General features: G+C 55.1%; 50 protein-coding genes and 1 pseudogene (2 of these 51 cut by a window edge). 32 read left to right on the top strand and 19 right to left on the bottom strand.

Going from position 1 to position 57,671, the window contains the following annotated elements; all coding sequences use genetic code 11:
- Nucleotides 1-1,413, bottom strand: the 5' portion of a protein-coding gene (gene fhuA / locus FN082_RS07125) for a ferrichrome porin FhuA (RefSeq protein WP_142981359.1). Its footprint begins 801 nt before the window's first position; the window shows 1,413 of its 2,214 coding nt (coding positions 1-1,413); the start codon lies at nucleotides 1,411-1,413; the stop codon falls past the left edge of the window.
- Nucleotides 1,414-1,682: 269 nt separating this feature from the next.
- A complete protein-coding gene (gene mrcB, locus FN082_RS07120) occupies nucleotides 1,683-4,238 on the bottom strand; it encodes a bifunctional glycosyl transferase/transpeptidase (RefSeq protein WP_112215814.1) in 2,556 nt (851 codons plus the stop codon).
- 582 nt (nucleotides 4,239-4,820) lie between these two features.
- On the opposite strand from mrcB, the gene pulS reads away from it, so the two are divergent.
- Nucleotides 4,821-5,198, top strand: coding sequence for a GspS family T2SS pilot lipoprotein variant PulS (pulS, locus tag FN082_RS07115; RefSeq protein ID WP_142981358.1), 378 nt, complete (start codon nucleotides 4,821-4,823; stop codon nucleotides 5,196-5,198).
- 26 nt (nucleotides 5,199-5,224) lie between these two features.
- On the opposite strand, the gene gspB is transcribed toward pulS, so the two are convergent.
- Entirely contained in the window at nucleotides 5,225-5,764 is a 540-nt protein-coding gene (gene gspB / locus FN082_RS07110) for a type II secretion system assembly factor GspB (protein WP_139537024.1), read from the bottom strand.
- A gap of 81 nt (nucleotides 5,765-5,845) precedes the next feature.
- Nucleotides 5,846-9,118, bottom strand: coding sequence for a pullulanase-type alpha-1,6-glucosidase (pulA, locus tag FN082_RS07105; RefSeq protein WP_142981357.1), 3,273 nt, complete (start codon nucleotides 9,116-9,118; stop codon nucleotides 5,846-5,848).
- 473 nt (nucleotides 9,119-9,591) lie between these two features.
- On the opposite strand from pulA, the gene gspC reads away from it, so the two are divergent.
- The 13 genes from gspC to FN082_RS07040 are packed head-to-tail and all read left to right on the top strand — an operon-like array spanning nucleotide 9,592 to nucleotide 21,216.
- Nucleotides 9,592-10,431 carry a type II secretion system protein GspC gene (gspC, locus tag FN082_RS07100; protein ID WP_142981356.1) on the top strand — a complete coding sequence of 280 codons (840 nt, stop codon included), beginning with the start codon at nucleotides 9,592-9,594 and terminating at the stop codon, nucleotides 10,429-10,431.
- Nucleotides 10,432-12,414 carry a GspD family T2SS secretin variant PulD gene (gene pulD / locus FN082_RS07095; protein ID WP_139537021.1) on the top strand — a complete coding sequence of 661 codons (1,983 nt, stop codon included), beginning with the start codon at nucleotides 10,432-10,434 and terminating at the stop codon, nucleotides 12,412-12,414. It abuts the gene before it with no gap.
- Nucleotides 12,411-13,904 (top strand): type II secretion system ATPase GspE, encoded by a 1,494-nt coding sequence (gene gspE, locus FN082_RS07090; protein ID WP_142981355.1) that lies wholly within the window; start codon nucleotides 12,411-12,413, stop codon nucleotides 13,902-13,904. The genes pulD and gspE overlap by 4 nt, the downstream gene beginning before the upstream one ends.
- A gap of 1 nt (nucleotide 13,905) precedes the next feature.
- Nucleotides 13,906-15,114: a type II secretion system inner membrane protein GspF gene (gene gspF, locus FN082_RS07085; protein ID WP_142464271.1), complete on the top strand. Its 1,209-nt coding sequence runs from the start codon at nucleotides 13,906-13,908 to the stop codon at nucleotides 15,112-15,114.
- A gap of 20 nt (nucleotides 15,115-15,134) precedes the next feature.
- Nucleotides 15,135-15,557 carry a type II secretion system major pseudopilin GspG gene (gene gspG / locus FN082_RS07080; RefSeq protein ID WP_110272498.1) on the top strand — a complete coding sequence of 141 codons (423 nt, stop codon included), beginning with the start codon at nucleotides 15,135-15,137 and terminating at the stop codon, nucleotides 15,555-15,557.
- Nucleotides 15,557-16,069 (top strand): type II secretion system minor pseudopilin GspH, encoded by a 513-nt coding sequence (gspH, locus tag FN082_RS07075; RefSeq protein ID WP_142981354.1) that lies wholly within the window; start codon nucleotides 15,557-15,559, stop codon nucleotides 16,067-16,069. Before gspG ends, gspH begins: the two co-directional genes overlap by 1 nt.
- Entirely contained in the window at nucleotides 16,066-16,431 is a 366-nt protein-coding gene (gspI, locus tag FN082_RS07070) for a type II secretion system minor pseudopilin GspI (RefSeq protein WP_112215804.1), read from the top strand. The genes gspH and gspI overlap by 4 nt, the downstream gene beginning before the upstream one ends.
- Nucleotides 16,428-17,024, top strand: a complete 597-nt coding sequence (gene gspJ, locus FN082_RS07065; protein WP_142464274.1) for a type II secretion system minor pseudopilin GspJ — start codon at nucleotides 16,428-16,430, stop codon at nucleotides 17,022-17,024. Before gspI ends, gspJ begins: the two co-directional genes overlap by 4 nt.
- Nucleotides 17,021-18,001, top strand: a complete 981-nt coding sequence (gene gspK, locus FN082_RS07060) for a type II secretion system minor pseudopilin GspK (RefSeq protein ID WP_139537015.1) — start codon at nucleotides 17,021-17,023, stop codon at nucleotides 17,999-18,001. The genes gspJ and gspK overlap by 4 nt, the downstream gene beginning before the upstream one ends.
- Nucleotides 17,994-19,190, top strand: coding sequence for a type II secretion system protein GspL (gene gspL, locus FN082_RS07055; protein ID WP_142981353.1), 1,197 nt, complete (start codon nucleotides 17,994-17,996; stop codon nucleotides 19,188-19,190). The genes gspK and gspL overlap by 8 nt, the downstream gene beginning before the upstream one ends.
- On the top strand, nucleotides 19,183-19,668 hold the full coding sequence (locus FN082_RS07050) for a type II secretion system protein M (RefSeq protein WP_142981352.1): 486 nt from the start codon (nucleotides 19,183-19,185) through the stop codon (nucleotides 19,666-19,668). The genes gspL and FN082_RS07050 overlap by 8 nt, the downstream gene beginning before the upstream one ends.
- A complete protein-coding gene (locus FN082_RS07045; RefSeq protein WP_142981351.1) occupies nucleotides 19,658-20,416 on the top strand; it encodes a type II secretion system protein N in 759 nt (252 codons plus the stop codon). The genes FN082_RS07050 and FN082_RS07045 overlap by 11 nt, the downstream gene beginning before the upstream one ends.
- Complete coding sequence (locus tag FN082_RS07040; protein ID WP_142981367.1) at nucleotides 20,416-21,216, top strand: prepilin peptidase; 801 nt, start codon at nucleotides 20,416-20,418, stop codon at nucleotides 21,214-21,216. Before FN082_RS07045 ends, FN082_RS07040 begins: the two co-directional genes overlap by 1 nt.
- A gap of 181 nt (nucleotides 21,217-21,397) precedes the next feature.
- On the opposite strand, the gene hrpB is transcribed toward FN082_RS07040, so the two are convergent.
- Nucleotides 21,398-23,827 (bottom strand): ATP-dependent helicase HrpB, encoded by a 2,430-nt coding sequence (gene hrpB, locus FN082_RS07035; RefSeq protein WP_142981350.1) that lies wholly within the window; start codon nucleotides 23,825-23,827, stop codon nucleotides 21,398-21,400.
- A 72-nt stretch (nucleotides 23,828-23,899) separates the two neighbouring features.
- Here hrpB and thpR point away from each other — a divergent pair, with 72 nt between their 5' ends.
- From thpR to panD, 9 genes are all read left to right on the top strand, one after another.
- Complete coding sequence (gene thpR / locus FN082_RS07030; protein WP_142981349.1) at nucleotides 23,900-24,436, top strand: RNA 2',3'-cyclic phosphodiesterase; 537 nt, start codon at nucleotides 23,900-23,902, stop codon at nucleotides 24,434-24,436.
- Nucleotides 24,436-25,152, top strand: coding sequence for a DNA/RNA nuclease SfsA (gene sfsA, locus FN082_RS07025; RefSeq protein ID WP_142981348.1), 717 nt, complete (start codon nucleotides 24,436-24,438; stop codon nucleotides 25,150-25,152). Before thpR ends, sfsA begins: the two co-directional genes overlap by 1 nt.
- Nucleotides 25,153-25,316: 164 nt before the next feature.
- Nucleotides 25,317-25,772, top strand: a complete 456-nt coding sequence (gene dksA, locus FN082_RS07020) for an RNA polymerase-binding protein DksA (protein ID WP_004098689.1) — start codon at nucleotides 25,317-25,319, stop codon at nucleotides 25,770-25,772.
- Nucleotides 25,773-25,836: 64 nt separating this feature from the next.
- Nucleotides 25,837-26,718: a tRNA glutamyl-Q(34) synthetase GluQRS gene (gene gluQRS / locus FN082_RS07015; RefSeq protein ID WP_142981347.1), complete on the top strand. Its 882-nt coding sequence runs from the start codon at nucleotides 25,837-25,839 to the stop codon at nucleotides 26,716-26,718.
- A 62-nt stretch (nucleotides 26,719-26,780) separates the two neighbouring features.
- A complete protein-coding gene (gene pcnB / locus FN082_RS07010; protein WP_139537007.1) occupies nucleotides 26,781-28,178 on the top strand; it encodes a polynucleotide adenylyltransferase PcnB in 1,398 nt (465 codons plus the stop codon).
- Nucleotides 28,175-28,654: a 2-amino-4-hydroxy-6-hydroxymethyldihydropteridine diphosphokinase gene (gene folK, locus FN082_RS07005; RefSeq protein WP_142981346.1), complete on the top strand. Its 480-nt coding sequence runs from the start codon at nucleotides 28,175-28,177 to the stop codon at nucleotides 28,652-28,654. The genes pcnB and folK overlap by 4 nt, the downstream gene beginning before the upstream one ends.
- 119 nt (nucleotides 28,655-28,773) lie before the next feature.
- A complete protein-coding gene (gene panB / locus FN082_RS07000) occupies nucleotides 28,774-29,565 on the top strand; it encodes a 3-methyl-2-oxobutanoate hydroxymethyltransferase (protein WP_139537005.1) in 792 nt (263 codons plus the stop codon).
- An 11-nt stretch (nucleotides 29,566-29,576) separates the two neighbouring features.
- On the top strand, nucleotides 29,577-30,431 hold the full coding sequence (panC, locus tag FN082_RS06995; RefSeq protein ID WP_142464282.1) for a pantoate--beta-alanine ligase: 855 nt from the start codon (nucleotides 29,577-29,579) through the stop codon (nucleotides 30,429-30,431).
- Nucleotides 30,432-30,524: 93 nt separating this feature from the next.
- The gene (gene panD / locus FN082_RS06990; protein ID WP_139537003.1) at nucleotides 30,525-30,905 is read left to right on the top strand and encodes an aspartate 1-decarboxylase; all 381 of its coding nucleotides are present in this window, start codon (nucleotides 30,525-30,527) and stop codon (nucleotides 30,903-30,905) included.
- Nucleotide 30,906: 1 nt separating this feature from the next.
- On the opposite strand, the gene FN082_RS06985 is transcribed toward panD, so the two are convergent.
- The 4 genes from FN082_RS06985 to FN082_RS06970 form a co-directional block, all read right to left on the bottom strand.
- Nucleotides 30,907-32,160: a polysaccharide deacetylase family protein gene (locus FN082_RS06985; RefSeq protein ID WP_139537002.1), complete on the bottom strand. Its 1,254-nt coding sequence runs from the start codon at nucleotides 32,158-32,160 to the stop codon at nucleotides 30,907-30,909.
- Between the two features lie 57 nt (nucleotides 32,161-32,217).
- Entirely contained in the window at nucleotides 32,218-32,658 is a 441-nt protein-coding gene (locus tag FN082_RS06980) for a PTS sugar transporter subunit IIA (RefSeq protein ID WP_112215789.1), read from the bottom strand.
- Nucleotides 32,659-32,779: 121 nt separating this feature from the next.
- Entirely contained in the window at nucleotides 32,780-33,550 is a 771-nt protein-coding gene (locus tag FN082_RS06975; RefSeq protein WP_139537001.1) for an ABC transporter permease, read from the bottom strand.
- A complete protein-coding gene (locus tag FN082_RS06970; protein ID WP_139537000.1) occupies nucleotides 33,547-34,473 on the bottom strand; it encodes an ABC transporter ATP-binding protein in 927 nt (308 codons plus the stop codon). The genes FN082_RS06975 and FN082_RS06970 overlap by 4 nt, the downstream gene beginning before the upstream one ends.
- Before the next feature lie 107 nt (nucleotides 34,474-34,580).
- On the opposite strand from FN082_RS06970, the gene can reads away from it, so the two are divergent.
- The gene (gene can / locus FN082_RS06965; RefSeq protein ID WP_139536999.1) at nucleotides 34,581-35,243 is read left to right on the top strand and encodes a carbonate dehydratase; all 663 of its coding nucleotides are present in this window, start codon (nucleotides 34,581-34,583) and stop codon (nucleotides 35,241-35,243) included.
- A 47-nt stretch (nucleotides 35,244-35,290) separates the two neighbouring features.
- Here the strand turns inward: can and hpt are convergent, their stop codons facing one another.
- On the bottom strand, nucleotides 35,291-35,827 hold the full coding sequence (hpt, locus tag FN082_RS06960) for a hypoxanthine phosphoribosyltransferase (RefSeq protein ID WP_139536998.1): 537 nt from the start codon (nucleotides 35,825-35,827) through the stop codon (nucleotides 35,291-35,293).
- Nucleotides 35,828-35,846: 19 nt separating this feature from the next.
- Nucleotides 35,847-35,960: pseudogene (locus FN082_RS29955) on the bottom strand (hypothetical protein).
- 70 nt (nucleotides 35,961-36,030) lie between these two features.
- Between FN082_RS29955 and FN082_RS06955 the strand changes: the two are divergent.
- On the top strand, nucleotides 36,031-38,421 hold the full coding sequence (locus tag FN082_RS06955; RefSeq protein ID WP_139536997.1) for a glucose/quinate/shikimate family membrane-bound PQQ-dependent dehydrogenase: 2,391 nt from the start codon (nucleotides 36,031-36,033) through the stop codon (nucleotides 38,419-38,421).
- A gap of 76 nt (nucleotides 38,422-38,497) precedes the next feature.
- On the opposite strand, the gene FN082_RS06950 is transcribed toward FN082_RS06955, so the two are convergent.
- On the bottom strand, nucleotides 38,498-38,833 hold the full coding sequence (locus FN082_RS06950) for a DUF1795 domain-containing protein (protein WP_235892117.1): 336 nt from the start codon (nucleotides 38,831-38,833) through the stop codon (nucleotides 38,498-38,500).
- Between the two features lie 38 nt (nucleotides 38,834-38,871).
- Complete coding sequence (gene cueO, locus FN082_RS06945) at nucleotides 38,872-40,476, bottom strand: multicopper oxidase CueO (protein ID WP_139536996.1); 1,605 nt, start codon at nucleotides 40,474-40,476, stop codon at nucleotides 38,872-38,874.
- Between the two features lie 145 nt (nucleotides 40,477-40,621).
- Here cueO and FN082_RS06940 point away from each other — a divergent pair, with 145 nt between their 5' ends.
- The 5 genes from FN082_RS06940 to speD all read left to right on the top strand — a co-directional run bounded on the left by FN082_RS06940 (nucleotide 40,622) and on the right by speD (nucleotide 45,284).
- Nucleotides 40,622-40,969 carry a YacC family pilotin-like protein gene (locus FN082_RS06940; protein WP_139536995.1) on the top strand — a complete coding sequence of 116 codons (348 nt, stop codon included), beginning with the start codon at nucleotides 40,622-40,624 and terminating at the stop codon, nucleotides 40,967-40,969.
- Between the two features lie 247 nt (nucleotides 40,970-41,216).
- Nucleotides 41,217-41,636, top strand: coding sequence for a permease (locus FN082_RS06935; RefSeq protein ID WP_235891655.1), 420 nt, complete (start codon nucleotides 41,217-41,219; stop codon nucleotides 41,634-41,636).
- The gene (locus FN082_RS06930; protein WP_142981345.1) at nucleotides 41,633-43,456 is read left to right on the top strand and encodes an FKBP-type peptidyl-prolyl cis-trans isomerase N-terminal domain-containing protein; all 1,824 of its coding nucleotides are present in this window, start codon (nucleotides 41,633-41,635) and stop codon (nucleotides 43,454-43,456) included. The genes FN082_RS06935 and FN082_RS06930 overlap by 4 nt, the downstream gene beginning before the upstream one ends.
- Before the next feature lie 155 nt (nucleotides 43,457-43,611).
- Complete coding sequence (gene speE, locus FN082_RS06925; RefSeq protein ID WP_139536992.1) at nucleotides 43,612-44,475, top strand: polyamine aminopropyltransferase; 864 nt, start codon at nucleotides 43,612-43,614, stop codon at nucleotides 44,473-44,475.
- A gap of 14 nt (nucleotides 44,476-44,489) precedes the next feature.
- A complete protein-coding gene (gene speD, locus FN082_RS06920; protein WP_139536991.1) occupies nucleotides 44,490-45,284 on the top strand; it encodes an adenosylmethionine decarboxylase in 795 nt (264 codons plus the stop codon).
- Nucleotides 45,285-45,319: 35 nt separating this feature from the next.
- Here the strand turns inward: speD and yacL are convergent, their stop codons facing one another.
- The gene (gene yacL / locus FN082_RS06915) at nucleotides 45,320-45,682 is read right to left on the bottom strand and encodes a protein YacL (RefSeq protein ID WP_139536990.1); all 363 of its coding nucleotides are present in this window, start codon (nucleotides 45,680-45,682) and stop codon (nucleotides 45,320-45,322) included.
- A 175-nt stretch (nucleotides 45,683-45,857) separates the two neighbouring features.
- Nucleotides 45,858-48,455: a bifunctional aconitate hydratase 2/2-methylisocitrate dehydratase gene (gene acnB, locus FN082_RS06910; protein ID WP_142981344.1), complete on the bottom strand. Its 2,598-nt coding sequence runs from the start codon at nucleotides 48,453-48,455 to the stop codon at nucleotides 45,858-45,860.
- A 355-nt stretch (nucleotides 48,456-48,810) separates the two neighbouring features.
- Between acnB and FN082_RS06905 the strand changes: the two genes are divergently transcribed.
- Nucleotides 48,811-50,454 carry a DUF3300 domain-containing protein gene (locus FN082_RS06905; protein WP_142981343.1) on the top strand — a complete coding sequence of 548 codons (1,644 nt, stop codon included), beginning with the start codon at nucleotides 48,811-48,813 and terminating at the stop codon, nucleotides 50,452-50,454.
- Between the two features lie 10 nt (nucleotides 50,455-50,464).
- Complete coding sequence (locus FN082_RS06900) at nucleotides 50,465-51,265, top strand: DUF2950 family protein (protein ID WP_142981342.1); 801 nt, start codon at nucleotides 50,465-50,467, stop codon at nucleotides 51,263-51,265.
- Nucleotides 51,266-51,318: 53 nt separating this feature from the next.
- Here the strand turns inward: FN082_RS06900 and FN082_RS06895 are convergent, their stop codons facing one another.
- The 4 genes from FN082_RS06895 to aceE all read right to left on the bottom strand — a co-directional run.
- Nucleotides 51,319-51,603, bottom strand: coding sequence for a hypothetical protein (locus FN082_RS06895; protein WP_139536986.1), 285 nt, complete (start codon nucleotides 51,601-51,603; stop codon nucleotides 51,319-51,321).
- 162 nt (nucleotides 51,604-51,765) lie between these two features.
- Nucleotides 51,766-53,190 (bottom strand): dihydrolipoyl dehydrogenase, encoded by a 1,425-nt coding sequence (gene lpdA, locus FN082_RS06890; RefSeq protein WP_139536985.1) that lies wholly within the window; start codon nucleotides 53,188-53,190, stop codon nucleotides 51,766-51,768.
- A gap of 207 nt (nucleotides 53,191-53,397) precedes the next feature.
- Complete coding sequence (aceF, locus tag FN082_RS06885) at nucleotides 53,398-55,281, bottom strand: pyruvate dehydrogenase complex dihydrolipoyllysine-residue acetyltransferase (RefSeq protein WP_142981341.1); 1,884 nt, start codon at nucleotides 55,279-55,281, stop codon at nucleotides 53,398-53,400.
- Between the two features lie 14 nt (nucleotides 55,282-55,295).
- Nucleotides 55,296-57,671 carry the 3' portion of a pyruvate dehydrogenase (acetyl-transferring), homodimeric type gene (gene aceE, locus FN082_RS06880; protein WP_139536983.1) on the bottom strand. Its footprint extends 288 nt past the window's final position, so 2,376 of the gene's 2,664 nt are visible here — the last part of the coding sequence; its start codon lies beyond the right edge, outside the window — the gene reads right to left on this strand; the stop codon is at nucleotides 55,296-55,298.

Raw genomic sequence — 57,671 nt, 5'->3', positions numbered from 1 at the left:
CATCGCATAGTCATAGCGACCGCCCAGCGTCATAACCCACTTATCCCACTCCATCTGATCTTGCGCATACAGGCCGGTTTGCTCCATACGATTGAGAACCGCATACTTGGCATATGGGCCGCTAACATCAATATTAGGGTTGCCGTACTGCGGGTTCTGTATGTCAATAGAATCGGCTGAGCCATAAAGTGCATTCACATCGTTGCGCATGCGCGAATAATCAACGCCGGTTAGCAGAGTATGGCCTACCGCACCGGTAGCAAAATCTGACTGCAGCTGGGTATCAACGGTAAACGTATTAAGATGTTCATCAGAGCGCACATACGCGCGGTTGATCTTCCCTGTCGGAGCATAGCCGTTGCCATAGACCGAACGATACAGGGTATGCACGTCGGCATAACGCAGGTTCTGACGCACAGTGAAGGTGTCATCAAACTGATGCGAGAAGCTGTAGCCAACCATCTGCTGGCGGCGCGCCATCTTATTATCCGATTCACCTTCGTTGAAATCCGTCGGCAGCTTATGGGCGTTGCCGTTGGCGTCGTAATACGGCACCACGGTCCCTTCACGCGGCAGCCAGCCGTAATAACCGGCATACGGATCGTTCTGGAAATTACTCAGGAAGGTGAAATCGGTTTTGTCATCCGGACGCCAGCTAAAGGACGGTGCTACCGCGTAGCGAGTAGATTTCGCCATCTGCTGCTGGGCATCCTGGCTGCGGCCTAACCCGGTCAGACGATATGACCATACGCCGTTATCATCAATGGCGTCGCTGAAGTCAAAGCCGGTCTGCCACAGGTTATCGGTACCCATTTTGAACTGGATTTCTTTCAGCGGCTCTGTGGTTGGGCGTTTGCTGACCATACTGACGATGCCGCCAGGGTTGCTGTTGCCGTAAAGCACCGAGGTTGGCCCGCGCATGACTTCCACACGTTCGAGGAAATAAGGGTCCATCGATACTTCAGAATAGTTATTGCCCTGCAGTTTCATACCATCCAGATACTGGTTGGTATTCACCGTCGTGGAGGTGGTGAAGCCACGAATTGTCACCACATCATAGGTAGTCGAGCTGCCGCGGGTAGAGAATACGCCCGGCGTATAAGCCAGCGCTTCTTTGACCGTTGTTGGCTGCTTCATCTCCATTTCCTGGCGGGTGACCACGGAAATAGACTGCGGCGTTTTTTCTATCGGGGTATCAGTTTTTGTTGCGGTAGCCGAACGTTTTGCCGCGATTGTCGGAGCCGGTCCCCAGGCACTTTCCTGGCTGGACGGTGCTGCAACAACGGTAATCGTTTCTTCTTTCGGTTCAACTGCCGCCTGTGCATAGACAGACATGCCGCTAACCGCCGTGGCTACTACGACTGCGATTTTACGCAGCGAGTGGTTTGGCTGAGCAGTTTTTGGACGCGCCATGGGTATATCTCTAATGGAAGTGAATGATAACGTAAACGAGAATTATTATTATAACGGATGACATAATAGGCGAAACGATTGAGGCAAGGCAAGAAATATGCCCCTCATGAGATATCAAAGGCTGAATAAATAACCAGACAGTAATTGTGGGGTTAAATGGCTGTTAATTATTTTACAGATATAAAAAGCCCTCTAATACTGAGGTATTAGAGGGCCTATTTATATTGCAGTAACCTATCCGCAAAATCATTCCAGGATGAAGCGGATAATTACTTGCTGCCGAACATATCCTTAATCCAGCCCGCGACGCCATCGCTACTTTCCTGCTTCGGCGGTTGCTGCTGCTGATTTTGCTGCTGTTGCTGCTGCCCGGACTGATTGAACGGGTTATTCGCCTGCTGCTGTTCGAGCTGCTGCTGTTGCATCTGCTCGCCCTGCTGGCAGAGCGCATCCGGCGTGGTCGTCCATACCGGAAGCGAACGCATTCCGCCGCCGCAGACAAAGTTACCGCTGCTATCGATGCCCATATCCACAACGTCTTCCGGCGCGGTCAGCACCAGCGGCGTTGGCGTCTGGTTAGCCAGATAGCGCTGATAAATCGACATTGCGCCGCTGGCTCCGTACAGCTTGGTCGGCTGGTTATTATCGCGACCCACCCAGGTAATGGTCACCTGACCGCCGTCAATACCGGCAAACCAGGTATCAACGTTATTGTTGGTGGTCCCGGTTTTACCCGCCAGATGCAGACCCGGATACTTCGCACCCAGCTGACGACCGGTGCCGCGCTGCACCACCTGCTGCATGGTCCAGAGCGTCATATACGCCGCCTGTGCCGGAACGGCGCGTTCCGCCTGCGGATAGCTCTGATACAGCACGGTACCATCTTCAGCGATAACGGAACGCAACGCTGACAGCTGCGCGCGATTACCGCCGCTGGCAATGGTCTGGAACGCCTGCGCGACCTCAATCGGCGTCAGGTTCAGCGCCCCCAGCAGCATAGACGGAACCGCGTTAAGCTGGTTCTTCGGTGCCCCCAGCTTCGTCCAGGTATCGACCACCGCCGGTAGGCCCAGCGCCATCCCGAGGTTGACCGTCGGCACGTTCATTGAACGGGTCAGGGCGTCAACCAACATCACTTTACCGCTATCGCTGTAGCGACGATCGTCGTTCTGCGGTGACCAGGTCTGACCGTTAGACAGACGAATCGCGATTGGCGCATCGGCAATCCAGGTATTCAGTCGATACTGGTTCGGCTGGCTCAGCGCAGTCAGATAGGTCGCCGGTTTTGCCAGAGAACCAATCGAACGACGCGCCTGCATCGCGCGGTTATAACCAGCAAACTGCGGCTCCGCCCCGCCAACCATCGCCCGCACCTCACCGGTAAAGCGGTCGACCACAACCATCGCGGTTTCCAGATCCGGCAGCTTACGCTGTTTCTTCAGCGCCGGGATGCCTTCTATCGCCGCTTTTTCCGCTGCATCCTGCGCAACCGAGTCGAAGGTGGTAAAGATCTTCACGCCGGAGAGATCTTTCACTTTATCGCCCAATTTCGCCTGCAGCTCCTGACGCACCATCTGCATAAACGCAGGCTGCGGAGAGATAACCCCGCCGCGCGGCTGTACGCCCAGCGGACGCGCGCTCAGCATGTCATACAGTTCTTGATCGATGATCTGCTGCTGTTGCAGGAGACGCAGCACGAGGTTGCGTCGCTCCAGCGCCAGTTTCGGGTTACGCCACGGGTTATAAACCGACGCACCTTTTACCATTCCCACCAGCAGCGCCTGCTGATCGAGGCTCAGCTCTTCCACCGGGCGGCCAAAGTAATACAGGCTCGCCAGCGGGAAGCCGCGGATTTCGTTATCGCCGCTCTGACCGAGGTACACCTCGTTCATATACAGCTCAAGGATGCGATCCTTGCTGTAACGGGCATCAACGATCAGCGCCATATAGGCTTCATTAATCTTACGCCAGTATGAACGTTCGCTGGAGAGGAACAGGTTCTTCACCAGCTGTTGGGTCAGCGTACTCGCCCCCTGCACCGTACGACCGGCGGTCAGGTTAGCCAGCACCGCACGGCCAATCGAGTAAAGGCTGATACCATCGTGCTCGTAGAAATGGCGGTCTTCGGTCGCCAGCAGCGTATCGACCAGCAGATCCGGGAAGCCGTTACGCTTCACGAACAGGCGCTGTTCACCGTTGGCCGATTGCAGCATGGTGATCAGGCGCGGATCGAGACGGAAGAAACCGAACTGGCGGTTGTTATCCATGTTCTCGATAGTTTCCAGACGATCGCCGTCAAAGCTCAGACGCGCGCGCACCTGGCCTTCTTTACTGTCCGGGAAATCGAACGGACGGCGGATCATCTCAATGCTGTTGGCCTGCACCGTGTATTCGCCCGGGCGCGTCATCGCGCTCACCTGACGATACTGCGTGGCGTTGAGCAGGCGCACCATCTCGTTTTTGCTGATCTGCATATCTGGCTCGAGATTGACCATCCGGCCATAGACTGCGGCGGGCAGATCCCAGACTTTACCGTCAATGCGGCTGCGGATTTTCTGGTCGAGATAGACGCCGTAGGCGGCAATCAAAACCGCACAGACGACGCCAATCTTAATCAGCAGCCACAGCCAGGTGCGTTTACGACGAGGGGGCTTACCGCCTTTGCCTTTTGCTTTCCGCGGCATCGGTTTTTCGTCCTCATAGTCATCATCATCGTAATCGTCGTCGTAGTCCTCTTCCCGAACCCGACGACGAGTTACCTTTTGTTTTGCCGGGCGTGAGGGTCTCCCCTTACGTCCGATCGGCTCGCGGTCATCTCCCGCCATGCTTTTTCTCCGCAACTTACAGGCGTAAAGGCCTGATTCTCAATGTTTCCCCCGACAGGAGGAAGAAGAAATCTCTCAAATTGACGCCTGAATGTCTTCGTTTTCAGGCATCCATTTATGGACTGCGCGACGTCTTATCATGTCGCTCGCATGATTTTCACTTTAAAAATTCACCATATAAATCACATTGTTACACGCTTCATTGGCAGAATAGTTCGGGACACAGCATTTATTGTCCAGGAGACACAGGATAGCACTAAACCGCGACATTCTTAACCAGCATTTTACATGCTCATCGGGTAACAAAAGGGAAATTATTATGTTTTTTAATAACATAAAATGTGCGCCTGTCCCCATCGCAACAGCAGCTGGCTACCAGCGGAAACGGGGGATCGCAGCAGCAGAAAATATTATTTTAGTCAGGAAAAGAGAGTCATCTCGGCCGAAAGAAAAAGAATTTTAAAAGACCGCAATGATAAAAACGAGAGCCGCATAACATTTATAATTTGGCAGATTTTGTGATGACTCCATACAAATATTTGTTAAACTGTCAGCCAATTAATTTTTTCCGATTAATATATTATGCGCAATTTCGTTATATTTCCGCTTATCGCGTTCGCTCTGCTCTCAGGCTGTCAGCAAAATCGTTCAACAACCCTGAGTCCTGCCGTTAGCAGTCAGGCCCAGCTTGAACAGCTCGCCGCCGTTGCCGCCGGGGCGCGCTATCTGAAGAATAAATGCAACCGCAGCGATCTCCCCGCCGATGACGCAATTAACCGTGCGGCAATAAACACAGGTAAAAAACGCGGATGGGCAAATATTGATGAAAATACGCTAAGCCAGCGCAGCGCGCAGCTATATCAGCAGCTCCAGCAGGACAGTACGCCGGAAGCCACAAAATGCAGCCAGTTTAATCGCCAGCTCGCGCCCTTTATTGATAGCCTGCGCGGCAATAAATAGTTTTTTCAAATCCGCTTTCGCTATTTTTATTCCCCCTGCGGGCTATCTTCAATCGTTCCCCCCGGCCAGTCATCCAGCGCTGCCAGGGTAAACGTCTTACCGTTAAAGCTAAACACGGTAACATCCTGTTGGATCTGTTCGATAACCAGGTCCGGCAGCGGCGAATCGCCCTCCTTCCATGATTGTCCGTTCAATACAATGCTGCGCTTCTCCGCCAGCGAGGCGTAGACGTGCACGCTATAGCGCAAAGGCGGCAGATTATCTTCATCGACTTCAATTGCCGCTTCGGCCTTCATCTCCGGCTCGGCTTTCACTGCCGCCGCGGTTTTTTTTACCGCCGGTTGAATCGAGGTCTGATTCAGCGGCACCAGCGCCGCATGGGCTACCGGCTGCGTCATCAACTGCGGCTCAGGTTTGTTGCGCCATTGCTCACCGCCAAACCAGCCCAGCGCAATCAACAATGCGGCATACAGTGGCACGGTTACATACGGAATTTGCACCATTTTCCCGATCACCACCGGGGGCTCATCAGGTTGAGGAAACGGCTCTTGCTGGCGAACAAGCACTGGCTTTCTCCTTAATAAAGAAACGCCATCCCGGCCTGTGGTTTTCACACCGCAGACCGGGAGGTTCAGGACTAACTTAAGTTACTTACTGCTCACCGGCAGACCAGCGCCCTGAGCATCGCCTTGCGGCAGTTCCAGTACCGCAACGGACCAGGCCGGAAGCGTGACGGTACCGTCAGCAGCAATCTGTACGCCATTTGCCAGCGAAGATTCGCCCGCCGTCTGCTGGATAGCGCTCAGCTGCAGCGTTTCCCCGGCAAAATCATTCAGCGTCCGGCTTTCCGGCGCGGCGTTGATCGCCACCACCAGCCCGTCAAGGCGGCTATCCAGGCTCGCGCCCGCTTTCGCACCGTCATCCACGGTCATAACCAGCAGACCTGCCTGCTGATCGGAACCGGTATTGCGGAAATCAACGCGCTTCATCACCGCGTTACCGTCGCCCAACGTGAACAGCGGCGAGGATTTACGCAGTTCGGTCAGTTCCTGGTAGAACGCGGTCATCTGCTTCAGCTCAGCTTCGCCCGGCGTAGCAACCATATCTTTGACGCGAGAAATCACGTCATAGTTGCTACCGTCATCGCTGCTGCGCGGCATCCCGACGTTGTAGTTGTTATCCTGCATAGAATAATCAACGCGGTTGAACCAGTCGCCGGAGTCGTAGGAGTCGCGGGTGAAGGATTTCGAGCGCAGCAGTTCAGAGCCCTGCTGGTCGAACGCAATCCCCTGCCCCAGCATCACCGTCGCCAACGAAACGGCCTGCATGCGCACGCGGGTCGCCAGGTCGGCTTCCTGGGACGCTTTATAGCTGATCATGTCCCACAGGGTCTGGTTGTCGTGCTTCGAAACATAGTTGACGACTTCCGTCGGGTCTGCGGCATAACCGCCAGGCGCGCCGTTATAGTCAATTTCGCTACCTTTCTTCACCGCGCCGTCTTTATCGATCATCACAAAATCGGCAAGGTTACCGGCCATTCCCAGACGGGTCAGGTCGGCCAGGTGGCGAACCTGATCATCGCTCAGGCTGGTAATTTCGTTTGGTAATACGCCCGCGCCGCTGCCGACGCCCTGGTTCTGACGCAGAGCATCGCCTGAGTCGAACGGCCCGCCGCCGCGTACGGAGTCGCGCAGACGATCGGAGAACGTACCAATGCCGGTGCCTTTCAGGTTGATCTGCGAAGCGATTTCAAAGCGATCGCTCTGGTTAGAGTCCCAGCCTTCGCCGAAGAAATAGATATCCGGGTTCAACGCTTTGATGCGATCCCACGCCGAGAGAATTTGCGCTTTCGGGTGATAGCCCATCAGGTCGAAGCGGAAGCCATCGATTTTATAATCGGTGGTCCATACCGCCAGCGAGTCGGCGATAAGCTTGGCAAACATCCGATGCTCCGGCGCGGAGTCTGAACAGCAGGTAGCGGATTCGACGCTGCCGGTGGTTTCATTCAGGCGCTGATAGTACCAGGGCACAATTTTATCCAGCACCGAGGTGCGATCGGTCGGCCCGGCGGCATTGGTGTGGTTGTACACCACGTCCATAATGACGTTCATGCCCAGATCCTGTTTGATCGCCTGAATCATGGTGCGGAACTCTTTGATACGCGTCGTACCTTCCGGATCGGTCGCGTAAGATCCTTCCGGAACCGTGTAGTGGAACGGATCGTAACCCCAGTTATAGGAGTCGGTCTGCGCCACCAGCGTATTCAGCGCCTGCACCTGTGGGTTATCCTGACTATCGCTCTGCTTAAGCTGATTCAACACCTCTTCCACCGTGGATCCGCTGTCGCAGTACCCGGCAAATTCGCTGCTTTTCACTGCGCTGTTCACTTCACACAGGCGGCTGAACGGCTGCTGAATGTCAGCAACTTTGTCGCTGAACTCGTTCACCGTCGCCAGATCGAAGACCGGCAGCAGCTCAATGTGCGTCACGCCTGAAGCCGAAAGCTTCTTCAGGTGCTGTACCATATTGCTGTCACCGGCGGTCAGCGCGAGGTATTTACCGCGCAGTTCGGCCGGGACGGTCTGATCCCAGGCGGAGAGATCGCGAATATGCGATTCATGGATCGTCATCTTCGCTAAATCCGCTTTGGTTTTCTGCGCATGAGGTATGGTCAGGCTGTCCCAACCGTCAGGCTTGAGCGCGCTGTCGTTGAGGTCAACAACCTGGCTGTACTCCGAGTTGGTCGACAGGCTGTGCGCGTACGGATCGGTAACTTCGTACTGTTCAACCTTACGCGATTGCGGATGATAAACCGTCATCGCATAGCGGTAGAATGCGCCTTTCAGATCGCTGCCGCCCTGCCAGGACCATGCGCCAGAAGCGCTGTCGCGGGTCATCGGATGGCTACCGGTCACTTTCTTATCCGCGCTGTACACCACCACATCCACCTGCTGAGCGGTCGGCGCCCAGACGCGGAAGTTCACGCCGCCATCGGTCAGTTGCGCACCATAATTCAGCGCTTCCGCCGCTTCAGCATAGGTGTCATCCAGTACGCCTGCCGTCTGCACCTGGGTGGCGGAAATCAGGATCCCGTCCTCTTCGGCAGCAATAGCAACCGTTTCGCCCTGCAGCAGTTCGTCAACGTTGGCGTTATCCGGCAGCTTAAAGGCCGCGTAGCTGGAAAGATGCGGGAAGCGCATGCTGACCTGTTGGCTAACCGTGGTCGGCGTCAGTTTCAGATAGCGGTCGGTAAATTTACCTTCGCTATCGGCCGCCACTTTGCTGCTGTGGCTGTAGTACAGGCGCACGAGGGGTTTATCCTGCCCGCCCGGCCACAGCAGCGTATTTTTGTCGACCCAATGGGCTTCGGCCAGCGCCACGCCAAACGCGGCGCGGAAGGCATCGGCACGAGAGTCATAGACCGCGCTGTTACCGGCGATCACCGATACTGTCCTGTCGGTAAAATCGCTAAACGACACCTTGAGATCGCTATCGATCAGCTTATTGGTGCCATCGCGAACAATCACGTTAATACAGCCGCTCTCCTTATTGAGCGGAACCACCCAGTACGGGCCATATTTATCGCTGCCCGTCGGCGTAGTGCTGACATCATTCCAGTCAGCCACCGGCGAGCTCAGCGCGTCGCAGGTTTCGTTGTTCCACAGATAGAGATTTTTACTGCTGTAGTCCGCCGCGCTGTTGCTGGTGATCCCGGCAATATCCACCAGATGGATAACCGCCTGGTTTTCTACCGCCGTGACCGCTTCGCCAGGCACCGCAACGTCAGGTAAACGTACAACGACATCCTGATTATCAGGCGTGTCAGGATTTCCAGAGGAAGAAGAAGAGGATCCGTTATCGCAGCCGCTAAGCAAAACCAGCGATCCCAGAACCAGGGCATTACGGGTATATCTGAGCATTCGATAGTCCCTTTAATACCCGTCATACTTCAAGTTGCATGTGCGTTGGCTGCCTCGCTCACCCCAGTCACGTACTTAAGTACGCTCCTGGGGACTCACTGCGTTGCCGCCTTCCTGCAACTCGAATTATTTAGGGTATATGCTGATTAATTATATGAAGTGATCTATGAACGAAATTATTCAGAGTGCATTACAGCACCATGAAAAATGACGAGCATATCTTTAAAGCGTCGATAATTAGATATTCTTGCTCTCTTCGGTTCAATCATCCATTCATTCATCCCCTGGGGGCGTAGGCGGCCGGGGGAGAAAAAATAAAAAGGGAATGACGACCGCAATAGCGAAACTCATTATGATTCGCAGCGACCTACGCAGATTCCCGCAATAAGCATACTTAGAATAAAAAACGCCCCACCAATATCGGTAGGGCTGTACCTTTTGCTGAGGGAAATAGAATGAACAAAGGAATGAAAATGCATAATTCCGTGATGAGATTAACAATATCAAATAAAAAAATAATTAATTACATGCCTCATATTGTGACATCCATCATATTATTAATTCTCTGCCAACAGCTCGCTCAATTAACATGGAAAATAATTTTCCCGGTAAACTTTACGGACACCGCATCGACCAATATCAACCTGACGACACCTTCAGGTATTCCATTTAAAGCGGAGCTTCCGCGCTTTACGCTGTTTGGCACCGCAGAGAAAACCGCCGCACCCGCAAGCGTTAATGACCTTCAGCAGGCCCCTATTTCAGCTTTAAAACTGCGCGTTACCGGCCTCCTCGCCAGCACCGATCCGTCCCGCGCTATCGCCATCATGATGAAAGGCAATCAACAGGTTAGCCTCGGCGTTGGCGATAACACGCCGGGTGGAGAGGCCAAAATCGTCGCCATTTTTCCCGACCGCCTGATTGTCAATTACCGCGGCAGCAATGAGGCCATTCTGCTGTTTAACGACCAACCCACTGCGGCAAAAAATAACGCGACAACCCCAACCCGACACCTGGCTCAGGAACTGCGCAAGCAACCACAAAATATTCTTCACTACCTCAATATTTCACCGGTGATGGCCAATGACAAACTTAGCGGATATCGCCTGAACCCAGGCAAAGATCCAGCGCTATTTCGCGAGGTGGGTCTCCATGAAAACGATCTGGCCATTGCTCTGAACGGCCTGGATTTACGCGATAAAGAGCAGGCCCAGCAGGCATTAACGCAGCTACCGGAATTAAGTGAAATAACCCTTACCGTTGAACGCGACGGCCAGAAACACGATGTTTATCTAGCCCTGAGGGATGAATAATTGATCATCACCACCGTTATCCGCACATTTTTTCTGACGCTGCTGATATTCGCCGCGCTATTATTCAAACCGGTCTCGGCGGAAGAGTTTTCCGCCAGCTTCAAGGGAACCGATATTCAGGAATTTATCAATACGGTGAGTAAAAACCTGAATAAGACGGTCATTATCGACCCCAGCGTGCGCGGCACCATTACCGTGCGCAGCTACGATATGCTCAATGAAGAGCAATATTATCAATTCTTCCTCAGCGTCCTCGATGTCTACGGCTTCGCCGTGATTAATATGAATAACGGCGTGCTGAAAGTGGTGCGTTCAAAGGATGCGAAAACCGCCGCCGTGCCGGTGGCAAGCGATGCCGCACCGGGTATCGGCGACGAAGTCGTCACCCGCGTGGTACCGCTGACCAACGTCGCCGCCCGCGATTTAGCGCCGCTGCTGCGCCAGCTTAACGATAACGCCGGAGCGGGCAGCGTGGTGCATTACGAACCCTCCAACGTCCTGCTGATGACCGGCCGCGCGGCGGTGATCAAGCGCCTGTTGACCATCGTCGAACGCGTCGATAACGCCGGAGACCGCAGCGTGGTGACCGTTCCCCTCTCCTGGGCCTCCGCCGCCGATGTGGTCAAGCTGGTCACCGAACTCAACAAAGACACCAGCAAATCGGCGCTGCCCGGTTCGATGGTCGCCAACGTGGTAGCGGATGAACGCACCAACGCGGTATTGGTCAGCGGCGAACCGAACTCTCGTCAGCGCATTATCGCGATGATTAAACAGCTCGACCGCCAGCAGGCGACGCAGGGCAATACTAAAGTTATTTACCTGAAGTACGCCAAGGCGTCCGATCTGGTGGAAGTGCTGACCGGCATCAGCAGCACGATTCAGAGTGAAAAGCAGGCCGCGAAGCCGGTAGCAGCGCTGGATAAAAATATCATTATCAAAGCTCACGGTCAGACCAACGCCCTGATTGTCACCGCCGCACCGGACGTGATGAACGACCTTGAGCGAGTCATTGCCCAGCTTGATATCCGCCGCCCGCAGGTGCTGGTGGAGGCGATTATCGCTGAAGTGCAGGATGCCGACGGTCTTAACCTTGGCATCCAGTGGGCCAACAAAAACGCCGGGATGACCCAGTTCAATAACAGCGGCCTGCCGATGTCGACAGTGATTGCCGGCGCGAACCAGTACAACAAAGACGGCACCGTCACCAGTTCGCTGGCCAGCGCCCTAAGCTCCTTTAACGGTATCGCCGCCGGGTTCTACCAGGGCAACTGGGCCATGCTGCTGACCGCCCTCTCCAGCAGTACCAAGAACGATATTCTGGCCACACCGAGCATCGTCACCCTCGACAACATGGAAGCCACCTTTAACGTCGGCCAGGAAGTCCCGGTACTCACCGGCTCGCAAACCACCTCTGGCGACAACATATTTAACACCGTCGAGCGCAAAACCGTCGGCATCAAGCTGAAGGTCAAGCCGCAAATCAACGAAGGCGATTCGGTGCTGCTGGAGATCGAACAAGAGGTCTCCAGCGTGGCGGATGCCGCTTCCAGCACCAGCTCGGATCTCGGCGCGACCTTCAACACCCGCACGGTGAATAACGCGGTGCTGGTCGGCAGCGGCGAAACGGTGGTGGTCGGCGGCCTGCTGGATAAAAGCGTCACCGACACCGCCGATAAAGTCCCGTTACTTGGTGATATTCCGGTGATTGGCGCGCTGTTCCGCTCCACCAGCAAAAAGGTCTCCAAGCGCAACCTGATGCTGTTCATTCGCCCGACGGTGATCCGCGACCGCGACGAGTACCGCCAGGCATCATCCGGCCAGTACACCGCCTTTAACGACGCCCAGACCAAACAGCGTGGCAAGGAGAGCAACGACGCGATGCTGAGTAACGATCTGCTGGAGATCTATCCGCGCCAGGATACCGCGGCCTTCCGCCAGGTGAGCGCCGCTATCGACGCCTTCAATTTAGGGGGGAATCTATGACGCCCGCCGCTGAGCGACGCCCGCTGCTGCCTTTCAGCTACGCCCGCACGCATAACGTGATGCTGTTGAGCAACGGCGAAAGTTGCGAGGTTTTCTGCCTCGCCGCCACCGCGCCGCAGGCGCTGCTGGAAGCCCGACGGGTCGCCGCGATGCCGTTCAGCCTCGAAAGCCTGGAGGAAGAGGCGTTCGAAAAGCTGTTGGTGCTGAGCTATCAGCGCGATTCCGCTGAGGCACGACGGATGATGGCCGATATCGGCAACGAACTGGATTTATACACCCTTGCCGAAGAGCTGCCGGACACCGACGACCTGCTGGATAGCGAAGACGACGCGCCGATTATTCGCCTGATTAACGCCATGCTCACCGAGGCCATCAAAGAGAAAGCCTCGGATATTCATATTGAAACCTATGAACGCCATCTGCAAATTCGCTTTCGCGTCGACGGCGTGCTGCGCGAAATCCTGCGCCCCCAGCGCCGTCTCGCCGCGCTGCTGATCTCGCGCATTAAGGTGATGGCAAGCCTCGATATCGCCGAAAAACGCATTCCTCAGGACGGACGCATGGCGCTGCGCATCGGCGGACGGGCCGTCGACGTGCGCGTCTCTACGCTGCCTTCAAGCTATGGCGAGCGCGTGGTGCTGCGCCTGCTCGACAAGAACAGCGTTAATCTCGATCTGCTGACCCTTGGAATGTCGCCCGCCCTGCTTCAGCAGGTGGATGGGCTGATCGCCAGCCCGCACGGCATCGTGCTGGTCACCGGGCCTACCGGCTCCGGTAAAAGCACCACCCTTTACGCCGCGCTAAGCCGCCTTGATGCCCGCGAGCGCAACATCATGACCATTGAAGACCCTATCGAATACGAGCTGGAGGGCATCGGTCAGACCCAGGTTAACAGTAAAGTCGATATGACCTTTGCCCGTGGGCTGCGCGCCATCTTGCGCCAGGATCCCGACGTGGTGCTGGTGGGTGAAATCCGCGATGGCGAAACGGCGCAAATTGCCGTCCAGGCCTCGCTAACCGGCCATCTGGTGCTCTCGACGTTACACACCAACAGCGCGCTGGGCGCTATCTCGCGCTTGCAGGATATGGGCGTGGAGCCTTTTCTGCTCTCCACCTCTCTGCTGGCGGTGATGTCGCAGCGGCTGGTGCGCCGACTGTGCCCGCACTGCCGCCAGCAGGAACCGGCGAATGCCGACACCGCTCGTCAAATGAATATCGCCCCCGGCACGGCGCTTTGGCGGCCTCAGGGCTGCGCCGAGTGCGGTTTTACCGGCTATCGCGGGCGCATCGGCATTCACGAGCTGCTGCTGGTGGACGATCGTGTGCGCATGGCTATCCACCGCGGTGAAAACGAGGTCACGCTGATCCAACAGTTGGGGGCGGACTATACGACCCTGCGCCACTCCGGGCGGGAAAAAGCGCTGGCTGGGATCACCAGTTGGCAAGAGGTACTCAGAGTCACCGAGCAGCAGACCACGGAGGCCTCCTGAGATGGCGCTTTTTCGTTACCAGGCCCTCGACGAAAACGGCAAAACCCGGCGCGGCGTCCAGCAGGCTGACTCCGCCCGCCACGCGCGCCAGCTGCTGCGGGAGCAAGGCTGGCTGGCGTTGGAAGTCGACCCGACAACCAACAGCAGCAGCGGACGTCCACGCTTTATCCGCCGCACGAGCGCAAGCGATCTCGCCCTGCTGACCCGCCAGCTGGCAACCCTGGTCGCCGCCGCTATCCCGCTGGAAAAAGCGCTCGATGCGGTGGCCCAGCAGTGTGAGAAACCGCAGCTAAAAACGATTATCGCCGGGGTGCGCGGCAAAGTGCTGGAAGGCCATTCCCTGGCGGAAGCCATGCGCGGCTATCCAGGCTGTTTCGACGCGCTCTACTGCGCGATGGTCGCCGCCGGGGAAGCCTCGGGCCACCTCGACGGCGTGCTGAACCGGCTGGCGGATTACACCGAACAGCGCCAGCAGCTTCGCGCCAAACTGCTGCAGGCGATGATTTACCCCATCGTGCTGACCTTTGTTGCCGTCAGCGTGATTGTGATCCTGCTCTCGACGGTGGTGCCGAAAGTCGTCGACCAGTTTATCCACCTCAAACAGGCGTTACCGTTTTCCACCCGCCTGCTGATGGCGATGAGCGACCTGGTTCGCACCGCCGGTCCATGGCTGCTGCTGGTCATTATGCTGGTCATTCTGCTGCTGCGCTACCTGCTGCGTCAGCCCGCAAAGCGGCTGGCCTGGCATAAACAGCTGCTGCGCCTGCCGCTGATTGGCCGGGTCGCGCGCAGCGTCAACAGCGCCCGCTACGCCCGTACCCTGAGCATTCTCAACGCCAGCGCCGTTCCGCTGCTGCTGGCGATGCGCATCAGCGCGGAAGTGCTCAGCAATGCCTGGGCGAAGCGCCAGCTGGAAGCCGCCAGCGACGCGGTTCGCGAAGGGGTCAGCCTGCACCGCGCCCTCGAAATGACCCAGCTTTTCCCGCCGATGATGCGCTACATGGTCGCCAGCGGCGAACAGAGCGGCGAGCTCAACGGCATGCTGGAGCGCGCGGCGGATAATCAGGACCGGGAGCTGAGCGCGCAAATCCAGCTGGCGCTCAGCCTGTTTGAACCCCTGTTGGTGGTGGCGATGGCCGGAATGGTGCTGTTTATCGTCCTCGCCATCCTGCAACCGATACTGCAACTCAATACCCTGATGAGTATGTAATTGTTCTAATGGAGAAAAATATGCAACGACAGCGCGGATTCACCTTACTGGAAATTATGGTGGTGATTGTCATCCTCGGCGTGCTCGCCAGCCTGGTGGTGCCCAACCTGATGGGCAATAAGGAAAAGGCCGACCGACAAAAAGTGGTCAGCGACCTTGTCGCGCTCGAAGGGGCGCTGGACATGTACAAACTGGACAACAGCCGCTATCCAAGCACTGAACAGGGGCTGCAGGCGCTGGTCACCGCACCGTCCGCCGAGCCGCACGCGCGCAACTATCCGGAGGGCGGCTATATTCGCCGCCTACCGCAGGACCCGTGGGGCGGCGATTACCAGTTGTTAAGCCCCGGTCAGCACGGACAGGTGGATATTTTCAGCCTCGGGCCGGACGGCGTCCCGGAGAGCAATGATGATATCGGCAACTGGACTATCGGGAAGAAATAGTGCGCCAGCGCGGCTTTACGCTACTGGAGATGATGCTCATTTTGCTGCTAATGGGCGTCAGCGCGGGCATGGTGATGCTGGCCTTCCCGGCTTCGCGCGACGATGGTGCGGAGCAGACGCTGACGCGCTTTCAGGCGCAGCTGCGCTTTGTCCAGCAGCGAGGACTGCAAACCGGCCAGTTCTTTGGCGTCTCGGTACATCCCGATGGCTGGCAGTTCCTGGTATTGCAAGCCCGTGAAAACAACGATCCGACACCCGCCAGCGACAGCTGGAACGGCTATCGCTGGCTACCGCTGCAGGCCGGGCGCGTCGCCACCTCGGGCAATCTCAATCAGGGCAAGCTGAACCTTACTTTCCCACAGGGCGAGGTCTGGACGCCTGGCAACAATCCCGACGTATTGATTTTCCCCGGCGGCGAAATGACGCCGTTCCAGCTCAGCATAGGCGATGCGCCGGGTATCGCGTTTAATGCCCGCGGCGAAAGCCTGACCGAATCGCAGGAGGCGCAATGAAACCCCAGTCCGGTATGACGCTGATTGAAGTGATGGTTGCGCTGGTGGTGTTCGCCCTCGCCGGGCTGGCGGTGATGCAGGCGACGCTCCAGCAAACCCGCCAACTGGGGCGGATGGAAGAGAAGACCCTTGCCAGCTGGCTGGCGGATAATCAGCTGGTGCAGCTACGGCTGGAGAATCGCTTTCCGGCGCTGAGCTGGTCAGAAACCACCGTGCAGGCGGCGGGCGTCAGCTGGCATATTCGCTGGCAGGGAGTGGAAACCGACCTGCCGCAGCTTCGGGCGCTGGACGTCGAGGTTCGTCATGCTAAAAGCGATAAGACTCCGCTCTCTTCGCTGCGCACCTATGTAACCCAGCCATGATTCAACGCTCGCGCGGTTTCACCCTCGTCGAAATGCTGCTGGCGCTGGCGATCCTCGCCGCGCTCAGCGTCGCTGCCATAACGGTGCTGCAAAACGTGATGCGCGCCGATACGCTCACCCGTGATAAGAGCGGGCGCATGCAGGCGTTACAGCAAACCTTCAGCCAGATGGCGGCAGATTTCAGCCAAATCATTCCCCGCCGCAGCCGCGACAGCGCGAGCCTGTTTTTTGCCGGACGCTTTCAATTGAGCAGCGATGACTGGGCGATTGCCTTTAGCCGCAACGGCTGGCCCAACCCGCTGGGGATGCTGCCGCGTTCGGAAATTCAGAACGTCAGCTACCGTCTGCGCGGGAACAACCTGGAGCGCCTGAGCTACGATCAGCAGGACCCTCTGCCCGGCAGCCAACCCACGGTAACCGTAGTCCAGCGCGGCGTTCAGGCCTTCCGTCTGCGCTTTTACGCCAGCGGCCGCTGGCAGGATGAATGGCAGCAGCCGCAGACGCTGCCGCAGGGGCTGGAAGTGACCCTGACGCTGGAGCAATACGGCGAAATCAGGCGGCTGTTTCTGCTCACGCCGGGGGGCAGCCAATGAACAACCGCCAGCGCGGCGTCGCCCTGCTTATGGTGCTGCTGATCCTTGCCCTGATGATGGTGCTGGCGAGCGCCATGACCGAGCGCAGCGCGCAAATGTATCAGCAGACCGCCACCACCCTCGATAATCTACAGGCCAAATGGTACGCGCTGGGGGCGGAAACCATGGCGGCGGCGCTGCTGCAACGCGACGCGCTCGACTCGCCGAACCAAACCCATCTGGCGCAGAACTGGGCCCAGCAGGGACGCCGCTTTACGGTCAATGACGGCGAGATTTACGCCACCATTACCGACGCCCAGGCCTGCTTCAATCTTAACGCCATTAACCAACTCAACGGCGATGAAAGCACCGAAATGCCTTATCCCGCGCAGGTCTTTACCCGGCTGCTGGAAAATCTCGGTAGCGAACCCTTGCGGGCGCTACAGCTCACCGCCGCCCTGCGCGACTGGGTCGACAGCAATCGCGAGCCGCTGCTGAACGGCGCGGAGGACGAAGTGTATATGGCGCAATCCCCCGGTTACCTGACCGGGAATCAGCCGTTACAGGATGTGAGCGAACTGCGCCTGCTGGCCGGGATGGACGCGGCGCTCTATCAGCGCCTGTTGCCCTATGTTTGCGCCCTGACGGACGACGCGCTGCAGGTGAATATCAACACCCTGAAGCCTGCTCAGGCCGCGCTGCTGGCGGCGCTATTCCCATCGGAACTCACCGTCCCCGAGGCGCAGCAACTGCTGCAAACCCGCGCGTCGACGGGCTGGAGCAGCGTCGCCGCCTTTCTGTCGCAGCCGACATTACAAAAAACCGATACCGCCACCGCGCGCCCGTGGCTGGCAGTACACAGCGAGCGTTTTATCGCCACCTTCAGCGTGGTGATGGGCAACGCTCGCTATCAACAACGTAGCCTCCTGCAAAAACAGGGGCGAACCTTCAGCGTCGTTCAACGGCGCTACGGAATCTATTGGGTAGCCGATGAATAACCACCAGACCTCTTCCGCCGCCGTGCTGATTATTCGCCTCAATCCTGATACCTCCACGGCGCTATGGCGGCTGGTCGCGCCGGGAGAAGCGGCACAGACCGGAGAATGGCATCCTGATGATGGCGACCGGACGCTTAGCCTGTTGGCGCTGCGCTATCCGGCATGGGTGCTGGTACCGGCCAGCGATTGCACGTTTCACCGCGTCACTCTGCCGGCCGGGGCCATCAGGCGACCACAGCAGGCGCTGGCGTTTTTACTCGAAGAACAGCTGGCGACGGAGGTCGAAGAGAGCCACTTTGCCCTGCTTCATCAGGACAAAACCGACTGCGCCGTGGCGGTGGTCGGGCAGGAAAAGATGCGCGCCTGGCAGGCATGGTGCGAGGCGCTTGGGCTGAACGTACTGGCTCTGACCCCGGATATCCTCGCGCTGCCGCAGAACACAACCGGCTGGAGCGCCGTACAGTGCGGCGAGCAGTGGCTGTTTCGCTGTGATACCTGGAACGGAATGGCGGTGGAAACCACATGGCTCGACGGGCTGCTGGCCCACTGGCAAAACGTCGCGCCGATCGCGTGCTATTCGCCGCCGCCGGATATCGCCGCACCGTGGCAGCCTCTCCCGCCGCTGGACCTGCTCCAACTGGCGGCGACCAACCCGGATGCCCGCAAGATCTGTTTACGCCAGGGTAATTTTGCCGCTAAACGCCGCCGTCAACCGACGCCCCGGCGCTGGCGTCCAGCGATCGCCGCAGCGCTGGCGCTGGCGCTGCTGTGGGGCGGAAACAGCCTGGACGATCACCTCGCGCTGGGGCGACAGGCCGATGACGCCGTGCAGGCCAGCCGCGATTTTTACCGCCAGTGGTTTAAGGCGGAAAAAAACGTCATCAACCCAAGGCTGCAAATGCAACAGCATCTGCGCCAACTGGAAAGCTCAGGGGGACAACCAGCACTTATTTCACGGCTCGGCGCGTTGCAAAAAATCATCGCTGAGACGCCGGGCATCCGCCTGCGCACCCTAAGCTTTGATGCCACACGCAACACGCTACAGCTGGAGATATCCGCCGTTTCATCACAGGCTCTGGAGCAGTTCAGCAACCGGGCACGAACGGGATTCCGCGTGCAGACCGGCGAGATGAAGCCGCGCGCCGACGGTATCGAAGGCCGTCTGACGCTGGAGGGCAACGATGCATAATCTGTTCGCCTTATGGCAACAACGTACGCGCCGCGAACAGCATCTGCTCCTGGGGATGGGGGGGATGCTGCTTATCGGCCTGGCGTATTACGCGCTATGGCAGCCGTGGCAAAACCGCGAGGCGCAATGGCGACAAACGCTGGCCAGAGAGCAGGCTAATCTGCAGTGGATGCGCCAGCAAACGCCGCTTCTCCGGCAGCTTAGCCAGCAGAAACCGCCTATGGCGCAGGAAGAGCCATCGACGGTGATTATGCGCGAGGCCGCCCGCCACGGCATCACCATCGTTCGCCTGCAGCCGCAGGGGGCTCGCCTGAGCCTCAGCGTGCAGCCCGCCGATTTCCAGTCGCTGATGTTATGGCTGGATGCGCTGGGACAGTCGGGGATGACAACCGCCACGCTGGCGGTGGCCGCCGTAGCGCAGCAGCCCGGCTGGGTGACCGTCAATACGCTGGTGCTGGAGCGTAGTAATGAAAAATAAACTGCTCATTGGCCTGCTGCTGGCGGCGGTCTATCTCTTCTGGCTGTTGCTGAGCGCGCCGGCGCGGCTGCTGACCCTGGCGCTGCCGGAAGGCGCACGGCTCTCTGAAACCTCAGGCACCCTGTGGCAAGGGGAAGCCCGGCAGGCCAGCTGGCGCGGCGTTGAAATAGCCTATTTGCGCTGGGAGTTTGGTTTCTCGTCCTGGCTTCCCGGCTGGCATATCCGTTTTAACGACCCGTCCGGGCTGCGCGGCCAGGCCTGGCTACACGGTCTGAACGAATTTGTGGTGCGCGAAGGGCGTCTCACGGTTCCAGCCCGTTTTATCAGCCAGCGGTTAGCGTTCGGAATACCGCTGGAAGCCAGCGGTCAGGTGGTGCTGACATTACCTGAAGCCAGCTTTAACGCCAGCGGCTGCCAGCAGATTACCGGCGGCAATATACAGTGGCGGGATGCGGCGCTCAACTCCCCGGCAGGGGCGCTTGAACTGGCTCGCGTAGACGGCAAAATAAGCTGTACCCCAGCGGGCGCTCTGGGTATTGCTCTAACCCAGGATTCTCATCAGCTTAGTCTCAGCGGACAAGGTTCTTTCACGCCAGACGGTCGCTATACGTTTAGCGGGACATGGCAAACCCGCCAGGCGGCCCCGGCGCTGCTCAGCCTGTTGGCGGCACAAAATGCGCGTAGAGATGAGCAGGGGCGCACGCCGTGGCAGTGGCAAGGGCAGTGGTTATCGCAGGAGACACGATGATGATAGACAATATCACGCGGCTGGAGGAGTTTGCCGCACAATTCCCGCTCGTCTGGAGCGGTTTTTTACTCCTTTTCGGTCTGACGTTCGGCAGCTTTTTTAACGTCGTTATTCACCGCTTACCGCTCATGATGGAGCAAACCGAGACCGTTAATCTCTGCTTTCCCGCGTCGTTCTGCCCGCAGTGCCATCAGTCCATCGCCTGGCGGGATAATATTCCCCTTTTGAGCTTTCTGTGGCTGAAGGGGCATTCACGCTGCTGCGGACTACCGATATCGCGTCGATATCCTCTGGTAGAGCTGGCGACCGGCATGCTGTTTGCGCTGGCCGGGTACCTGATGCCTCCGGGGATACCGCTGCTGGGCGGCCTGCTTCTGCTATCGGTTCTGTTAATCCTTGCCGCCATTGACGCGCAAACGCAGCTGCTGCCTGACCGGCTGACCCTACCGCTGCTGTGGGCCGGGCTGCTGTTTAATCTTAGCGATACCTTCGTGCCGCTGTCGGAGGCGGTGATCGGCGCGATGGCCGGGTATTTGTCGCTCTGGACGGTGTTTTGGGTATTTCGTCTGCTAACCGGTAAGGAGGCGCTGGGCTACGGTGATTTTAAGCTGCTGGCGGCGCTCGGGGCGTGGTCCGGCTGGCAGTGGCTGCCACAAACGCTGCTACTGGCCTCCGCCAGCGGCCTGGTCTGGACGCTGTTACAGCGGCTGGTAACCCGGCAATCGCTGCAACAACCGCTGGCCTTCGGCCCCTGGCTGGTGCTGGCGGGCGGCGGGATCTTCTTGTGGAATCAGATATAACCACATCAATCTTCCCGGTGGCGCTGCGCTGACCGGGCTACGGGTACAGTGCCGGTCTGGTAGCCCGGACAGGTGCGCCAGCGCCGCCTCCGGGAAACAGCGCGCAATGCGGCTTCAGGTTATCTTCCCGGTGCGCTGACCGGGCTACGGGTCCGCTGCAAACTGTGGGCCTGTCCGGAGATTACGAATACTTCTTGGTACGTCGGGTCGGGGCGGTATTGGCAGGATCGTCCGGCCAGACATGCTTCGGATAGCGCCCTTTCATCTCTTTTTGCACCTCGCGGTAGCTCCCCTGCCAGAACGCGCCTAAATCGCGGGTGATTTGCAGCGGTCGCTGCGCCGGTGAAAGCAGCTCCAGCACCAGCGGCACGCGCCCTTGGGCTATCATCGGGGTTGTCGCTTCGCCAAACATCTCCTGCATTCGCACCGCCAGCGCCGGAGGGTTTTCATCATGATAGCGAATGGCGATGCGGCTGCCGGTCGGCACCGTATAATGTGTGGGCAGCTCGCTATCCAGCTTCTGGCGCAGCGGCCACGGTAGCCAGTTTTGCAGCGCCTGGCGCACATCCAGCGCCTTAAGCGCCCGCAGCGAGTGGACGCCCGCCATCTGCGGCAACAGCCACTCCTCAAGCGACTCCAGCAGCGAAGTTTCATCAACCGCAGGCCACGCCTCTTCCGGTAGCCACTGCGCGGCACAGTGCAGTCTCAGGCGCAGCTGTTCCGCTTCCGGGGTCCAGTTGAGTACGCTCAGGCCCTTATCCCGGATGCCGTTGAGCATCGCCTGATGCAGCTCCTCTTCCGAAGGCTTCGCCAGCGGCTGGGTCTTGATCACCAGTTGCCCGATACAGGTGCGTCGCCAGGCCTTCAGGGTGCCCAGCGCTTCGTCCCACTCGACGGTATCAGAACGCTGAGCCAGCGCCGGACACTGCTCAATCAGCGCATGAATATCCACCGGCAGCGCCAGTAAAATCCGCGCATCCGGCGACGAACTGCCCTGCAACAGCAGCGGCGCAATCAGCCACTCATGGCGACCCAGCGCATCGTCAGCGTCAAGCATTGCGCCCATCCCGTTCGCCAGCTGGTAGCGCTCTTCCTGACCGCGACGATGGGCAATGCGGTCAGCAAAAGCGGAGGCCAGCAGCGCCGCCATTAGCTCAGCATCGGGCTGACCGCCGCGAACCGCCAGCCTTTTCATCAACTGCTGCGCTCGCTGCTGCCAGTTGGTCTGCTGGCGGGCAAACGCCGAGCTAAGGTCGCTATTACCGCCGCGCGGCGGCTCTTCCAGAATCGCCGCCAGCTTAGCCGCCGTCGCGACACCATCGGCATCGTCCGTTGCGGTCAACATGGCCGCCAGGCGCGGGTCGTTACCCAACGCGGCCATTTTGCGCCCGTGCGCCGAGAGTCGCTCGCCGTCCAGCGCTGAGAGCGCTGTCAGCAGGCGACGGGCCGCCGCCAGGTTAGCCGCAGGCGGCAGATCCAGCCAGCTAAGCTGGGACGGGTCCTGGCATCCCCACTGCAAAAGCTCCAGCAGCAGCGCCGACAGATCGCTTTGCAGGATTTCCGCATCACCCTGCGCCGCCGCGCGCTCTGCCTGCTCTTTGCCGATCAAATGCAGGCAGATCCCCGGTTCCAGGCGTCCGGCGCGTCCGGCACGCTGGGTCATCGAGGCCTGGCTGATGCGCTGCGTGATCAGGCGAGTTAACCCCGTACGGGCATCAAAGCGGGCGACGCGCTCCTGGGCGCTATCCACCACCAGCCGAATACCTTCAATAGTCAGACTGGTTTCGGCGATATTGGTCGCCAGCACCACTTTGCGCATCCCGGCAGGCGCAGGGAGTATCGCCTTGCGCTGCTCGTTCAGCGGCAGCGCGCCATATAGCGGACAGAGAACCACATCGTTCGCCACCCGCTCCGCCAGCCGTTCCTGCACACGTTGAATCTCCCCAACGCCGGGCAGAAACAGCAGCATTGAGCCGCTTTCGCTGCGCAGCAGTTCCGCGGCGGCAATCGCCACCGCCTCGTCAAACCGTTGATGAGTGGCTAGCGGCAGAAAGCGCCGTTCAACCGGAAACGCGCGCCCTTCAGAAACGATAACAGGTGCCTCCGGCAGCAGCTTCTGCAGGCGTTCATTATCCAGCGTCGCCGACATGATCAGCAGCTTGAGATCGTCGCGCAGCCCCTGCTGGACGTCGAGCAGCAGCGCCAGCGCCAGATCTGCCTGCAGGCTGCGTTCGTGGAATTCATCGAGGATCACCAGCCCGATGCCGGTCAGTTCAGGATCGCGCTGGATCATCCGCGTCAGGATCCCTTCAGTCACTACTTCGAGGCGCGTATTCGGCCCGACGCAGGTCTCGGCGCGCATGCGATAGCCCACGGTCTCGCCGGGTTTCTCCCCTAGCAGTTCCGCCAGACGCTGCGCCACGTTTCGCGCCGCCAGCCGCCGCGGCTCCAGCAGAATAATGCGTCCGTTGATTTTACCTTCCGCGAGGATTTGCAGCGGCAGCCAGGTGGATTTCCCGGCACCGGTTGGCGCATTGAGCAGAACCTGCGGCGCATGCTGCAGGGCAGTGAGAAGTTCAGGAAGAACGACGGCAACCGGCAATGAGGACACGAAGGGCTCCGGAGGTTAACATTTGAGGGCAAGCATTGTAGCATCCTGATAATTCATTACCGAGTCTCTATCATGTCCGAACCGAAAAGGCTGTTTTTCGCCCTTGAGCTGCCTAAAGAGGTTCAGCGGCAGATCGTTCACTGGCGCGCCGCTAGCTTTCCCGACGATGCGGGCCGACCGATAGCGGCGGATAACCTTCATCTGACGCTGGCGTTTCTTGGCGACGTGAGTGCGGAGAAGCAGCGGGCGCTGTCGACGATGGCCGGGCGTATTCGCCAGCCGGGCTTTACCTTGACCCTTGACGATGCCGGGCAGTGGCTGCGTTCACGCGTCGTGTGGCTGGGCACCCGCCAGCCGCCGCGCGGGGTGCTACAGTTGGCGAATATGCTGCGCGCCCAGGCGGCCCGCAGCGGCTGCTATCAAAGCCCGCAGCCGTTTCATCCGCATATCACCCTGCTGCGCGATGCGCGCCATGCGGTGCCGATTCCGCCGCCCGGATTCAACTGGGCGTTTGCGGTCAATGAATTTGTCCTCTATGAATCCAGTTTTAGTCGCGGGCGCACCCGCTATCAGGCGCTGGAACGTTACCCTTTCGACAAGGAAAGCTGATGCTGTTCACTCCTCCCCTGCAGTCCGCCATCCTGATTAAACGTTACAAACGGTTTCTCGCCGATGTTGTCACCCCCGATGGTCGTGAGTTGACCCTGCACTGCCCCAATACAGGCGCGATGACCGGCTGCGCCGCGCCGGGCGATACTGTCTGGTATTCCACTTCAGATAATCCTAAGCGCAAATATGCGCACACATGGGAATTAACTGAAACCGTACAAGGCGCGATAATTTGTGTTAATACATTACGCGCTAATACGCTGGCGAAAGAAGCGATCCTGGCAGGAAATATTCCCGAGCTTTTAGGCTATAACACGCTGAAAAGCGAAGTGAAGTATGGTGGTGAAAACAGCCGCATTGATATTCTGTTACAAGCAGAAGACCAACAAAACTGCTATATTGAAGTGAAATCGGTTACGTTGGCGGAGAAAGAACACGGTTACTTCCCCGATGCGGTCACCGAGCGCGGTCAGAAGCACCTGCGGGAGCTGATGAGCGTGGTGGCGGCAGGCAATCGGGCGGTGATTTTGTTCGCCGTGCTGCATTCGGCGATCGACCGTTTCTCACCCGCGCATCATATTGATGCCAGATACGCACAGCTATTGATTGAGGCGCAAAACAAGGGGGTAGAAATTCTCGCGTACAAGGCGGAACTTTCTACCGAGATGATGACTCTGAATAAGCCGATTACCGTGGTGTTAACCCCCGGTAAATAAACGGCTAAATAGTATTCGGGTCGCGAGCGCAAATACGCTTTTCCTCACAGGGTTGTCAAGTGTAACGTTTAGATAATTGCTATCCGGAAAAGCATCTGCTATTTATAGCGGCCTGATTTTTCCCCCAACACGGGGATCGATAGTGCGTGTTAAGGAGAAGCAACATGCAAGAAGGGCAAAACCGTAAAACATCGTCCCTGAGTATTCTCTCCATCGCTGGGGTGGAGCCGTACCAAGTGAAGCCGGGCGAAGAGTATATGAACGAAGCCCAGCTGGCGCACTTCAAGCGCATTCTTGAAGCGTGGCGTAATCAACTTAGGGATGAAGTGGATCGCACCGTAACGCACATGCAGGATGAAGCTGCTAACTTCCCGGACCCGGTAGACCGTGCCGCTCAGGAAGAAGAGTTCAGCCTGGAGCTGCGTAACCGCGACCGCGAACGTAAACTGATCAAAAAGATCGAGAAAACGCTGAAAAAAGTCGAAGACGAAGATTTCGGCTTCTGTGAATCCTGTGGCGTCGAGATTGGTATCCGTCGTCTGGAAGCGCGTCCGACCGCCGACCTGTGCATTGATTGCAAAACGCTGGCGGAAATTCGCGAAAAACAGATGGCAGGCTAATTCACTTCGCTGGCACATCTCTGGCGGGAGTTTTCTCCCGCCCTGATGTTTTATCAGTCATATCATGAAAGATTCACACTACATTGGGCGCTTTGCCCCCTCACCTTCCGGCGAACTCCACTTCGGCTCATTGATTGCCGCCCTTGGCAGCTATCTGCAGGCCCGGGCGCAGAACGGTATCTGGCGCGTGCGCATTGAAGATATCGATCCGCCGCGTGAAGTTCCCGGCGCCGCTGATACCATTCTCCGTCAGTTAGAACACTACGGCCTGCACTGGGACGGTGAGGTACTGTGGCAATCACAGCGTCACGAAGCCTATCGCGAACGCCTGGCCTGGCTTCTTGAGCAGGGGCTCTGTTACTACTGCACCTGTACCCGCGCACGCATTCATGCCGTTGGCGGCCTTTATGACGGGCACTGCCGGGAGTTACATCTCAGTGCGGAAAACGCCGCTCTGCGCCTGCGGCAAACGCGTCCGGTTCTCGAGTTTTACGACCGGCTGTGCGGCACTATCATTGCTAACGAGCCGCTGGCGCGCGAAGATTTCATTATTCACCGCCGCGATGGGCTGTTTGCCTATAATCTGGCGGTCGTGGTGGACGATCATTTCCAGGGCGTCAGCGAAATCGTCCGCGGTGCCGATCTGATTGAACCCACGGTGCGGCAAATTTCTCTGTATCAGCATTTTGGCTGGCAGGCGCCGGACTATATCCATTTGCCGCTGGCCCTCAACGCGCAGGGCAATAAACTGTCGAAGCAAAACCACGCTCCGGCGCTATCTGAAGGCGATCCGCGCCCGGAAATTGTGCGGGCGCTAACGTTTCTTAATCAGGATGTCATTCAGGAATGGCAGACGTTGAGTATTGAAGATTTACTCAAGTACGCGGTAGCGAACTGGCGACCTGAGCAAATCCAGCATTCTCAAATGCTTTCTGCTGAGCTATGATTAGCCGCTATTTTTCGCAGTATATTTTGTTCTGAAGTCCGTCTGACACTAAGAGGTGTACCATTTTTACCCGAGTCGCTAATTTTTGCCGTAAGGTGCTAAGCCGTGAAGAGCGCGAGGCAGAAGCCGCCGTCGAACAATTACATATGACGGTTATCCCGCGCGAGCAGCATGCAATTTCCCGCAAAGATATCAGTGAAAATGCCCTCAAGGTCATGTACAGACTTAATAAGGCGGGCTACGAATCGTGGCTGGTCGGCGGCGGCGTACGCGATCTGCTGCTGGGCAAAAAACCCAAAGATTTCGACGTTACCACTAACGCAACCCCGGAGCAGGTACGTAAGCTGTTCCGCAACTGCCGTCTGGTAGGCCGTCGCTTCCGCCTCGCGCACGTGATGTTCGGGCCGGAAATTATTGAAGTCGCGACGTTCCGTGGCCATCACGAAGGCCACACCACCGATCGCGTCACCTCACAGCGCGGCCAGAACGGCATGCTGCTGCGCGACAACATCTTCGGTTCAATCGAAGAAGATGCCCAGCGCCGTGACTTTACCATCAACAGCCTTTATTACAGCGTGGCAGACTTTACCGTACGCGATTATGTCGGCGGCATGAAAGATCTGCAGGACGGCGTGATCCGCCTGATCGGCAATCCTGAGACCCGCTATCGTGAAGATCCGGTGCGGATGCTGCGCGCGGTGCGTTTTGCGGCGAAGCTCAACATGAGCATCAGCGAAGAGACCGCAGAGCCGATTCCACGCCTGGCGGCGCTGTTACACGATGTGCCGCCGGCACGTCTGTTTGAAGAAGTATTAAAGCTGCTGCAGGCTGGCGACGGTTATCAAACCTATCTGCTGCTGCGCGAGTATAACCTGTTCCAGCCGCTGTTCCCGACCATCACCCGCTACTTTACCGAGCGCGGCGATAGTCCTATGGAACGCATCATCAGTCAGGTGCTGAAGAACACCGATAATCGCATTCGTAACGATATGCGCGTTAACCCGGCGTTCCTGTTCGCGGTGATGTTCTGGTATCCGCTGCTGGAAGCCGCGCAGAAGATTGCGCAAGAGAGCGGGCTTGCCTATTACGACGCCTTCGCGCTGGCGATGAACGACGTGCTCGATGAAGCCTGCCGTACGCTGGCAATTCCGAAGCGTATTACCACGCTGGTGCGCGATATCTGGCAGCTTCAGCTGCGGATGTCCCGCCGTCAGGGCAAACGCGCATGGAAGCTGATGGAGCATCCGAAATTCCGCGCCGCCTACGATCTGCTGGAGCTGCGCGCCGGTGCCGAAAACAATGGCGAGCTACAGCGTCTGACCAAATGGTGGGGCGAGTTCCAGGTGGCCACGCCGCCGGACCAGAAAGATATGCTTGACGATCTGGGTGACGATCCGGCTCCGCGCCGCCGCCACCGTCGTCCACGTAAACGCGCGCCGCGTCGCGAAGGTAGCGCATGACCCTCGCTTACATTGCCATCGGCAGCAATCTGGCCTCTCCGCTGGAGCAGGTCAACGCTGCCGTTAGCGCGCTGGATGAAATTCCTGACAGCCGGGTGATAAGCGTTTCCTCTATCTACCGTACGCCGCCGCTGGGACCGCAGGATCAACCGGACTACCTCAACGCCGCCGTTGCGCTGGAAACCTCCCTTGCCGCGGAAGAGCTGCTCAACCACACTCAGCGCATCGAACTGCAGCAGGGCCGCACCCGTAAAGCGGAACGCTGGGGACCTCGCACGCTGGATCTCGACATCATGCTGTTCGGCGATGAAGTCATTAACAGCCCGCGCCTGACCGTGCCGCACTACGATATGAAAAACCGCGGTTTTATGCTGTGGCCGCTGTTTGAAATCGCGCCAGAACTGCATTTCCCCGACGGTCTGTCATTACGTACCGTGCTGGCTCACCTTGCCGCAGAAAAACCGGCCATCTGGTAATACCCCTTCATTTTTTAGCAATTACGGCGATCGTGGTAATCGGTTGCCCAAAACCATTGCCCCCCTGAATGCTGCTGTTAGAATGCCGATTAAAATGACTTTCATCATCAGGAAACGTTATGAAACCGACCACAATCGCCGTGCTGCAGAAATGCAAACAGGAGAAGAAACGCTTCGCCACTATCACCGCCTATGACTACAGCTTTGCCAAGCTGTTTGCCGACGAAGGTATCAACGTGCTGCTGGTCGGCGATTCGCTGGGTATGACGGTACAGGGCCACGACTCCACCCTGCCGGTGACCGTAGAAGATATCGCCTACCATACCCGCGCGGTACGCCGCGGCGCGCCGAACAGCCTGCTGCTCGCAGACCTGCCGTTTATGGCTTATGCCACACCAGAACAAACCTTCGAGAACGCCGCCATCGTGATGCGCGCGGGAGCCAATATGGTCAAAATCGAAGGCGGCGCCTGGCTGGCGGATACGGTGAAAATGCTCGCTGAACGCGCGGTTCCGGTGTGTGGGCATCTCGGTCTGACTCCCCAGTCGGTGAATGTCTTCGGGGGCTATAAAATTCAGGGCCGCGGCGACGCCGGGCAGGTTCTGCTTGATGATGCCCTGGCGTTAGAAGCCGCGGGCGCTCAGCTGCTGGTTCTGGAATGCGTGCCGGTTGAGCTGGCGAAACGCGTTACCGAAGCATTAACTATCCCGGTAATCGGTATCGGCGCAGGCAACGTCACCGACGGGCAAATCCTGGTGATGCATGACGCCTTTGGTATTACCGGCGGCCATATTCCTAAATTTGCCAAAAATTTCCTTAGCACAGCGGGCGACATACGCGCCGCGGTACGGCAATATGTTGCCGAAGTGGAGTCCGGCGTCTATCCGGGCGAAGAACACAGTTTCCATTAAGGAGTGTTGTTGTGCTGATTATTGAAACTCTGCCGCTGCTGCGCCAGCATATCCGCCGTTTACGCCAGGAAGGTAAGCGCATCGCGCTGGTTCCTACCATGGGCAACCTGCACGATGGTCATATGAAGCTGGTTGATGCTGCGAAAACCAGCGCGGATGTCGTGGTGGCAAGTATCTTCGTCAACCCGATGCAGTTTGACCGCGCTGACGATCTGGCTCGCTACCCGCGCACGTTGCAGGACGATTGCGAAAAGCTGAACAAGCGGAAAGTCGATTTTGTCTTCGCGCCTGCCGCGGCGGAAATCTATCCGCAGGGTACCGAAAATCAGACTTACGTTGATGTGCCGGGGCTGTCGACAATGCTCGAAGGTGCCAGCCGTCCGGGCCACTTCCGCGGCGTTTCCACCATCGTCAGCAAGCTGTTCAATCTGATCCAGCCGGACGTCGCCTGCTTCGGTGAAAAAGACTTCCAGCAGCTCGCGCTGATTCGCAAGATGGTGGCCGATATGGGCTACGACATCGAAATTATTGGCGTGCCGATTATGCGTGCCAAAGATGGGCTGGCGCTGAGCTCGCGCAACGGTTATCTCAGCGCCGAGCAGCGCAAAATTGCGCCGGGACTGTATAAAGTGATGAATAGCGTGGCGGAGAAACTGGCGGCCGGTGAGCGCAATCTTGATGAAATCATCACAATTGCCGCCCAGGAACTGAATGAAAAAGGCTTCCGCGCCGATGATATTCAGATCCGCGATGCCGACACGCTGCTCGACCTGACGGAAACCAGCAAGCGTGCGGTGATCCTGATGGCGGCATGGCTCGGCGAAGCTCGCCTGATCGACAACCAGATAGTGACGCTCGCTCAGTAGACACGGGTTAAAAATCAGGCAATACTGCCTGGAATTTCCTCAAAGCGGATGTTATGTCCGCTTTGTTATCGTTAAGCTTTAAAGGTAGACGTTATGATTCGTAATATGCTGCAGGGCAAACTCCACCGCGTTAAAGTCACGCAGGCCGACCTGCACTATGAAGGCTCCTGCGCTATTGATCAGGATTTCCTGGATGCGTCCGGCATCCTTGAGAACGAGGCTATTCATATCTGGAATGTGACCAACGGAAATCGTTTCTCCACTTACGCCATTGCCGCAGAGCGCGGTTCGCGCATTATCTCTGTTAACGGCGCGGCGGCACACTGCGCGAGCGTCGGCGATATTCTGATTATCGCCAGCTTCGTTATGATGCCGGATGAAGAAGCCCGCACCTGGCAGCCGAAAGTCGCCTATTTCGAAGGCGATAACGAAATGAAGCGCCAGGCAAAAGCGATTCCGGTACAGGTTGCCTGATCTACCCCTGCGGCTGGTTGCTAATCAGCCGCGACATTGTCTCCAGCGAATCCGTTCTTAAAATATACAGCCTTTTCAATAAGAACGGATTATCTCCCGGTTTAACCTTCCCTCTTACCGTGGTCACCGCCAGATGAAAACCCGCATCGTTCGCTGCCTGAACCGCCGTCGCGTTATAGCCGCCAAAGGGATAAGAGAGATAGAGTACGTGCGGATTAAACTGCCCCAGCGCCCGCCGCGAGCGTTCAAAATCGAACAGGATATTGTGATAGCTGCGGCTGAGCAGAATCGGATGACGGTAAGCGTCAACCCGGTGCAGGAAGTGAGTATGCGACTGCACGTCAAAGACGTCCTGAATCTGTTTTAACTCGGAAATACTCATAAACTGCAACGACTTCGGCGCCCATTTCTGCGGATGACGCTTGATGCGCGATGAGATAATAAAGGCCGTGGCGTGAAAGCCATACAGCTTGAGCACCGGATACGCGTAGCGGCTGACCGACTTCAGGCCATCATCAAAGGTGATCACCACCGAACGTGCCGGCAGATTGATTTTATTTCGCAGATACCCCTCCAGTTGATACATGCTCAACGTGGTATAGCCCTGGTCGCGTAGCCAGGTCATCTGATTGCTGAAGGCGCGAACGGAAGTGGTGGTCGAGGTATGGCGAAAGCGGGTATTTTCTTCATCACGCAGGATGTGGTGATAAGTCAGAATCGGAATACCGCTATCTTCCTGCGCATCAAGGCTACTTACCCAGGCCAACCGGTTACCGATGCGAATCTGAAACCATGTCTGATTGAGCCTGTCTTTAAGTTTACTGATGATGGGATAGCGCAGATTATTCGCCAGCGTACCGAACGGCGCGCTACCGACTGAAGGGGCGTCATAGACTGGAGTATCTTTCCAGGTAATAAGATTCTGGTTGCTCAGGGGCTTATGCAGATCGCCCAGGTTATCCTCAACCCGCTGCTTCCCCTGCACCGGTTCCAGGTGGCCTTTATCAATAAAGCCGGTAGCAAAACCAAAGTTAAACTCATAGTAATCCGCCGCCGTCGGCACCACCGCCAAAATCTGCCCTGCCCGCACGTTGCCCACGCTCACCACCTGGTTGCCAACCTGCGCCCAGATATCCGCATCTTCCGTCGTTTGCATATAGCGCGCTGGGGCACCCTGCTGGCTTAACAGACTGGCGGAGACGCTGAGCGATGTAACAAGGAGGAGTAAAGCAAGAATTCGGGCAAACATGCACATCGAACCGGTAGATAAAAACTGCCGTCATTGTAACAAAAGCGCTATCAATACCAACGCTTAATTCCCGTACGGCTCATGCAGTAACCGGAAAGGTGGGTTTTTTTGCTGCTGATGCCAAAGGCTGCTTACTGCAGGGCCTCCAGCACTGACAATGGCATGACGAAAGGCCTCACTGCTCAGCGTCTGGCGTAGCAAATACATACTCTCAAGTAATGGATAGCTAATCCCGGAAATCACTTCACAGTGGGTATGCTTATGACTCATCAGCGCGGCTACGCGATAGGGTGCCGCGCCGGTTTTATCGGTCAAAAAAACGACGCCCTCACCGCTGTCCGTCTCGTGCAACGCATCGCACATCATGCGGCTCAACATATTGCTGCTGAGATTGCGCCAATAGTTCACCGCCCGGCACTGAGTCAATGGCCCAAATTTTTTCTCCAGACGATCCAGCATCTCCTGCGCCAGTTCATCATGGCAGGTAATCACCCAACCTAACATCGCTTACCTCCTTAGCAGGCAAACAATTTAGCAAGGGAAATGATGAATATCGGTGATGGCAATCAAAATTGCTTGCTGGCGCTTCGCTTAACTGAGCAGAGAAGCGCCATGAATGGCTAAATTAGCTACGAAGTCCGCGCCCGCGCTGAATCAAATACCAGCATAAGAAATAAAACGCGACAATAAACACCACCAGCACACCGAAGGTGGTGGCAAGCGGAACATCGTTAATACCGAGGAAGCCGTAGCGAAACCCGCTGATCATGTAGACAATGGGGTTCAAATGCGACAGCCCTTGCCAGAACGGCGGCAGCAGAGTTAAGGAATAAAAAACCCCGCCGAGATAGGTCAACGGCGTCAGCACAAAGGTCGGGATCAGGCTGATATCATCAAAGGTTTTAGCAAATACCGCATTGAGCAGACCGGCCAGCGAAAATAGCACCGCGGTGAGAACCAGCGTCAGAGCGACAAATACCCATGAGTGGACCTGAAACGGGACGAAAAACAGCGAAATCGCCGTTACCAGAATGCCTACGCACAAACCGCGCGCAACGCCACCGCCCACATAGCCAGCAATGACCACGTGCGTGGGGACCGGGGCGACCAGCAGTTCTTCAATATTGCGCTGGAATTTCGCGCTGAAAAAAGAAGAAGCCACGTTGGCGTAGGCGTTGGTGATCACCGCCATCATAATCAGGCCCGGCACAATAAACTGCATATAGGTAAAACCGTGCATTTCACCGATACGCGAGCCAATCAGATTGCCGAAAATCACAAAGTAGAGAGTCATCGTAATAACCGGCGGCACCAGAGTCTGGATCCAGATACGCATAAAACGGTGGATCTCTTTGGTCCAGATGCTTTTCAGCGCGACCCAATAAAGCTGCATCATGCTGATTCTCCTTTCCGGTCATGGACCAGCGTGACAAAAAGCTCTTCAAGACGGTTGGCTTTGTTACGCATACTTAAAACCTGTACTCCCTGCGCGCTCAGCTGCGTGAATACGCTATTAATTCCCTGCTCACGCAGCACTTCAACCTCCAGCGTCGATGTATCGACCAGGCGATACTGGTAACCTTCCAGCACCGGTAGCGGGCTTTTAGGCGCCAGGTCGAGAATAAAGGTTTCTGATTTCAGCTTGGAAAGCAGCTCTTTCATCGACGTGTTTTCCACCAGCTCGCCGCTCTGAATAATGCCAATATTGCGGCACAGCATTTCGGCCTCTTCCAGATAGTGGGTGGTGAGGATAATCGTGGTGCCTTTATCGTTTAAATCTTTCAGAAATCCCCACATCGAACGACGTAGCTCAATGTCCACCCCTGCCGTTGGCTCATCGAGAATCAGCAACTTCGGCTCATGCATCAGCGCGCGGGCAATCATCAGGCGGCGCTTCATGCCGCCGGAGAGCATCCGCGCGCGTTCGTTGCGTTTTTCCCACAGATCGAGCTGTTTCAGGTACTTTTCGCTACGGATAATCGCCTCTTTGCGCTCAACGCCGTAGTAGCCCGCCTGGTTAACCACAATCTGCTGCACGGTCTCAAACGGGTTAAAGTTGAACTCCTGCGGCACCAGACCAAGCTGGCGCTTGGCATTCACCACATCCTTTTGCAGGTCATAGCCAAATACGTTGACCTCGCCGGAGGTTTTATTTACCAGCGAGCTGATAATACCGATGGTGGTGGACTTCCCCGCGCCGTTTGGCCCCAGGAGCGCGTAAAAATCGCCTGCTTCGACCTGCAGATCGATTCCACGCAGCGCCTGAACCCCGCCGGGGTAGGTTTTCTTGAGCTGTTTTAGTTCCAGAGCAATGGTCATTAAATGTCTCTTCTCGTGTCGTGACACGCGATGGGTTGTTTTAAAAAATGTGAGGTTAACCTATATTAGCGCAACGCACTTACTTGGTTACAGGCCCGTAAACATCCATGAACGATATAGATACACTCATCAGCAACAATGCACTATGGTCAAAAATGCTGGTGGAGGAAGACCCCGGTTTTTTTGAGAAACTGGCGCAGGCGCAGAAGCCGCGCTTTCTGTGGATTGGATGCTCTGATAGCCGCGTACCCGCTGAACGTTTAACTGGCCTGGAACCTGGCGAGCTGTTCGTACACCGTAACGTTGCCAACCTGGTGATTCATACCGACCTGAACTGTCTTTCCGTCGTGCAGTACGCCGTCGACGTACTCGAAGTCGAACACATCATTATTTGCGGTCATTACGGCTGCGGAGGCGTACAGTCGGCGATTGATAATACCGAGCTTGGGCTTATCGACAACTGGCTGCTGCATATCCGTGATATCTGGTTTAAACACAGCTCCCTGCTGGGAGAAATGCCAGAAGAGCGCCGCCTCGATACCCTGTGTGAATTGAATGTCATGGAGCAGGTCTACAACCTTGGGCATTCCACTATCATGCAGTCGGCATGGAAACGCGGACAGAAAGTGAACATTCACGGCTGGGCCTACGGTATCCACGACGGTATGCTGCGCGATCTTGATGTGACCGCCGTCAGCCGCGAAACGCTGGAACAGCGCTATCGCCAGGGAATCTCTAACCTGAAAAGCAAGCACGCCAATCACAAGTAATTCGCGCGCCTCTCTTAATATCCCGGATAGCCGGGATATAACCCGCTTTACTCGTCCAGCAGAGTCACTTTGCCAATATAAGGCAGGTGGCGATAGCGCTGAGCATAGTCAATGCCGTAGCCCACCACGAACTCGTCCGGGATCGCAAAACCGACAAACTCAACCGGCACGTTAACTTCACGACGGCTTGGCTTATCAAGCAGCGTACAAATCGCCAGGGATTTTGGTTCACGCAGGCTAAGAATTTCACGCACTTTTGACAGCGTGTTGCCGGAGTCAATGATGTCTTCCACAATCAGCACGTCTTTACCACGGATATCTTCATCAAGGTCTTTAAGGATTTTGACATCACGGGTGGTGGACATGCCGCTGCCATAACTAGAGGCGGTCATGAAATCAACCTCATGCGGTACCTGAACCTCACGGCACAGGTCGGCCATAAACATAAATGAACCACGTAATAGACCCACCAGCACCATTTCGCTGCCGCTATCTTTGTAGTGTTCGTTGATTTGACGACCGAGTTCGGCAATGCGGGCTTTGATCTCGGTTTCCGGGATCATCACTTCTACAGTATGTTTCATAAAACTAACCACTTGATTCTTAGAATAAATCATCAAAGCCGCTGCGATTGCATCGACGTTGACCGGCAAGCCACTCAGTATACCAGCAAAAAGAAATCTACGGTGCAGTGATTAATAAAGCCCATTTTGTGATTCCGATCACACTTGTTAAATCCTATAATTAATTGCAGTCAAAAAATTAACAAACAAATGAGTATCTTTCTATGGCAGAAACAAAATCTCAACAATCACGGCTACTCGTGACGCTGACGGCTCTTTTTGCAGCGTTCTGTGGCCTCTATCTATTAGCAGGTGGAGCCTGGCTGGTCGCTCTCGGCGGCTCTTGGTACTACCCTGTCGCAGGCCTGGTGATGCTGGGTGTCACCGTCATGCTGTTCCGCGGCAAGCGCTCTGCGCTTTGGCTGTACGCCGCGCTGCTGCTCGCCACCATGATCTGGGGAGTCTGGGAAGTTGGCTTCGATTTCTGGGCGCTGACGCCACGTAGCGACATCCTGGTCTTCTTCGGCATCTGGCTTATCCTGCCGTTTGTCTGGCGTCGTCTGCCGGTACCATCCGCCGGGGCGGTTGCAGGACTGGTTGTCGCGCTGCTCATCAGCGGCGGTATTCTGACCTGGGCTGGCTTCAACGACCCGCAGGAAGTCAACGGCACGCTGAGCGCTGACTCAACGCCAGCAGCGCCAATTTCCGAGGTTGCCGATGGCGACTGGTCGGCATATGGCCGTAACCAGGAAGGCCAGCGTTACTCACCGCTGAAGCAGATCAACGCCGACAACGTGAAGAACCTGAAAGAAGCCTGGGTGTTCCGTACCGGGGACCTCAAGCAGCCTAACGATCCGGGTGAGATAACCAATGAAGTCACGCCGATTAAAGTTGGCGACACGCTCTATCTGTGTACTGCGCACCAGCGTCTGTTCGCCCTTGATGCTGCTACCGGTAAAGAGAAGTGGCACTTCGATCCGCAGCTTAACTCAGACCCATCTTTCCAGCACGTGACCTGCCGCGGCGTTTCATATCATGAAGCCAGAGCAGATAATGCCCCGGCGGATGTGGTTGCAGATTGCCCGCGCCGTATCATTTTGCCTGTCAACGATGGTCGCCTGTTCGCCATCAACGCCGACAACGGTAAACTATGTGAGTCCTTTGCAAATAAAGGCATTCTCAACCTGCAAACCAATATGCCAGTCACTACGCCGGGCATGTATGAACCCACTTCACCGCCGATCATCACGGATAAAACCATTGTTATCGCAGGTGCTGTAACCGATAACTTCTCAACCCGCGAGCCGTCAGGCGTTATTCGCGGCTTTGATGTGAATACCGGCAAACTGCTGTGGGCATTCGATCCGGGCGCGAAAGACCCGAATGCTATCCCGGATGATGAACATCATTTCACACTGAATTCACCTAACTCCTGGGCACCTGCGGCCTATGACGCGAAGCTGGATCTCGTCTACCTGCCGATGGGCGTGACCACACCGGATATCTGGGGTGGTAATCGTACGCCAGAGCAGGAACGCTTTGCCAGCTCCATCGTGGCGCTGAATGCCACTACCGGAAAACTGGCGTGGAGTTATCAGACCGTTCACCACGACCTGTGGGATATGGATATGCCGTCGCAGCCAACGCTGGCGGATATCGACGTGAACGGCAAAACCGTTCCGGTCATTTACGCTCCGGCGAAAACCGGCAACATTTTTGTCCTCGACCGCCGCAACGGCGAACTGGTTGTCCCGGCACCGGAAAAACCGGTTCCGCAAGGGGCGGCTAAAGGCGACTATGTTTCGAAAACTCAGCCGTTCTCCGATCTGAGTTTCCGTCCGAAGAAAGACCTGACCGGCGCGGATATGTGGGGCGCCACAATGTTTGACCAGTTGGTGTGCCGCGTTATCTTTCATCAGCTGCGCTATGAAGGCATCTTCACCCCGCCATCGGAACAAGGAACGTTGGTATTCCCGGGTAACCTGGGCATGTTCGAATGGGGCGGTATCTCCGTCGATCCAAACCGCCAGGTCGCAATTGCTAACCCAATGGCGCTGCCGTTTGTATCAAAACTGATCCCACGCGGTCCCGGTAACCCGATGGAACCGCCGAAAGATGCGAAAGGTTCCGGTACCGAGTCAGGGATCCAACCGCAGTACGGCGTCCCGTATGGCGTAACACTGAATGCATTCCTGTCACCGTTCGGCCTGCCGTGTAAACAGCCAGCCTGGGGCTATATCTCCGCACTGGATCTGAAAACCAACGAAGTGGTGTGGAAAAAACGTATCGGTACACCACAGGATAGCCTGCCGTTCCCAATGCCAGTGAAGCTGCCGTTCAATATGGGTATGCCAATGCTGGGAGGCCCTATTTCAACAGCCGGTAACGTACTGTTTATTGGCGCAACCGCAGATAATTACCTGCGCGCGTACAATATGAGTAACGGTGAGAAATTATGGCAGGCACGTCTGCCAGCAGGCGGCCAGGCAACACCAATGACCTATGAAGTGAATGGCAAGCAGTACGTGGTCATCTCTGCCGGCGGTCATGGTTCGTTTGGCACGAAGATGGGCGACTATATTGTCGCTTACGCTTTGCCTGACGACGCGAAGTAAAAAATAACCCATCTTAGTTTAAGATAGGTCATAAAAAACGCCCTTCGCGGGCGTTTTTTCATATCAGATATTGACGTTATTTATCAAACTTAAGGGACAGCAAAGAAGCTTTTGCCGCTTCCTGATACTGTTCTATCAAATCTTTAGTCATATTAAACGTCATCTGCACCGCTTTATCATCCTGCGATATGATTAACATCATATTAAGAATTTCAGTATCCGGCGCCTGCGAGCGGAAAGTGAGTAGCCAACCATTATGACCATCCACCGTGACGGCTTCAGCCTGTGGTTTTAAATTCTCCAGCATCTTAAGCATCACATCTTTAAATGCATCAAGCTTATCCGCAGGAAGTGGGTTACGGCCTGCCGTGATCCCCAAAGAGGCTTTGCCTTTTTCATCCCCGTAAATCACCTGCCCGCCAGGGTGAACGAGCAGGTTGAAGCACAACCTCAGGCGGTGGTAAAGGCCAACATCATACCGGTATCTTCATGCTCCAGCAGATGACAATGGGCCATGTAGGCCTGTTCTTTCGGCGCATCATGGTCAAATTTCACTAGCACTTCACTCACATCACCCTCTACCCGTACGGTATCTTTCCAGCCGCTCCGATGTGCTGCTGGCGCCTTGCCGTTTTCCGATAAAATCCGGAACTGAGTACCGTGGACATGGAACGGGTGGAGCATCATATCGCCTTTACCGGAAATAACCCACCGCTCATACTGCCCTTTCGCCGCTGCAAACATGGGAACATTCATATCAAATGCTTTGCCGTTAATCCGGTTAGCATTATGGAAATCAAAATCTTTATTACTGTGCTTCATCTGCCCCATGCCGCCATGATTCATGTGTCCCATGTCACCGTGGTTCATATTATTCATGTTCCCCATCTCTCCATGATTCATCATCATGCTATGGTCCATTCCGGACATCGCCTGGTCACCATATTTTTGCATCAGCGCCTGCATGCCCATCATATCAAGCATCGGATCCATAGAGAGCTGCAGCGTACGCTGAGTTAGCCCTTGTAAAGAGGGCAGAGCTGGCATCGCGGCCAGAACATCTGGCAGCTTGCCGGAAGCCTGAATCGTCAGAGGTTGAACGCGCAATACCGGCTGCGGTTTATCGAACGGGGTAATGGCCATTCCCATCTGATTCACCGGCAGCGTTATCAGATCAAAAGGTTTACCGTCTGTCGTATCCACCAGGACTTCAAAACGCTCCCCCATTAACACCGGTAGCTCATTAAGTTTCACAGGTTCAGCCAGCAAGCCACCATCGCTTGCTACTACGTACATAGGTCGATTATCGCTGGTTGAGAAATTCAAAGAACGCGCATTACAGCCGTTAAGCAAACGCAGGCGCAGCCAGCCGCGAGGCGCAGCATGTTCAGGATAAAGTGCTCCATTGGTCAGCAACGTATCACCAAACCAGCCAACGGCTGCGCTCATAATATCGAGCTGATAATCAATCTCACCGGCTGAAGTGAATTTTTTATCCTGCACAATCACCGGGACATCATCGATCCCCCACTGCTTTGGCAGAAGCAGCTTTTCGCTTTCTGCATCAGATATCAGCACCAGGCCTGCCAACCCCATTGCCACCTGTCGGCCGGTTTTACCATGCTGATGTGGGTGAAACCAGCAGGTTGCCGCTCGCTGTGTCGGAGTAAAACTGACCGTTCGGGAACCACCTGCGGCAATCACGCCCTGCGGGCCGCCATCCACCTCTCCGGGCACTTCCAGTCCATGCCAATGCACGGTTGTTTCCTCAGCCAGGCGGTTATGAATATCAATCGTCGCCGTTTCTCCTTGTTTAAGCTGCAGCGCTGGTCCCAGCAAACTACCGTTATAGCCCCATGTAGTGGCAAGGTGAGAACCAAATTGCGTCCTGCCAGCCTGAATGGTTAATGTGATGCGATTGCGCGCGTCGGCGGTCAGCAACTCTGGCACTGGTAAAGATGGGCGACTGGCGGCAAAAACCGAGCGGCTCCATAGCGGCAATGCGCTGGCCACGCTGACCGCAGCGGTTAATTTAAGAAACTCACGACGTTGCATTTTCACATCCTTTTATTCTGCTGGTGAATAATTGAGCTTAAACCTTCCACCAACGGGAAGGTCAAGCAGAAGAGTAAGAATAAAGCTCGGCGTAGTGTAAAGAAGTATGCTAACGTTGTTCGTCCGTGATTCAATGGTAAAGAAAATGAAGACGCTTTTCAGAACAATAGTGCTCAGCAGCCTGCTTGCTCTATCCGCCAACAGCTATGCATTAAGCGAGTCAGAAGCGGAAGATATGGCTGATTTAACGGCAGTATTTGTCTTTCTGAAGAACGACTGCGGCTATCAAAATTTACCTAACACGCAAATACGCCGTGCTCTGGTCTTCTTTGCTCAGCAGAATCAATGGGATTTAAGCAATTACGACAGCTTCAACATGAAAGCGCTGGGCGAAGATAGCTACCGTGACCTCAGTGGAATCAAAATCCCAACCACTAAAAAATGTAAAGCACTTGCTCGCGACTCACTTAGCCTGCTTGCTTATGTGAAATAAACATCACCTTCATTCCAAAATCAGTAGCCGTTCTAATACGGCTATTGCGGATAGTATTAATACCCTGCCAGTTTTAAAGCCACAGTAATCTTTACCTCAATTCATAAAATTCAATGATAATTCATTAAATATTTAGCTAATTAATAGAATCGATTTTTTTAAAAACAAAGATTCTATTATTGCAATCTTTTTTTTTGCACACTATTATCGCCCAACAACGCTTCTTTTTATCAATGGAATGAAACCTTTGAACATATCCTTATTTACACGCATAGCGCCTCTGGCCATCATTTTATTGGTGGGTTGTAATTCAACGCAGTCCCGACAATCGACCAGATTAATGAAACCATTACCTGACGCGACATTAAGCCAACAGCAAACCGAAGAGCAAAGAATCGCAGAAGAGCAAGCGCGTATAGACGCATGCCGCAAAGCTTTAGAGTCTCTAAAAGAAGTGAACCCCAAGCAGGCAGCTAAACTCGGTAACGATTTCACGGCTCTATTGAGTGCCGCATCTCAATATAATTCTGTACGGAGTAAAGTTGCAGAACCGACAAAACAGGGGATCGATTCAATGTACCAGTTCAAATCAATCAAGCTTTGTGCCGATATTGAAAAAGAGCTGATAGATAGCCTTGTTAAACGCGGTGAAAACGTTCAGCCATGAACAGGCCAATAGATTTAAAATTCAATACGATACCGCTGGTTATGATTTTCATGCTGGCGCTATCGTTATCCTATAATGCATATGCAGAAAAGGATGCGTTGATAAACGTCACGGCAAACTCGAAAAGTGACGACTCGGGGCCCGCCTTTTTAAACTATGCGAAACAGCAACAGGCTCAAGAAAGTAAAGGGCCTGACACCCCTGTTGAAACCAAAGGCGATAATACTAAAACCAGTAAGAATGCCTCTATTAAAAAAACAAAAAACGTTTCCAGTCAGGCCTTAATCATTGCGCAAAAAGATAAAATAATCCGCCAACTTCAAAAGCAGCTCGACGCTCGCTCAGCGGTTGCCCCCTCTTCTGAGAGTCAAAAAGAGCTTATTGAAAAAATTAAACAATTACAGAAAAACTTAGACGTTGCTGTAGCTGAAAAAGAACAGCTGCTTAAAAAAAAGAGCGCAGTCGCGGATGAAAAAAAACAGGACTCCATCACATCTGATGCTATAGAAAATAAACTTCAACAACAGGCTATGAAACTGGCCGTCACAGAGTCAGAAAGACAAAAGATTGAGATATTACTTACCGAGTTGACAATTGAAAAACAGAAACTGATCAAGGAACTGGCTACCGCTGAAAAAGAAAAGCGGGATACAGCAATAAAACTCGCTAATGCTGAATCGGATAAACAATCTCTCACAGGCAAACTCACCGCAGAGGCAAAAGAAAAACAGTTACTCACTGAGAAGTTAGCTGCCACGGGTTCTGAGAAGCAAGCATTCGTGACGAAACTCGCTACAGCAGAGACGGTACAACAATCTCTCCAGGCTAAACTTAATGCAGCAGAAACGGCGCAGCAGTCCCTGACCACAAAGCTCAAAGCAACAGAAACCGCACATCAGACCCTGACAGCAAAACTCAATGTAGCTGAGACAGCAAAACAAGATCTGGCAGCAAAACTGACCGCTGCGGCGACAGAAATACAAGCCCTCACGGCAAAACTAGATGCGTTTTCCCTCAGCAAGCAGCAGACCGCCGATGAGAAAAAGGCACGCCAGCTTCAGGCTGATAAAGATAAGGCTCAGCTACAGGCCAATGCAGATGAGATTAAGCAACTAAAGGCAAAACTAGCCAATAAAGTTGAAACTCATCAATCGGATAAAAAACCTGCGTCGCTCGATCTCACTAAAGAGTCACAGCAGCAGGCTTACGCTATCGGGGCTTCAATGGGCGATGAAGCGCTCAAAGTACTGTCCACGCGGAATTCACAAGGCATAAAAGTCAGCCAGGATGTTGTATTACAGGGTATCGTTGACTCATTTTCTGGAAAAATTGCCCTTGATGAGAAGGTGCGCAATAAAGCTTTATTCGATGTGTCCAAAAAAGTCTTTCAGAATCTGAATAAGATTGAGCAGCAAACCCTGAGTGAAGGAAAGAAGTATCAACAAAAGTTTGCCAAACAAAAAGGCGTGGTGCTCAAAGATGGTGTCTATAGCCGTATCGATTATGCTGGCGAAGGCAAGATTCTCGACAGCGACACCGTTACGGTGACCATCAAGGAAACGCTTATTGATGGTACCGTTATTAATGATATGGAAGCAGAGGGAAAAGTCTGGTCGCAGACGCTAAAATCCTACCCCCCCATCTTCCTTGGACCAATAAAACGTCTGGGTAACCACGGTTCTATAACAATCGTGATCCCATCCGATCTTGCCTACGGTAGTGAAGGTAAGCCACCGAAAATTCCCCCGGGCGCCACCATGGTTTATGAAGTGAGAATTGTCGATGCCACTGCGGCGGAACCACAGGCAAAAAACCCCTGACCCTGATGCCTCCAGAGAACGGAGGCATTTTCAATAAAGAAATGCTTCTTCCCATAACTGCTGAAATATCCACCGTGCATCATCTTCTATAGTTGGCTATGATGTTGCGCTCATTTTTTATGGGTGTAACGGATGTTAATAAAGGAGAGCTACCTGTGGCCGATAACAATCTGTGGCATGAGACGCTACACGACCATTTTGGTCAGTATTTCAGCGTTGATAATGTGCTTTATCATGAGAAAACCGATCATCAGGATTTGATCATTTTCGAAAACGCCGCTTTTGGTCGGGTAATGGCTCTGGACGGCGTAGTACAAACTACCGAACGCGATGAGTTTATCTATCATGAGATGATGACGCATGTTCCTTTGATGGCCCATGGTCAGGCGAAACACGTGTTGATTATCGGCGGCGGCGACGGGGCCATGCTGCGCGAAGTATCCCGTCATCGTAATATCGAAACTATCACTATGGTTGAGATCGATGCTGGCGTGGTTTCGTTCTGTCGCCAGTATCTTCCAAATCACAACGCGGGCGCATACGACGATCCACGTTTTACCCTGGTCATTGACGACGGCGTCAATTTTGTAAACCAGACGAAGCAAACGTTTGACGTCATTATCTCCGATTGTACCGATCCGATTGGACCCGGTGAGAGCCTGTTCACTTCCGCATTTTATGAAGGCTGTAAACGCTGCCTGAATCCCGGCGGGATCTTCGTCGCCCAGAATGGCGTTTGCTTCTTGCAGCAGGATGAAGCTATTGGTAGCCACCGTAAGCTTAGCCATTACTTCAGTGACGTCAGCTTTTACCAGGCCGCTATCCCAACCTATTACGGCGGTATCATGACCTTCGCGTGGGCCACGGATAACGAAGCGCTACGCCATCTTTCCAGTGAAATCATCCAGGCTCGTTTCCATAAATCCGGTCTGAAGTGCCGTTATTACAATCCGGCGATCCACACTGCGGCATTCGCTTTGCCGCAATATCTGCTGGATGCACTGTCCACCGTTAAGTAAGGGGGTGATCTAAATTGAAAAAATTGAAGCTGCACGGCTTTAACAATCTGACCAAGAGCCTGAGTTTTTGTATTTACGATATCTGCTATGCAAAAACGGCGGAAGAGCGCGATGGCTATATTGCCTATATTGATGAGCTTTATAACGCCAATCGTCTGACTGAGATACTGTCAGAAACCTGCTCAATCATTGGCGCTAATATTCTGAACATCGCTCGCCAGGATTATGAACCGCAGGGTGCCAGCGTGACCATTCTGGTCAGCGAAGAACCGATTGACCCTCAGCTTATCGACCAAACTGAACACCCTGGCCCGCTACCGGAAACCGTCGTGGCCCATCTTGATAAAAGCCATATTTGCGTTCATACCTACCCGGAAAGCCATCCCGAGGGTGGATTATGTACCTTCCGTGCCGATATTGAAGTCTCAACCTGTGGCGTCATTTCTCCGCTTAAGGCTCTGAATTATCTGATTCACCAGCTAGAATCCGATATCGTCACCATTGATTATCGCGTTCGCGGCTTTACCCGCGATGTGAACGGTATGAAGCACTTCATCGATCATGAAATCAACTCTATTCAGAATTTCATGTCTGATGATATTAAATCCCTGTATGACATGGTGGACGTTAACGTTTACCAGGAAAATATCTTCCATACCAAAATGCTGCTTAAGGAGTTCGACCTTAAGCACTACATGTTCCATACCAGGCCGGAAGATTTAACGGAAGACGAGCGCAAGATTATTACCGACCAGCTTTGGAAAGAGATGCGCGAAATTTACTATGCCAGGAATATACCGGCGGTATAGCGACTGGCGGAGCACGGAGGCTCCACCAGACTCACTCAACGTTGCTGCATAAATTCACGATAGGCGGCAACGACCTGTAAAAAATCCTCGATGCCGCACAGAGAGAGGCTTTCTTCGTCGTAATAGCTCATTCCCTCTTCGATCTCATCACCAGAAAAGTCCAGCTGATTAGCACGAATCATGACTTCTTCACCATCCAGCCATAATGTGTACTCATGACCAGCACGCTGCCAGGAACGTTCACTGCCTTTAACGGTGCTTGCGGCCTGCTCCACCTCATCCAGCAGGGCAAGGTTATCTTTAACCTCTTCGTTGAACCAGTGGCCAATCGCCTCATGGTCCATCGACATTCGCACCTTTACCCCGCCGGTAATATCGCGCAGAAATTCGTAATCCATAGTCTTTTCCTCTGCAAGGGCAATGCGTCACCGCTGCACTGTACCCATAGAATCATTATCGCAGCAGTAAGAGAGAAAAAAAGCGTAGCGGATGGAGGGATTAGAAATAAAAATGCCCGGTGACGCAAAGTTCACCGGGCATTGAAGGGATTATGTACAACGCAGGCTTAGCGCATTACACCGCGGTCTGGAAAATAACCCCGTCAGCCTTCTCAGTGTACTGACCAAGCTGGTCGAAGTTCAGATAGCGGTAGGTATCCGCCGCCGTCTTATCCACCTGCGCAACGTAGGTCTGGTACTCTTCCGGCGTCGGCAGCTTACCGATAAGCGCCGCCACTGCCGCCAGCTCCGCAGAAGCCAGGAAGACGTTCGCACCGGTACCTAAACGGTTCGGGAAGTTACGGGTTGAAGTCGAGACGACCGTCGCACCGTCGGCTACACGCGCCTGGTTACCCATGCACAGCGAACAGCCCGGGATTTCGATGCGCGCACCGCTCTTACCAAACACGCTGTAGTAGCCTTCTTCGGTCAGCTGTGCGGCGTCCATACGGGTTGGCGGCGCCACCCACAGACGGGTTGGCAGCTGGCCTTTGTGGCTGTCCAGCAGCTTACCGGCGGCACGGAAGTGGCCGATGTTGGTCATGCAGGAACCGATAAACACTTCGTCGATCTTCTCGCCCTGCACATCGGACAGCAGACGCGCGTCGTCCGGATCGTTCGGCGCACACAGAATTGGCTCTTTGATATCCGCCAGATCGATGTCGATCACCGCTGCATACTCTGCATCCGCATCACCTTCCAGCAGTTGCGGATCCGCCAGCCATTTTTCCATGCCCTGAACGCGACGTTCCAGGGTACGGCGATCGCCGTAGCCTTCCGCGATCATCCACTTCAGCAGCACGATGTTGGAGGTCAGGTACTCAACGATCGGCTCTTTGTTCAGCTTGATGGTACAACCAGCAGCAGAACGCTCAGCGGAAGCATCGGTCAGCTCAAACGCCTGCTCAACCTTCAGATCCGGCAGACCTTCGATCTCCAGAATGCGGCCAGAGAAGATGTTTTTCTTACCTTTCTTCTCGACGGTCAGCAGGCCCTGTTTGATTGCATACAAAGGGATCGCATGGACCAGATCGCGCAGGGTGATACCCGGCTGCATTTTGCCTTTAAAGCGCACCAGCACGGATTCCGGCATATCCAGCGGCATCACGCCGGTCGCCGCGGCAAATGCCACAAGACCTGAACCCGCCGGGAAGGAGATACCAATCGGGAAACGGGTATGCGAGTCACCACCGGTACCGACGGTATCCGGCAGCAGCATACGGTTCAGCCAGGAGTGGATAACGCCATCGCCCGGACGCAGAGAAACCCCGCCACGGTTCATGATGAAGTCCGGCAGCGTGTGGTGAGTCGTGACGTCAACCGGTTTCGGATAAGCGGCAGTATGACAGAAGGACTGCATGACCAGGTCAGCGGAGAAGCCTAAGCACGCCAGATCTTTCAGTTCATCACGGGTCATTGGGCCGGTGGTGTCCTGAGAACCAACGGAAGTCATCTTCGGCTCGCAGTAAGCGCCCGGGCGGATACCCGCAACGCCGCAGGCGCGGCCCACCATTTTCTGCGCCAGAGAGTAGCCACGATTGCTTTCCGCCACGTCTTTCGCCTGACGGAATACATCGCTGTGCGGCAGACCCAGCGCTTCACGCGCTTTGGTCGTCAGACCACGACCGATAATCAGCGGAATACGACCACCAGCGCGCACTTCGTCAACCAACACATCGGTTTTCAGCTCAAAGTTAGCCAGCAGTTCGTTGGTTTCGTGGTTACGCACTTCGCCTTTGAACGGGTAAACGTCAATCACGTCACCCATGTTCAGTCTGTTCACGTCCACTTCAATCGGCAGCGCGCCCGCATCTTCCATGGTGTTGAAGAAGATAGGCGCAATTTTACCGCCGAGGCACAGACCGCCGCCGCGCTTGTTCGGCACGTTCGGGATGTCATCGCCCATAAACCACAGTACCGAGTTGGTGGCAGATTTACGGGAAGAACCGGTCCCCACCACGTCGCCAACGTAGGCCAGCGGAAAACCTTTCTGCTGCAACGCTTCGATCTGTTTGATCGGGCCAACAACGCCAGGCTGATCCGGGTCGATTCCTTCACGGGCGTTTTTCAGCATCGCCAGAGCGTGCAGCGGGATATCCGGGCGGGACCAGGCATCAGGGGCCGGAGACAGGTCATCGGTGTTGGTTTCACCGGTGACTTTAAAAACGGTAACGGTGATTTTATCCGCCAGCTGCGGACGGTTCAGGAACCATTCAGCATCGGCCCAGGATTGCATCACCTGTTTGGCATATTCATTGCCCGCTTTAGCTTTCTCTTCTACGTCGTAGAAATTATCGAACATCAGCAGAGTATGAGACAGCGCTTTAGCGGCAATTGGTGCCAGCTTTGCGTCGTCCAGCGCGTCAATCAGCGGATGGATGTTGTATCCGCCCTGCATGGTGCCCAGCAGTTCGATGGCTTTTTCAGGGGTAACCAGTGGGGAAGTCGCTTCGCCTTTGGCGATTGCGGCAAGGAATCCGGCTTTAACATAGGCGGCTTCATCGACGCCCGGCGGTACGCGGTTAATTAACAGGTCTGACAGGAATTCTTCTTCACCCGCAGGCGGGTTTTTCAGCAGTTCTACCAGCGCGGCCATTTGGGTTGCATCTAAGGGTTTCGGTACAATCCCCTCGGCGGCACGCTCAGCTACGTGCTTACGGTATTCTTCTAGCACGACGGTTCTCCTCGCTCTCATTGTAAAATGCGGTAGGCGATTCTCTTCACGCTCCTGTGAGACAGCAGTTTGTAGGGTAAATGCCCGATACCGCGTCGGCAGCATAGCAGGATTTTGGGGAGGTGTTAATCTGTTTACAAAAAAGCAACATTAAAAATTAGCTGAATCGTTAAGGGCAGAATATTGCAGGTTTTCTGTCAGTTTAGCGGAACATAAAATTAATTCTGTTACACATAACTGGCCAAAATCCCAACAAAAATCAAAAACGCAAATACGCTCTGCTTATACTCAGGCAATCCCCCGCTTTTCGACAATACTCTGTCAAAACGGGCCAATTTCTGTGCCGGGAGTTCTTATGACACTGCCTTTCAAACCCCATGTGCTCGCACTGCTTTGCAGCGCCGGGTTATTAGCCGCTGCTGGTACGCTTTATGTTAAAAGTCGGGAGCCGCAAACCGTCCCCGAGCCCCCTGCCGTTGCGCAGACCACACCAGAACAAGCTGCCGCTCAGCCGGTCACCACGACCTATACTCCGGCGCAAATTGACCAGTGGGTCGCGCCAATCGCGCTCTATCCAGACAATCTGCTGTCACAGGTGCTGATGGCCTCCACTTACCCGAACAACGTTATCCAGGCGGTGCAGTGGTCGCAGGATCACCCCTCCATGAAAGGGGATGCGGCGGTACAGACGGTGGCAAACCAGCCCTGGGATCCCAGCGTAAAATCTCTGGTCGCCTTCCCTTCGCTGTTAGCGATGATGGGAGAAAATCCGCCATGGGTAGAAAGTCTGGGTAACGCGTTTCTTGCCCAGCCGCAGGATGTAATGGACTCGGTACAGCGCCTGCGCGCCATCGCGCAGCAGACCGGAACGTTGAAATCGACACCGCAGCAGAAGGTCAGTACCAGCCTGAAAAATGTGCCTCCACCGCACGCCCAAACTAAGAATGGGGTAACGGTCGTTTCGACGGCTCCACCGGATCCGACGGTAATAAAAATTGAATCTGCCGACCCTCAAGTTGTCTATGTTCCCAATTACAACCCCTCTGTTGTTTATGGCACCTGGCCTGACACTGCGTATCCACCCGTCTATTTACCACCGCCTCCCGGAGAGCAGTTCGCCGATAGTTTCGTCAAAGGCTTTGGCTATAGTCTCGGCGTTGCCACAACTTACGCGTTGTTTAGCAGCATCGATTGGGATGATGACGATCACCATCATGACGATGACGATCACCACCACGATGATGATCATCACGGCGGCTACTCGCATAACGGCGATAACATTAATATCAATGTAAACAATTTCAATCATATAACGGGCCAAAACCTGCCGGGAAATCACACCAACTGGCAGCATAACCCGGCCTGGCGCGGCAATATTCCGTACCCGAACAATAACACCGCACAGCAGTTCCATCAGACCAATGTTCCCGGCGGGCTAAGCGCGACCCAACATCAGCCGGTCGACCGTAATGCGCAACGTCAGGCAGCGATGACGCAACTGCAACAACGAACCGGGTCTGCAACAACAGCAGGTAATCCACCTGCGCATGCGCCTTCCCGCGATGCCCAGCGCCAGGCAGCATCCCAGCAACTGCACCAGGTAGCCCAGCGCAATAACTACCGCGGCTATGACTCAACTCCGACGGTAAAAAATAACGCGACTCAACAACAGCGCCATGACGCGGTAAAAAACCAGCTTCAACATCCAACAGCCCAACAACAGCAGCACAGGGAAACGGTTAAAACGCAGATTCAGCATCCCTCGGCGCAACAGCAGCAACGCCGCGAGCAGTTTCAGACAGCAGCGCCTGAACAGAGCCAGCAGAAGTTAAATAACCTCCGCGCCAACGCCCTGAGCGGTAACGATAGTCGCGCCCCCTCATGGCAGTCACAGCAGGAGCGAGGGTTAGAGAGTCGTCATATATCGGGCTTAAATAGCGAGCAGCGTGGCGCAGCCAGAGAACATCTTTCTGAACACCGTGAACTGCGTCGCCGCTGAGGATAATCAGATGAAAAAACTTTTAAAAATAACGCTGCTGGCGCTGGCGATATCCCCGATCATGACGCTGGCGCAGCAACAGTTTTCTACACCGGAACAGGCCGCTGGCGCGCTGGCGGAGGCCATCAACCATCACGATGAATCAGCGCTGGATACGCTGCTCGGCGATAACTGGTCGCAGTTTTTACCACCGGATGGCATTGACCCGGACGCGGTCGAACGCTTTCAGCGCGACTGGAAGATCGGGCATCGCATCGTTCAGCAAGAGAATAACGCCTGGCTGGAGGTGGGCCAGGAAGGGTGGCGGTTACCGATTCCCATCATCAAGGATAACAACGACTGGCGTTTTGATATGGCCGCGGCTGAAGATGAGATCCTCACCCGCGCGATCGGTCGCAATGAACTCTCAGCTATTCAGGCGATGCATGCTTACGTCGACGCCCAGCAAGACTTTTATCAGTTAAACCACGCCTGGGCGCAAAAAATCATCAGCAGCGATGGTAAGAAAGATGGCCTCTACTGGCCCGTTGCTCCGGGAGAAGCACCCAGTCCATTAGGGCCAGCCTTTAGCCCGGCAGAACCCGGAGAGGGCTATCACGGCTATCGTTTTCGTATTATTAAAGATGGCGAGAGTCAGGGCGTTGCTCTGCTGGCGTGGCCCGTTGAATGGGGGAAAACCGGCATCATGAGCTTTATGATCAACCAAAATGATGAGGTTTATCAGGCTAATTTAGGTGATGAGACGCAGAGCAAGGCGCAGGTAATTTCTCAGTTTTCGCCTGATTCAAACTGGCAGGCCATCAATCAATAAAAAATGCCCGGTGCGCTCGCGATTGCGCCGCCGGGCAGTATCACCACTTCAATTTAGCCCTGATGAGGCATCAGCGACGGATCGCCCGCAAAAGCCGGTTTAGAACTGGTCAACGCCGCTTCATCGGAGCTGATGCTACCGGAATTCGCCGCCCACACCCCTTCGCTGGTCTTCGTAACCTGCTGATGCTGCATATTCAGATCCTGGCCCATTGCCGCAATATGGGTGCTTTCGGTACCGCCGCTGTTATCAGCCCAGGGAATGGAGGCATCAGCAGCGCAGGCCATACCAGAAACCAAAGTCGCAGCCAGCAGCGTCGTCGTTAATAATCTTTTCATCACACACCTCGCATATAGTTAACTACCTATAAGTTTACATGGTGATTATTTTTAAAGTATTAATAAGGCATGCAATTTTATTAACAGCGACACAGTTGTAAACATCAACCATAAAAAAAGCGGCTCACAGAGCCGCTTATCGATTTTGCCTGAAAGAAAAACTTACTTTTTCTTCGCTTTCGCGTTCGGCAGGTCGGTGATGCTACCTTCGAAGACTTCTGCCGCCAGGCCAACGGACTCATGCAGAGTCGGGTGAGCGTGGATGGTCAGCGCGATGTCTTCAGCATCGCAGCCCATTTCGATCGCCAGACCGATTTCACCCAGCAGCTCGCCGCCGTTGGTACCGACAATCGCCCCGCCGATTACGCGGTGAGATTCTTTGTCGAAAATCAGTTTGGTCATACCATCAGCGCAGTCGGAAGCGATAGCACGGCCAGAAGCAGCCCACGGGAAGGTGGCGGTTTCATAGCTGATGCCTTTCTCTTTCGCTTCTTTCTCAGTCAGGCCAACCCAAGCAACTTCCGGCTCGGTGTACGCGATGGACGGAATCACTTTCGGGTCGAAGTAGTGCTTCATGCCGGCAATAACTTCAGCGGCAACGTGGCCTTCGTGAACGCCTTTGTGCGCCAGCATCGGCTGACCGACGATATCGCCGATAGCAAAGATGTGCGGAACGTTGGTGCGCAGCTGTTTGTCAACGCGGATGAAGCCACGCTCGTCCACTTCAACGCCAGCTTGACCAGCATCGAGGTTTTTACCGTTCGGCACGCGACCGATAGCCACCAGCACTGCGTCGTAGCGCTGCGCTTCGGCAGGCGCTTTTTTGCCTTCCATGGAAACGTAGATACCGTCTTCTTTCGCTTCAACGGCGGTCACTTTAGTTTCCAGCATCAGATTGAATTTCTTGCTGATGCGCTTGGTGAAGACTTTCACTACATCTTTGTCAGCAGCCGGGATAACCTGGTCGAACATTTCAACCACGTCAATCTCTGAACCCAGCGCATGGTATACGGTACCCATTTCCAGACCGATGATACCGCCGCCCATTACCAGCAGACGTTTTGGTACGGTTTTCAGCTCCAGCGCATCGGTGGAATCCCATACGCGCGGATCTTCATGCGGAATGAACGGCAGTTCGATCGGACGGGAACCCGCCGCGATGATAGCGTTGTCGAAGTTGATCACGGTTTTGCCGTTCTCGCCTTCAACTTCCAGAGTGTTAGCGCCGGTAAATTTACCCAGACCGTTAACCACCTTCACTTTACGCCCTTTGGCCATGCCAGCCAGACCACCGGTCAGCTGATTGATGACTTTTTCTTTCCAGGTGCGGATCTTGTCAATGTCAGTTTTCGGCTCACCGAAAACGATGCCGTGTTCGGCCAGCGCTTTCGCTTCTTCGATAACTTTTGCAACGTGCAGCAGTGCTTTAGAAGGGATACAGCCGACGTTCAGGCAAACACCGCCCAGGGTGCTGTAACGTTCGACGATAACGGTTTCCAGACCTAAGTCAGCGCAACGGAAGGCAGCAGAATAACCTGCGGGGCCTGCCCCAAGTACCACGACCTGAGTTTTGATTTCAGTACTCATCATGACCTCTGTAATTTGTATCCGGCGGGTCTGACGCTATTGTTTTTACGCCCATGTCCACCGGGACGTTCTATCCGCGAGCATTTTACAAAATTGTTAACAATTTTGAAACAACAAACGGCAAACGATTTTGTCCTTTATTGCTGGTAACTTCAAAACGCAGAAGAGATTACCAGAAAAAAGCCGGCCGTCAGGCCGGCTTTTTACTTACATCACCAGGCGGCGAATATCGCTCAACATGTTGTTGATGATGGTAATGAAGCGCGCACCATCAGCACCATCGATAACGCGGTGGTCGAAGGACAGAGAGATAGGCATCATCAGACGCGGAACAAACTCTTTACCATTCCACACCGGCTCCATCGCGGATTTAGACACCCCGAGGATGGCCACTTCCGGCGCGTTCACAATCGGTGCGAAATGGGTGGTACCCAGGCCGCCGATGCTGGAGATAGTGAAGCAACCGCCCTGCATTTCGCCAGCCGTCAGCTTACCATCACGCGCTTTCTTGGAGATCACGGTCAGTTCACGAGACAGCTCGGTAATGCTCTTCTTGTTCACATCTTTAAAGACCGGAACCACCAGACCATTTGGCGTATCAACCGCGACACCGATGTTGATGTATTTCTTCAGCGTCAGACGCTGTGCGTCTTCAGACAGCGAGCTGTTGAAGCGCGGCATCTGCTCAAGCGCAGCGGCAACGGCTTTCATGATGAAGACAACCGGGGTGAATTTCACATCCAGTTTGCGCTTCTCAGCTTCGGCGTTCTGCTGTTTACGGAACGCTTCCAGATCGGTGATATCAGTTTTATCGAAGTGCGTAACGTGCGGGATCATCACCCAGTTACGGCTCAGGTTAGCACCAGAGATTTTCTGAATGCGGCCCAGTTCAACTTCTTCAACTTCGCCAAACTTGCTGAAGTCCACTTTCGGCCACGGCAGCATGCCTGGGATACCGCCACCGGCGGCAGCCGCAGGTGCTGCTTCAGCGCGTTTAACCGCTTCTTTCACGTAAGCCTGAACGTCTTCGCGCAGGATACGGCCTTTGCGACCCGAACCCTTCACTTTCGCCAGGTTAACGCCGAATTCGCGCGCCAGGCGACGAATCAACGGAGTCGCGTGAACGTAAGCGTCGTTTTCAGCAAACTCAGATTTGCCTTCCGCTTTTGCAGCAGGGGCCGCAGCCGGTTTAGCGGCCTGAGCTGGTGCAGCAGGGGCAGGAGCGGCAGCCGGAGCCGCGGCAGGCGCTGCGCCTTCCACTTCGAAGACCATAATCAGGGAGCCGGTAGACACTTTGTCGCCAGTGTTGATTTTGATCTCTTTTACGGTACCTGCAAACGGTGCCGGAACTTCCATCGAAGCTTTGTCGCCTTCAACGGTGATCAGTGACTGCTCAGCGGCAATTTTATCGCCCACTTTCACCATCACTTCGGTCACTTCAACTTCGTCGCCGCCAATATCCGGTACGTGAACTTCTTTAGAACCGGAAGCTGCCGGTGCCGCCGCAGCCGGAGCTGCTGCTTGAGCCGGAGCCGCAGCAGGTGCAGCACCCGCCACTTCGAAGATCATGATCAGAGAACCGGTAGAGACTTTGTCGCCGGTGCTGATTTTAATCTCTTTCACGGTTCCCGCGAACGGAGCCGGCACTTCCATAGAGGCTTTGTCGCCCTCTACGGTGATCAGAGATTGCTCTGCCGCGATGGTGTCGCCCACTTTAACCATAATCTCAGTGACTTCAACTTCATCACCGCCGATATCCGGTACGTAAACTTCTTTCGCGCTCGCGGCTGCAGGTGCTGCGGCGGCCGGAGCGGCTTCTTTCTTCTCTTCCTGCGCAGGTGCAGCGGCTGCTGCACCATCGGCGGAATCGAAAATCATGATCAGTTTACCGGTCTCGGTCTTGTCGCCAACAGAGACTTTAATCTCTTTAACAACGCCAGCCTGAGGAGACGGGACTTCCATAGAGGCTTTGTCGCCTTCTACGGTGATCAGCGACTGTTCAGCTTCAACTTTGTCGCCCACTTTGACCAGAATCTCGGTGATTTCAACTTCATCAGCCCCGATGTCCGGTACTTTGATTTCGATAGCCATTATTCTTTTACCTCTTACGCCAGACGCGGGTTAACTTTATCTGCATCGATGTTGAATTTGGTGATAGCTTCCGCAACCACTTTCTTATCGATTTCGCCACGTTTAGCCAGTTCGCCCAGCGCTGCTACCACCACGTAGGAAGCGTCAACTTCGAAGTGGTGACGCAGGTTTTCACGGCTGTCAGAGCGGCCGAAGCCATCAGTACCCAGTACACGGTAATCATCAGCCGGTACGTAAGTACGAACCTGCTCAGCGAACAGTTTCATATAGTCAGTAGATGCGACTGCCGGAGCGTCGTTCATCACCTGGGCGATGTACGGAACGCGCGGAGTTTCCAGCGGGTGCAGCATGTTCCAGCGCTCGCAATCCTGGCCATCGCGCGCCAGTTCGGTGAAGGAGGTGACGCTATACACGTCAGAACCTACGCCGTAGTCGTTCGCCAGAATCTGCGCTGCTTCACGGACGTGACGCAGGATAGAGCCGGAGCCCAGCAGCTGAACTTTACCTTTGCTACCCTCAACGGTTTCGAGTTTGTAGATACCTTTACGGATACCTTCCTCAGCACCTGCAGGCATTGCCGGCATATGGTAGTTTTCGTTCAGCGTGGTGATGTAGTAGTAAACGTTCTCTTGCGCTTCACCGTACATGCGAACCAGACCGTCATGCATGATGACCGCAACTTCGTACGCATAAGACGGATCGTAAGAGATACAGTTCGGGATAGTCAGAGACTGAATATGGCTGTGGCCATCTTCGTGCTGCAGACCTTCGCCGTTCAGCGTTGTACGACCGGAAGTACCGCCAATCAGGAAGCCGCGAGCCTGCTGGTCGCCAGCCTGCCAGCACAGGTCGCCGATACGCTGGAACCCGAACATGGAATAGTAGATGTAGAACGGGATCATCGGCAGGTTGTTGGTGCTGTAAGAGGTCGCAGCAGCCAGCCAGGATGCGCCGGCACCCAGTTCGTTGATCCCTTCCTGCAGAATCTGGCCTTTCTCGTCTTCTTTATAGTAGGCAACCTGCTCACGGTCCTGCGGGGTGTACTGCTGGCCGTTCGGGCTGTAAATACCAATCTGACGGAACAGACCTTCCATACCAAAGGTACGCGCTTCATCGGCGATGATCGGCACAAGGCGGTCTTTGATGGATTTGTTCTTCAGCATCACGTTCAGGGCACGAACGAACGCGATAGTGGTAGAGATCTCTTTGTTCTGCTCTTCCAGCAGCGGGCCGAAATCTTCCAGGGTCGGCAGCTCCAGCTTCTCAGAGAAGTGGGTCTGACGGCTCGGCAGATAGCCGTGCAGTTTCTGACGCTGAGCGTGCAGATAGGTGTGCTCTTCGGAACCTTCCGGGAAGGTCAGGTAAGACAGGTTTTCAACCTGCTCATCGGTGACAGGCACATTGAAACGGTCGCGAATGTGGCGCACGCCGTCCATGTTCATTTTCTTAACCTGGTGAGCGATGTTTTTACCTTCAGCGGTGTCACCCATGCCGTAACCTTTAATGGTATGGGCGAGGATTACGGTGGCTTTGCCTTTGGTTTCCTGCGCTTTTTTCAGTGCAGCATAGACTTTCTTCGGATCGTGACCGCCGCGGTTCAGGGCCCAGATCTGCTCGTCAGTCCAGTCGGCAACCAGCGCTGCGGTTTCCGGATATTTACCGAAGAAGTGCTCACGCACGTAAGCGCCATCTTTGGATTTGAAGGTCTGGTAGTCACCGTCAACGGTTTCTTCCATCAGCTGGATCAGTTTACCGCTGGTGTCTTTACGCAGCAGTTCATCCCAACGACCGCCCCAGATAACCTTGATAACGTTCCAGCCAGCACCGCCAAAGATGCCTTCCAGTTCGTTAATGATTTTGCCATTACCGGTAACCGGGCCATCAAGACGCTGCAGGTTACAGTTGATAACGAAGACCAGGTTGTCCAGTTTCTCACGAGTGGCGATAGTAATCGCGCCTTTGGATTCCGGCTCATCCATCTCACCGTCGCCCAGGAAAGCGTAAACGGTTTGTTTGGAGGTGTCTTTCAGACCACGGTGCTCCAGATATTTCAGGAATTTAGCCTGATAAATCGCGCCGATCGGGCCCAGACCCATGGAAACAGTCGGGAACTGCCAGAATTCCGGCATCAGTTTCGGGTGCGGATAAGAGGACAGACCTTTACCGTGAACTTCCTGACGGAAGTTGTTCATCTGCTCTTCAGTCAGACGACCTTCCAGGAATGCACGCGCATAGACGCCCGGAGAGATATGGCCCTGGAAGTAAACCAGGTCGCCACCATCCTGCTCGTTGCGGGCGCGGAAGAAGTGGTTAAAGCACACTTCGTAGAAGGTTGCGGAAGACTGGAAGGAAGCCATGTGGCCGCCCAGTTCGAGATCTTTTTTCGATGC

Origin of the sequence: Klebsiella spallanzanii, assembly GCF_902158555.1 — a bacterium.
Lineage (GTDB): Bacteria > Pseudomonadota > Gammaproteobacteria > Enterobacterales > Enterobacteriaceae > Klebsiella > Klebsiella spallanzanii.
Note: the sequence above shows the minus strand (reverse complement) of the source record. Positions and strands in the feature narration are given on the sequence as shown.

Bases quoted from the DNA above. Each gene is read 5' to 3' on its own strand.
- mrcB (WP_112215814.1), bottom strand. From the start codon at position 4,238: ATGGCGGGAGATGACCGCGAGCCGATCGGACGTAAGGGGAGACCCTCA.
- pulS (WP_142981358.1), top strand. From the start codon at position 4,821: ATGCGCAATTTCGTTATATTTCCGCTTATCGCGTTCGCTCTGCTCTCA.
- pulA (WP_142981357.1), bottom strand. From the start codon at position 9,118: ATGCTCAGATATACCCGTAATGCCCTGGTTCTGGGATCGCTGGTTTTG.
- gspC (WP_142981356.1), top strand. From the start codon at position 9,592: ATGCATAATTCCGTGATGAGATTAACAATATCAAATAAAAAAATAATT.
- gspE (WP_142981355.1), top strand. From the start codon at position 12,411: ATGACGCCCGCCGCTGAGCGACGCCCGCTGCTGCCTTTCAGCTACGCC.
- gspF (WP_142464271.1), top strand. From the start codon at position 13,906: ATGGCGCTTTTTCGTTACCAGGCCCTCGACGAAAACGGCAAAACCCGG.
- gspG (WP_110272498.1), top strand. From the start codon at position 15,135: ATGCAACGACAGCGCGGATTCACCTTACTGGAAATTATGGTGGTGATT.
- gspI (WP_112215804.1), top strand. From the start codon at position 16,066: ATGAAACCCCAGTCCGGTATGACGCTGATTGAAGTGATGGTTGCGCTG.
- gspJ (WP_142464274.1), top strand. From the start codon at position 16,428: ATGATTCAACGCTCGCGCGGTTTCACCCTCGTCGAAATGCTGCTGGCG.
- gspK (WP_139537015.1), top strand. From the start codon at position 17,021: ATGAACAACCGCCAGCGCGGCGTCGCCCTGCTTATGGTGCTGCTGATC.
- gspL (WP_142981353.1), top strand. From the start codon at position 17,994: ATGAATAACCACCAGACCTCTTCCGCCGCCGTGCTGATTATTCGCCTC.
- FN082_RS07050 (WP_142981352.1), top strand. From the start codon at position 19,183: ATGCATAATCTGTTCGCCTTATGGCAACAACGTACGCGCCGCGAACAG.
- FN082_RS07045 (WP_142981351.1), top strand. From the start codon at position 19,658: ATGAAAAATAAACTGCTCATTGGCCTGCTGCTGGCGGCGGTCTATCTC.
- FN082_RS07040 (WP_142981367.1), top strand. From the start codon at position 20,416: ATGATAGACAATATCACGCGGCTGGAGGAGTTTGCCGCACAATTCCCG.
- thpR (WP_142981349.1), top strand. From the start codon at position 23,900: ATGTCCGAACCGAAAAGGCTGTTTTTCGCCCTTGAGCTGCCTAAAGAG.
- sfsA (WP_142981348.1), top strand. From the start codon at position 24,436: ATGCTGTTCACTCCTCCCCTGCAGTCCGCCATCCTGATTAAACGTTAC.
- dksA (WP_004098689.1), top strand. From the start codon at position 25,317: ATGCAAGAAGGGCAAAACCGTAAAACATCGTCCCTGAGTATTCTCTCC.
- gluQRS (WP_142981347.1), top strand. From the start codon at position 25,837: ATGAAAGATTCACACTACATTGGGCGCTTTGCCCCCTCACCTTCCGGC.
- folK (WP_142981346.1), top strand. From the start codon at position 28,175: ATGACCCTCGCTTACATTGCCATCGGCAGCAATCTGGCCTCTCCGCTG.
- panB (WP_139537005.1), top strand. From the start codon at position 28,774: ATGAAACCGACCACAATCGCCGTGCTGCAGAAATGCAAACAGGAGAAG.
- panD (WP_139537003.1), top strand. From the start codon at position 30,525: ATGATTCGTAATATGCTGCAGGGCAAACTCCACCGCGTTAAAGTCACG.
- FN082_RS06985 (WP_139537002.1), bottom strand. From the start codon at position 32,160: ATGTGCATGTTTGCCCGAATTCTTGCTTTACTCCTCCTTGTTACATCG.
- FN082_RS06980 (WP_112215789.1), bottom strand. From the start codon at position 32,658: ATGTTAGGTTGGGTGATTACCTGCCATGATGAACTGGCGCAGGAGATG.
- FN082_RS06975 (WP_139537001.1), bottom strand. From the start codon at position 33,550: ATGATGCAGCTTTATTGGGTCGCGCTGAAAAGCATCTGGACCAAAGAG.
- FN082_RS06970 (WP_139537000.1), bottom strand. From the start codon at position 34,473: ATGACCATTGCTCTGGAACTAAAACAGCTCAAGAAAACCTACCCCGGC.
- can (WP_139536999.1), top strand. From the start codon at position 34,581: ATGAACGATATAGATACACTCATCAGCAACAATGCACTATGGTCAAAA.
- hpt (WP_139536998.1), bottom strand. From the start codon at position 35,827: ATGAAACATACTGTAGAAGTGATGATCCCGGAAACCGAGATCAAAGCC.
- FN082_RS06955 (WP_139536997.1), top strand. From the start codon at position 36,031: ATGGCAGAAACAAAATCTCAACAATCACGGCTACTCGTGACGCTGACG.
- cueO (WP_139536996.1), bottom strand. From the start codon at position 40,476: ATGCAACGTCGTGAGTTTCTTAAATTAACCGCTGCGGTCAGCGTGGCC.
- FN082_RS06940 (WP_139536995.1), top strand. From the start codon at position 40,622: ATGAAGACGCTTTTCAGAACAATAGTGCTCAGCAGCCTGCTTGCTCTA.
- FN082_RS06930 (WP_142981345.1), top strand. From the start codon at position 41,633: ATGAACAGGCCAATAGATTTAAAATTCAATACGATACCGCTGGTTATG.
- yacL (WP_139536990.1), bottom strand. From the start codon at position 45,682: ATGGATTACGAATTTCTGCGCGATATTACCGGCGGGGTAAAGGTGCGA.
- FN082_RS06905 (WP_142981343.1), top strand. From the start codon at position 48,811: ATGACACTGCCTTTCAAACCCCATGTGCTCGCACTGCTTTGCAGCGCC.
- FN082_RS06900 (WP_142981342.1), top strand. From the start codon at position 50,465: ATGAAAAAACTTTTAAAAATAACGCTGCTGGCGCTGGCGATATCCCCG.
- FN082_RS06895 (WP_139536986.1), bottom strand. From the start codon at position 51,603: ATGAAAAGATTATTAACGACGACGCTGCTGGCTGCGACTTTGGTTTCT.
- lpdA (WP_139536985.1), bottom strand. From the start codon at position 53,190: ATGAGTACTGAAATCAAAACTCAGGTCGTGGTACTTGGGGCAGGCCCC.
- aceF (WP_142981341.1), bottom strand. From the start codon at position 55,281: ATGGCTATCGAAATCAAAGTACCGGACATCGGGGCTGATGAAGTTGAA.